The sequence below is a fragment of the Providencia sp. PROV175 genome, assembly GCF_032707045.1.
Taxonomy (GTDB): domain Bacteria; phylum Pseudomonadota; class Gammaproteobacteria; order Enterobacterales; family Enterobacteriaceae; genus Providencia; species Providencia hangzhouensis.
Window position 1 is genome coordinate 3978848 of the sequence record NZ_CP120533.1, and the last position, 57671, is coordinate 4036518.

Annotated in this window: 47 protein-coding genes (2 of these 47 running past the window's edge); 6 read left to right on the forward strand and 41 right to left on the reverse strand. The window is 41.4% G+C overall.

What is annotated here, in order from left to right; all coding sequences use genetic code 11:
• Nucleotides 1-3733: the 5' portion of a nitrate reductase subunit alpha gene (locus P3L44_RS18160; RefSeq protein WP_140171763.1), read on the reverse strand. 29 nt of this gene lie to the left of the window's left edge; 3733 of the gene's 3762 nt are visible here — the first part of the coding sequence; its start codon is at nucleotides 3731-3733; the stop codon falls past the left edge of the window.
• Between the two features lie 67 nt (nucleotides 3734-3800).
• On the reverse strand, nucleotides 3801-5201 hold the full coding sequence (locus P3L44_RS18165) for a NarK family nitrate/nitrite MFS transporter (RefSeq protein ID WP_094962389.1): 1401 nt from the start codon (nucleotides 5199-5201) through the stop codon (nucleotides 3801-3803).
• A 331-nt stretch (nucleotides 5202-5532) separates the two neighbouring features.
• Between P3L44_RS18165 and narX the strand changes: the two genes are divergently transcribed.
• A complete protein-coding gene (gene narX, locus P3L44_RS18170; protein ID WP_272662455.1) occupies nucleotides 5533-7275 on the forward strand; it encodes a nitrate/nitrite two-component system sensor histidine kinase NarX in 1743 nt (580 codons plus the stop codon).
• Between the two features lie 21 nt (nucleotides 7276-7296).
• A complete protein-coding gene (narL, locus tag P3L44_RS18175) occupies nucleotides 7297-7953 on the forward strand; it encodes a two-component system response regulator NarL (RefSeq protein ID WP_004259360.1) in 657 nt (218 codons plus the stop codon).
• A 12-nt stretch (nucleotides 7954-7965) separates the two neighbouring features.
• Here narL and P3L44_RS18180 read toward each other — a convergent pair whose 3' ends face one another.
• The 7 genes from P3L44_RS18180 to P3L44_RS18210 all read right to left on the reverse strand — a co-directional run bounded on the left by P3L44_RS18180 (nucleotide 7966) and on the right by P3L44_RS18210 (nucleotide 16904).
• The gene (locus P3L44_RS18180) at nucleotides 7966-9120 is read right to left on the reverse strand and encodes a CdaR family transcriptional regulator (protein ID WP_004259365.1); all 1155 of its coding nucleotides are present in this window, start codon (nucleotides 9118-9120) and stop codon (nucleotides 7966-7968) included.
• A gap of 14 nt (nucleotides 9121-9134) precedes the next feature.
• Nucleotides 9135-10298 (reverse strand): glycerate kinase, encoded by a 1164-nt coding sequence (locus P3L44_RS18185; protein WP_272662454.1) that lies wholly within the window; start codon nucleotides 10296-10298, stop codon nucleotides 9135-9137.
• 33 nt (nucleotides 10299-10331) lie between these two features.
• On the reverse strand, nucleotides 10332-11672 hold the full coding sequence (locus P3L44_RS18190; RefSeq protein ID WP_272662452.1) for an MFS transporter: 1341 nt from the start codon (nucleotides 11670-11672) through the stop codon (nucleotides 10332-10334).
• A gap of 120 nt (nucleotides 11673-11792) precedes the next feature.
• On the reverse strand, nucleotides 11793-12977 hold the full coding sequence (locus P3L44_RS18195) for a thiolase family protein (RefSeq protein WP_140171767.1): 1185 nt from the start codon (nucleotides 12975-12977) through the stop codon (nucleotides 11793-11795).
• A gap of 9 nt (nucleotides 12978-12986) precedes the next feature.
• Nucleotides 12987-13724 carry a 3-oxoacyl-ACP reductase FabG gene (fabG, locus tag P3L44_RS18200; RefSeq protein ID WP_272662450.1) on the reverse strand — a complete coding sequence of 246 codons (738 nt, stop codon included), beginning with the start codon at nucleotides 13722-13724 and terminating at the stop codon, nucleotides 12987-12989.
• Between the two features lie 26 nt (nucleotides 13725-13750).
• The gene (locus tag P3L44_RS18205) at nucleotides 13751-15319 is read right to left on the reverse strand and encodes an acyl CoA:acetate/3-ketoacid CoA transferase (RefSeq protein WP_140171768.1); all 1569 of its coding nucleotides are present in this window, start codon (nucleotides 15317-15319) and stop codon (nucleotides 13751-13753) included.
• 67 nt (nucleotides 15320-15386) lie between these two features.
• Nucleotides 15387-16904, reverse strand: a complete 1518-nt coding sequence (locus P3L44_RS18210; RefSeq protein ID WP_272662448.1) for a class I adenylate-forming enzyme family protein — start codon at nucleotides 16902-16904, stop codon at nucleotides 15387-15389.
• A 496-nt stretch (nucleotides 16905-17400) separates the two neighbouring features.
• Between P3L44_RS18210 and yghU the strand changes: the two genes are divergently transcribed.
• On the forward strand, nucleotides 17401-18240 hold the full coding sequence (yghU, locus tag P3L44_RS18215) for a glutathione-dependent disulfide-bond oxidoreductase (protein ID WP_117162605.1): 840 nt from the start codon (nucleotides 17401-17403) through the stop codon (nucleotides 18238-18240).
• Nucleotides 18241-18317: 77 nt separating this feature from the next.
• Here yghU and P3L44_RS18220 read toward each other — a convergent pair whose 3' ends face one another.
• The 4 genes from P3L44_RS18220 to P3L44_RS18235 all read right to left on the reverse strand — a co-directional run bounded on the left by P3L44_RS18220 (nucleotide 18318) and on the right by P3L44_RS18235 (nucleotide 23618).
• Nucleotides 18318-19973, reverse strand: a complete 1656-nt coding sequence (locus P3L44_RS18220) for an ABC transporter permease (RefSeq protein WP_140171770.1) — start codon at nucleotides 19971-19973, stop codon at nucleotides 18318-18320.
• 72 nt (nucleotides 19974-20045) lie between these two features.
• A complete protein-coding gene (locus P3L44_RS18225) occupies nucleotides 20046-21026 on the reverse strand; it encodes an ABC transporter substrate-binding protein (RefSeq protein WP_272662447.1) in 981 nt (326 codons plus the stop codon).
• Between the two features lie 14 nt (nucleotides 21027-21040).
• Complete coding sequence (locus tag P3L44_RS18230) at nucleotides 21041-21703, reverse strand: ABC transporter ATP-binding protein (RefSeq protein ID WP_140171883.1); 663 nt, start codon at nucleotides 21701-21703, stop codon at nucleotides 21041-21043.
• A 214-nt stretch (nucleotides 21704-21917) separates the two neighbouring features.
• Nucleotides 21918-23618 carry a lysophospholipid acyltransferase family protein gene (locus tag P3L44_RS18235; RefSeq protein WP_272662446.1) on the reverse strand — a complete coding sequence of 567 codons (1701 nt, stop codon included), beginning with the start codon at nucleotides 23616-23618 and terminating at the stop codon, nucleotides 21918-21920.
• A gap of 579 nt (nucleotides 23619-24197) precedes the next feature.
• Here P3L44_RS18235 and P3L44_RS18240 point away from each other — a divergent pair.
• Nucleotides 24198-25601, forward strand: a complete 1404-nt coding sequence (locus P3L44_RS18240; RefSeq protein WP_272662444.1) for a cytochrome-c peroxidase — start codon at nucleotides 24198-24200, stop codon at nucleotides 25599-25601.
• 69 nt (nucleotides 25602-25670) lie between these two features.
• On the opposite strand, the gene dmsD is transcribed toward P3L44_RS18240, so the two are convergent.
• The 28 genes from dmsD to P3L44_RS18380 form a co-directional block, all read right to left on the reverse strand.
• Nucleotides 25671-26303, reverse strand: coding sequence for a Tat proofreading chaperone DmsD (gene dmsD, locus P3L44_RS18245; protein ID WP_272662443.1), 633 nt, complete (start codon nucleotides 26301-26303; stop codon nucleotides 25671-25673).
• Nucleotides 26304-26366: 63 nt separating this feature from the next.
• The gene (locus P3L44_RS18250) at nucleotides 26367-27218 is read right to left on the reverse strand and encodes a DmsC/YnfH family molybdoenzyme membrane anchor subunit (RefSeq protein ID WP_140171775.1); all 852 of its coding nucleotides are present in this window, start codon (nucleotides 27216-27218) and stop codon (nucleotides 26367-26369) included.
• A gap of 1 nt (nucleotide 27219) precedes the next feature.
• Complete coding sequence (locus tag P3L44_RS18255) at nucleotides 27220-27837, reverse strand: DMSO/selenate family reductase complex B subunit (RefSeq protein ID WP_004907698.1); 618 nt, start codon at nucleotides 27835-27837, stop codon at nucleotides 27220-27222.
• 11 nt (nucleotides 27838-27848) lie between these two features.
• The gene (locus P3L44_RS18260; RefSeq protein ID WP_272662442.1) at nucleotides 27849-30293 is read right to left on the reverse strand and encodes a DMSO/selenate family reductase complex A subunit; all 2445 of its coding nucleotides are present in this window, start codon (nucleotides 30291-30293) and stop codon (nucleotides 27849-27851) included.
• Between the two features lie 410 nt (nucleotides 30294-30703).
• Complete coding sequence (locus tag P3L44_RS18265) at nucleotides 30704-31444, reverse strand: SDR family NAD(P)-dependent oxidoreductase (protein ID WP_272662440.1); 741 nt, start codon at nucleotides 31442-31444, stop codon at nucleotides 30704-30706.
• A gap of 1 nt (nucleotide 31445) precedes the next feature.
• Complete coding sequence (locus tag P3L44_RS18270; RefSeq protein ID WP_004259523.1) at nucleotides 31446-31697, reverse strand: acyl carrier protein; 252 nt, start codon at nucleotides 31695-31697, stop codon at nucleotides 31446-31448.
• 19 nt (nucleotides 31698-31716) lie between these two features.
• Nucleotides 31717-32526, reverse strand: a complete 810-nt coding sequence (locus tag P3L44_RS18275) for a MaoC family dehydratase (protein ID WP_047755905.1) — start codon at nucleotides 32524-32526, stop codon at nucleotides 31717-31719.
• Nucleotides 32523-33776: a beta-ketoacyl-[acyl-carrier-protein] synthase family protein gene (locus tag P3L44_RS18280; RefSeq protein ID WP_272662438.1), complete on the reverse strand. Its 1254-nt coding sequence runs from the start codon at nucleotides 33774-33776 to the stop codon at nucleotides 32523-32525. Before P3L44_RS18280 ends, P3L44_RS18275 begins: the two co-directional genes overlap by 4 nt.
• Nucleotides 33773-35185 (reverse strand): efflux transporter outer membrane subunit, encoded by a 1413-nt coding sequence (locus P3L44_RS18285; protein ID WP_272662487.1) that lies wholly within the window; start codon nucleotides 35183-35185, stop codon nucleotides 33773-33775. The genes P3L44_RS18280 and P3L44_RS18285 overlap by 4 nt, the downstream gene beginning before the upstream one ends.
• A 2-nt stretch (nucleotides 35186-35187) precedes the next feature.
• Nucleotides 35188-37161 (reverse strand): ABC transporter permease, encoded by a 1974-nt coding sequence (locus tag P3L44_RS18290; RefSeq protein WP_004907673.1) that lies wholly within the window; start codon nucleotides 37159-37161, stop codon nucleotides 35188-35190.
• A complete protein-coding gene (locus P3L44_RS18295; protein WP_004907670.1) occupies nucleotides 37161-38342 on the reverse strand; it encodes an efflux RND transporter periplasmic adaptor subunit in 1182 nt (393 codons plus the stop codon). The genes P3L44_RS18290 and P3L44_RS18295 overlap by 1 nt, the downstream gene beginning before the upstream one ends.
• On the reverse strand, nucleotides 38339-40540 hold the full coding sequence (locus P3L44_RS18300; protein WP_272662436.1) for a peptidase domain-containing ABC transporter: 2202 nt from the start codon (nucleotides 40538-40540) through the stop codon (nucleotides 38339-38341). The genes P3L44_RS18295 and P3L44_RS18300 overlap by 4 nt, the downstream gene beginning before the upstream one ends.
• A 6-nt stretch (nucleotides 40541-40546) precedes the next feature.
• Nucleotides 40547-41503, reverse strand: a complete 957-nt coding sequence (locus P3L44_RS18305) for an ABC transporter (protein WP_140171779.1) — start codon at nucleotides 41501-41503, stop codon at nucleotides 40547-40549.
• Entirely contained in the window at nucleotides 41500-42186 is a 687-nt protein-coding gene (locus P3L44_RS18310) for a thiol:disulfide interchange protein DsbA/DsbL (protein ID WP_227528845.1), read from the reverse strand. Before P3L44_RS18310 ends, P3L44_RS18305 begins: the two co-directional genes overlap by 4 nt.
• A 79-nt stretch (nucleotides 42187-42265) precedes the next feature.
• Nucleotides 42266-42463: a DUF4762 family protein gene (locus P3L44_RS18315; protein WP_004259555.1), complete on the reverse strand. Its 198-nt coding sequence runs from the start codon at nucleotides 42461-42463 to the stop codon at nucleotides 42266-42268.
• A 110-nt stretch (nucleotides 42464-42573) separates the two neighbouring features.
• A complete protein-coding gene (locus tag P3L44_RS18320; protein WP_272672483.1) occupies nucleotides 42574-44244 on the reverse strand; it encodes an O-antigen ligase family protein in 1671 nt (556 codons plus the stop codon).
• 10 nt (nucleotides 44245-44254) lie between these two features.
• A complete protein-coding gene (locus P3L44_RS18325) occupies nucleotides 44255-44818 on the reverse strand; it encodes a fimbrial protein (protein WP_272662432.1) in 564 nt (187 codons plus the stop codon).
• Between the two features lie 8 nt (nucleotides 44819-44826).
• On the reverse strand, nucleotides 44827-45948 hold the full coding sequence (locus P3L44_RS18330; protein WP_140171783.1) for a fimbrial protein: 1122 nt from the start codon (nucleotides 45946-45948) through the stop codon (nucleotides 44827-44829).
• Between the two features lie 2 nt (nucleotides 45949-45950).
• On the reverse strand, nucleotides 45951-46565 hold the full coding sequence (locus P3L44_RS18335; RefSeq protein WP_140171784.1) for a fimbrial protein: 615 nt from the start codon (nucleotides 46563-46565) through the stop codon (nucleotides 45951-45953).
• A 10-nt stretch (nucleotides 46566-46575) separates the two neighbouring features.
• A complete protein-coding gene (locus P3L44_RS18340) occupies nucleotides 46576-47328 on the reverse strand; it encodes a molecular chaperone (protein ID WP_109912784.1) in 753 nt (250 codons plus the stop codon).
• A gap of 41 nt (nucleotides 47329-47369) precedes the next feature.
• Nucleotides 47370-49847 carry a fimbria/pilus outer membrane usher protein gene (locus P3L44_RS18345; protein ID WP_272662430.1) on the reverse strand — a complete coding sequence of 826 codons (2478 nt, stop codon included), beginning with the start codon at nucleotides 49845-49847 and terminating at the stop codon, nucleotides 47370-47372.
• A 74-nt stretch (nucleotides 49848-49921) separates the two neighbouring features.
• Nucleotides 49922-50461, reverse strand: coding sequence for a fimbrial protein (locus P3L44_RS18350; protein ID WP_272662428.1), 540 nt, complete (start codon nucleotides 50459-50461; stop codon nucleotides 49922-49924).
• An 83-nt stretch (nucleotides 50462-50544) separates the two neighbouring features.
• On the reverse strand, nucleotides 50545-51087 hold the full coding sequence (locus tag P3L44_RS18355; protein WP_004259591.1) for a fimbrial protein: 543 nt from the start codon (nucleotides 51085-51087) through the stop codon (nucleotides 50545-50547).
• A 187-nt stretch (nucleotides 51088-51274) separates the two neighbouring features.
• Complete coding sequence (locus P3L44_RS18360) at nucleotides 51275-51595, reverse strand: helix-turn-helix domain-containing protein (protein WP_004259596.1); 321 nt, start codon at nucleotides 51593-51595, stop codon at nucleotides 51275-51277.
• A gap of 695 nt (nucleotides 51596-52290) precedes the next feature.
• Nucleotides 52291-52884: a sulfite oxidase heme-binding subunit YedZ gene (locus tag P3L44_RS18365; RefSeq protein WP_140171787.1), complete on the reverse strand. Its 594-nt coding sequence runs from the start codon at nucleotides 52882-52884 to the stop codon at nucleotides 52291-52293.
• Entirely contained in the window at nucleotides 52884-53891 is a 1008-nt protein-coding gene (gene msrP, locus P3L44_RS18370) for a protein-methionine-sulfoxide reductase catalytic subunit MsrP (RefSeq protein WP_036958075.1), read from the reverse strand. The genes P3L44_RS18365 and msrP overlap by 1 nt, the downstream gene beginning before the upstream one ends.
• A gap of 88 nt (nucleotides 53892-53979) precedes the next feature.
• Nucleotides 53980-55344, reverse strand: a complete 1365-nt coding sequence (locus P3L44_RS18375) for a heavy metal sensor histidine kinase (RefSeq protein WP_272662427.1) — start codon at nucleotides 55342-55344, stop codon at nucleotides 53980-53982.
• A complete protein-coding gene (locus P3L44_RS18380) occupies nucleotides 55341-56012 on the reverse strand; it encodes a heavy metal response regulator transcription factor (RefSeq protein WP_004259607.1) in 672 nt (223 codons plus the stop codon). The genes P3L44_RS18375 and P3L44_RS18380 overlap by 4 nt, the downstream gene beginning before the upstream one ends.
• A 441-nt stretch (nucleotides 56013-56453) precedes the next feature.
• Here P3L44_RS18380 and P3L44_RS18385 point away from each other — a divergent pair, with 441 nt between their 5' ends.
• Together P3L44_RS18385 and P3L44_RS18390 are read left to right on the forward strand one after the other, a co-directional pair.
• Entirely contained in the window at nucleotides 56454-57002 is a 549-nt protein-coding gene (locus P3L44_RS18385) for a tyrosine-type DNA invertase (protein ID WP_014657972.1), read from the forward strand.
• 419 nt (nucleotides 57003-57421) lie between these two features.
• Nucleotides 57422-57671: the 5' portion of a helix-turn-helix domain-containing protein gene (locus tag P3L44_RS18390; RefSeq protein ID WP_004259612.1), read on the forward strand. Its footprint extends 65 nt past the window's final position; the window shows 250 of its 315 coding nt (coding positions 1-250); its start codon is at nucleotides 57422-57424; its stop codon lies off the right edge, out of view.

Below are 57671 nucleotides of genomic sequence, written 5' to 3' on the forward strand. Positions count from 1 at the left end.
GCTGGTAGGCATCACCTTCACCATCCAGCCAGTCAACCTGTTTCATTTTGCGAACAACCACAAATTCATCACGATTAGAACCTACTGTTCCGTAATAATTGAAGCTATAGGCAAGGTGCGCATAACCCCCAATCATATGGGTAGGTTTCGGGCAAACACGCGTGACCGAATTATGAATTCCGCCACGTTGAGCCGTAATTTCAGAGCCTGGTAAGTTGATCAGCCGTTCTTGGGCGTGATACATCATGATCATGCCATCAGGAATACGTTGGCTAACGATCGCTTTAGCGGTTAATGCACCATTACTGTTAAAAGCTTCAACCCAATCGTTATCTTCAACACCCAGTTCGCGGGCATCTTCTTCGCTAAGCCAAACAACTGGACCACCGCGGCCTAACGTCAACATTAATAAGTTGTCGCTGTAAGTAGAGTGGATCCCCCATTTTTGGTGCGGTGTTAAAAAGTTCAGTGCTTTTTCTGGGAATCCATTGGATTTTTTCCCCATAAGTGGCTGAGCCGCTCGAGTGTCAATTGGTGGGCGATACACCACAAGGCTTTCCCCAAAGGCACGCATCCATTCGTGATCTTGATACAATTGCTGACGACCACTGAGCGTCCGCCATGGGATCATTTCATGCACGTTGGTGTAACAGGCATTGTAAGAAACATGTTCATCTTCCAACCCTGACCATGTAGGGCTTGAGATAATTTTACGCGGCTGCGCAACAATATCGCGAAAACGGATTTTTTCGTCTTCTTTATAACGAGCAAGATGAGTATGGTCGCGGCCCGTTACTTTGCTTAACGCATCCCATGCTTTTACTGCCACTTGCCCATTAGTTTCAGGCGCGAGTGTTAAAATGACTTCTGCGGCATCAATCGCTGTTTCAATTTTTGGTCGCCCTGCATTAGCCCCCTCAGGCTGAGTTTTATTGAGCTTTTTCAGGAAATCAATTTCATCTTGCGTATTCCAACTGATGCCCTTACCACCATTACCCAGTTTATCCATGAGTGGGCCAAGAGAGGTAAAACGTGCATAAGTGTTTGGGTAGTCACGCTCAACACAGATAATATGTGGCGCTGTTTTCCCTGGAATAAGCTCACACTGCCCTTTTTTCCAATCTCTAACATCAAACGGTTGTGCCATCTCGGCTGCACTATCATGTTGAATCGGCAACGTCACCACATCCGTTTCTTTGCCTAAGTGCCCAACGCTGACCTCAGAAAATGCTTTGGCAATCCCCTTATAAATTTCCCAGTCGCTTTTGGATTCCCAAGCTGGGTCGACCGCAGCTGACAATGGGTGAATAAATGGATGCATATCCGAGGTATTCATATCGTCTTTTTCATACCAAGTAGCGGTCGGTAAGATAACGTCCGAGAACAGGCAGGTGCTCGACATTCTGAAGTCGAGAGTCACCACTAAGTCAACTTTCCCTTCTGCCGCTTTATCTTGCCATTCCACTTCTTCAGGTTTGACGCCGCCTTGTTGGCCTAAGTCTTTGCCTTGAATACCATTTTCAGTACCCAATAAATATTTCAATAAATATTCATGACCTTTCCCTGCAGACCCCAATAAATTTGAACGCCAAATAAACAGATTTCGTGGGAAATTTTGAGGGTCATCAGGTTGCTCTGAAGCAAAGCGAATATTCCCTTCTTTCAACTGTTTAACAGTATAATCAGTGGGTGACATTCCTTCACTTTGTGCCTTCTTCGCAATATTCAATGGGTTGACATTTAATTGTGGTGCTGACGGCAGCCACCCCATGCGTTCTGCACGTACATTCATATCAACCAAACTGCCGCTAAAGGCTTGCTTATCGGCTAGAGGCGATAACAACTCTTCTGTTGCGACTGTTTCATAACGCCATTGGCTTGAATGGTTATAAAAGAAAGATGTGCTATTCATATGGCGAGGTGGGCGCTGCCAGTCCAAACCAAAGGCTAAAGGTAACCAACCCGTTTGTGGCCGTAATTTCTCTTGCCCAACATAATGAGACCAGCCGCCGCCGCTTTGCCCAACGCAACCACAGAAAATCAACATATTGATAATCGCACGATAGGTCATATCCATGTGATACCAATGGTTAATCCCTGCGCCAACAATCACCATAGAACGGCCATGGGTTTTCTCTGCGGTATCGGCAAACTCACGCGCTATGCGAATAATATTTTGGCGGCTAACTCCTGTGACTTTTTCCGCCCACGCAGGTGAATACGCTTTCATATCATCGTAATCAACCGCACAGTTTTCATCACCAAAACCACGGTCAATACCGTAGTTCGCTAGCATTAAATCATAAACACTAGTAACCAATGATTCGCTACCATCAGCTAACTGAATACGTTTAGCGGGCAGTTTATGTAATAAAACATCTTTAAGTTCAACATGCTGGAAGTGCTCACTTTCTAAGCCACCAAAGTAAGGAAAACCAACATCGACAAATTCATCATGGCTATCTGCCAAACTGAGTTTCATTTTAATGTTATGTGCATCTTGTCCAGCACGCGGTTCTAAATTCCATTTTTGGCCACCATCCCAACGGAATCCCATTGAACCTTGTGGAGCACATAATTCACCTGTCTCTTCATCAATCGCAATAGTTTTCCATTCGGCATTTTTTTCTTCACCTAATGAATTATGTAAATCAGATGCCCGTAGCATGCGGCCTGCGGCATAAGAACCATCTTCACGCTTATCTAGCATGACAAGCATCGGCATATCGGTATAAGTGCGCACATATTCACGGAAGTATTCCGCTTCACGTTTTACATGGAATTCATTGAGGATCACATGCCCCATCGCCATTGCCATGGCGCTATCCGTTCCTTGTTTCGGGTTCAACCAATGGTCACATAATTTGGCAATTTCCGCGTAGTCTGGCGTCACCGCGACCGTTTTCGTCCCTTTATAACGCACTTCTGCAAAAAAGTGTGCGTCTGGCGTACGCGTTTGCGGTACGTTAGAACCCCAAGCAATAATATAAGACGAGTTGTACCAATCCGCTGATTCAGGTACGTCAGTTTGTTCGCCCCACGTCATGGGTGACGCAGGTGGCAAGTCACAATACCAGTCATAAAAACTTAAGCATGAGCCACCAATTAACGATAAATAGCGAGCACCCGAGGCGTAGGAAACCATCGACATCGCGGGAATTGGTGAAAAGCCAACAATGCGGTCAGGACCAAATTCTTTAATCGTCGCGACGTTCGCTGCCGCAATCAGTTCATTCACCTCCTGCCAGCTTGAGCGAACAAAACCACCACGACCACGAGCTTGTTTATAGCTTTGTGCCTTCTGTGGGTCATTGATAATAGATAGCCACGCTGCAACAGGGTCTTGCTGCTCCGCTTTTGCTTCACGCCATAGTTTAAGTAAGCGCTTACGCATCATTGGGTATTTAACACGGTTTGCGCTATATAAATACCAAGAGTAACTCGCACCACGAGGGCATCCTCTCGGCTCATGATCAGGTAAATCTGGGCGAGTTCGTGGGTAATCCGTCTGTTGAGTTTCCCAAGTCACTAACCCATTTTTGACATAAATCTTCCAGCTACAAGAGCCCGTACAATTGACACCATGGGTGGAACGCACGACTTTGTCATGCTGCCAGCGGCTACGATAACCATCTTCCCAATCACGGTTTACATTTAACTCTTGCCCGTGATCACCTGAAAAGGTTTCGCCCAACTGCTTAAAATACCGAAATCTATCTAAAAACTTGCTCATCGGATTGCCTCCAAAGAGACGGCGACCGGCGCCGTACATTGCTAAAATTGATTTTTATGACTTGTTATTATTTGTGTTTACGGCCATATACCAGCCACGTGATAAACACACAGGAAAGATAAAATATAAAAAACACTTTCATTGCATCTGCCGGTGAACCCGTCAGTGTTAATGATGTACCGAACGCTTTTGGAATAAAGAAGCCACCTATTGCACCAATAGCAGAGATAAACCCTAAAGCTGCAGCACTTTCTGTTACCGCCTCTTTTTGGGCTTCTTGCTCTGAAGCTCCTCTTAAGATGGCTTTGTCCATGGTTAATTTACGAAAAACAACAGCAATCATTTGGAAGGTTGAGCCACTGCCTAGCCCTGCCGTTAAAAACAACACCATAAATACGCCATAAAACGCCCCGAAAGAGCCTCCTTGACCGTTTTCTGGTAACGTAAAAAACAGCAAGCCGGAGAAAACAGCCATGACCACAAAGTTCAGTAATGTGACTTTCACACCACCAAAACGGTCAGATAACATGCCACCGACTGGGCGAGCTAACGCACCGAGGAAAGGGCCAAAAAAGGCAAACTTCAAGATAATGACGTCTGGAAACTGGGTTTTCGATAACATCGCGAAACCAGCAGAAAAACCGATAAACGAGCCGAATGTCGCCAGATATAACAGGCTTAATACCCATAGATGGCCACGTTTCAAAACAGGTAATTGTGCTTTAAGAGATGCCTTATTAGCCGCTAAGTCATTCATGCCAAACCAAGCCATCACCGTAAAAAGCAGTAGAAATGGCACCCAAATCCAAGCAGCATTTTCTAACCACAACGTTGAGCCATCAGGCTGAGCCGCTCCAGTCCCACCAACGAAAGTAAATACACCAACACCAACGATAAAAGGCGCCACCAATTGCATGACGCTGACCCCTAAATTTCCTAGCCCACCATTCAGGCCAAGTGCACCGCCTTGGCGAGCTTTAGGGAAAAAGAAGCTGATATTGGCCATGCTGGATGCAAAGTTAGCGCCGGCAAAACCACAAAGTAGGGAAATAATGACAAAGACTTGATAAGGCGTGGCAGGGTTTTGAATCGCATAACCTAGCCAAATACATGGGATCACTAAAAACAGCGTACTAATAGCAGTCCAACGGCGCCCACCAAAAATAGGAATAACGAATGAATAAGGGACTCTTAATAAAGCACCTGAAACGGAAGGTAATGCGGTTAATAAAAATAATTGGTCTGTCGTAAAATTAAAACCCACTTTATTTAAATTAACCGCAACTGCACTAAATAACATCCATACGCAAAATGCGAGCAATAAACATGGAATAGAAATCCATAAATTACGATTGGCAATACGCTGCCCTGTTTGCTGCCAAAACCGAGTATCTTCAGGACGCCAATCCTGTATAACACCATTATTTGACTGTGCAGCTACACTATTAACATTATCTCGTTGAGACATAAATCACCCCGATAAATACAATTTCTGCTCGCAGTGTGTGGCGAATAGACCACCGTGAAGCTGATCTAAATCAAGAGAGATTTAAATGAAATATGCGTGATTTTTCTCGTTAACCACTAGAGGAGTATTAGGAGTACAAAACAATAATCAATTGAATTAAAACAAAAAAAATCATTGCCCGGTAATTTTATTTGTTGAAATTTAAAGCGAATAATTCAATGGGATATTAAGGAGTAATACCGAAGTAGCATATTCAATTTTATATAATAGAGAAACAATATCTACGTTATCAAAAATAATAAATAAACGTATAGAGTAGAAAGGATCATTTATGTCTATTGCTTATCACCGATTTTCAATCATTAACCAAGTTATTGGTTTAATGCTATTGATTGCCGTACTCGGTATTATTGGCATGACAATTTCAAATAGTATGATTATTAGTGTGCAAGGAAATGCACATGCAATAAATAAATCAGGCTCATTGCGGATGCAAAGTTATCATTTACTTTCATTAGTGCCACTCAACCAATATTCTGACGTATATGTTAGTGAGCTTGAAAAAAATTTATTAAGTAATGAACTAACACAAGTTGTCGATATAGAAGATTTAAATCCGCAATTTGCTGAGATTTATCAATATTGGGTTACAGAATTAAAACCTGCTCTTAACCATGCAGTTTCTCCTAATGATGCACGTCTCGCGGTCGTTACCTTTGTTAATAAACTCGATGCATTAGTTCGTAATATTGATGAAAAAACAGAACGAAAAATAACCTATGTAGCAATCACTCAAATGGTATTTATTGGCCTCGTTTTATTGCTACTTATTTTTGCTATCTGCCATTTTAGAAAGAAAATTTATACACCTTGGCTTAAGTTACTTCATATGGTGAACGCGATTAGTCACCAAGACTTTAGTCAGCGCTTTCCTGTAGGCAAAAAACAAGATGAGCTAAATTCACTGGGCCATACGTTAAATCAAATGTCGGATGAGCTCGCACAGAGTTACCATCAATTAGAATCTCGAGTTATCGAAAAAACCGCCGATCTGCAAAAGAAAAATAAAGTATTACTCTATTTATACCAATCTAATCGAACCCTACATGCCATTGGGCCACTATCAATCAGGTTAGAAAAAGTGTTATTTGAGCTTAAAAGCTTAATACCACTGCAAAATATTAGATTGAGGCTATATGAAGAAAACAATGATGCCTGCTTTCATGAAATTCATTGTCCTGAAAACAAGGATCAATATCTCAATTCACCCAAGATGGCTGAACACCTTAAAGTAATATCATGGGAGATTTCTGATAATTTACAGCGTTATGGCATGATTTTAGCTGAAATGGATATAAATCAGCCATTATCTGAAGAACAAAATAATTTAGTGCTGATGCTAGTTAAACAAATCGCTGGAATGCTAGCGATGGAGCACCAATTAGAGCAACAACAGCAGTTACTGATTATGGATGAACGATCGGCGATTGCGAGAGAATTGCATGATTCCATCGCACAATCATTATCTTGCCTCAAAATGCAAATTAGTTATCTGCAAATGCAACCTAAAACATTGCCAACTAAGCACCAAGAACTATTAAACGAAATGCGCAATGAAATAAATTCCGCTTATAGTCAATTACGTGAGCTTTTAACAACCTTCAGACTAAAATTAACTGAACCAGGCCTATTCCCTGCCTTAGAAAGCACAATCCAAGAATTCAGTCAGCGCCTTGGTTTTCAAATTGGATTAAATTACCAAATTCCAGCCAAAAGCCTCTCTCCACATCAATCTATTCATATTATCCAGATAATCCGAGAAGCTTTAAGCAATATTCTCAAACATGCTAATGCAAACTGGTCACAAGTCTCATTAATCGAAAATAACGGATTAATCACCATGGCAATAGAAGATAATGGGGAAGGTATTCAGCCTCAGCCAACAAAAAATAACCATTATGGATTGATTATTATGAGAGAAAGAGCGCTAAGCCTAAATGGGAAATATCAAATTTCGCCAAGAATTCAGGGTGGCACTATTGTTAATGTCGTATTTCCACTGACTGTGGCTTAATTAAATTGGAGTAACTCATTAATGAAAAATGAAAATAAACTGACTGGGCAATCTACCATTTTACTGATTGATGACCACCCGATGCTACGTAATGGTGTTAAACAATTAATTAGTTTAGAACCCACATTAAAGGTAATTGGTGAAGCAGACGATGGAATAACGGGTATTAAAATTGCGGAAGAACAAGACCCAGATTTAATCCTATTAGATCTCAATATGCCTAGTATGAATGGCTTTGAAGTACTCGATAATTTACGTAACCGAGAACTTTCAGGCCGTATTATCTTATTTACAGTGTCCAATTATGGCGAAGACTTAATTAATGCGTTAAAACGAGGTGCTGATGGCTATTTACTCAAAGACATGGAGCCTGAAAAATTAATTATTGCGTTAAAAGAAGCCGCAAGTGGTAAAATGGTCGTTAGCCCAACGCTCGCTTCCATTTTAGCTGAATCTTTAAGAGATAACCGAGCCCCTACAGAGCATAATCTATCAGCACTAACCCCAAGAGAAACCCATATCTTAGATTTAATCTCACAGGGGCTATCAAATAAGATGATTGCGAATAAATTACAAATCACAGAGAGCACCGTCAAAGTCCATGTCAAACACTTACTAAAGAAACTTAATTTAAAATCGCGCGTTGAAGCCGCTATTTGGGTTTTACAACAAAAGTAATGATACGGCTCCTTAACTTAATGCATCGAGCCATGGCTGTTGTTTTGGGTAACGTCGACGGTAGCCATGCATCGCAACAGATAACTGAATGAGATCCGTAAACCTTGTCGGGTCCAAACTGGTTTGCTTTTTAATTTGTTGTAACCGATAACTTAATGTATTTCTGTGAATGCCTAATTGCTGCGCGGTGCTACCTATTTCACCATTTTGCGATAGAAACAGCTCAAGGGTTTCAAGCAAAATATCGCCCGAATCATGCAACAATATTTTATGGCAAATATCTAAAAAGAAATTAAATAGATAGCTATTTTCCAATTCATTAAAGAGGCATAAAGATGCCATTTCTTTAAATAAAAAGACTTGTTTATCGGGAACCGTTAGCCGTCCAACTTCAATTACTGAACGTGCAAAATGTACTGCATCCCTCACATGTTCTTGCGTATCTGCCTGAACACCAACGCCAATATAATATTGGCTAAGTTGGCTATCTAGAATGAAATGAAGATTAGAAATAAACGATTCATTTTGATAATGCGTTGATGGGAATAGCATCAAAATTTCTCGGCTATTGAGTAATAGCACATCACTTTTTTCCATAGCTGATAATTCAGTAATGATCGTATCGAGTATTTCAGGGCGGTACTGAATAGCTTCAATATTAATAATCACAGGAATAGTCGGTAAAGTGAACGCAAAACCGGAATTATGCAATTTTAGTAATGCACTGCGCCCCTGTGCTGGCGTTGTGCTTTCTATAAACTGGACAAATAGCATGTCACGCAAACGATGCTGCCAGTTAATACTACGCCGCTCAATTTCTTGTTGAATTAGCAGCTCAGCCGTCAGTATAGCGAGCTCGGCATAACGCTGGATCACAACAGGATCACCACTCACGCCAATCACTAATTCCACTTTATCAGCCACAACAATCGGATGGTTTATCCCCGGTGCCACATTCGAATAAGCTCGTGCTTCATTTTCATTGTAGATGGTGATCCGTTTGCCGCAGCGGATCACTTCCACTGCGGCTTCATGGGTTTCACCAATACGCTTTTTTTCACCTGAAGCGATAATCACGCCCTGACTATTAATCACATTGACGTTGTGATGGATAATTCCCATTGCACGCGTGACAATATCATTGGCTAGTTTTTCAGTCAGTAGCATCTTACCGCCTCATTTTAGGGTTTTATTTGCATATTCGGATTTGCGAGTACGGTACGCAGCAAATTTTCTGCTGTATCTGCCAAATAACGTTCACCATTTGTCATGGCTTGCTCAAGGGAAACTGGCCCCGGACAAAGCGACCACATTGCGGTAATGCCATGTTGGTATAGGATACGGCTATCTTCACTATACCCCCCACAAAGCGCAATGACAGGCACACCATAATGACTGGCCATACGAGCTACTCCCACAGGAGCCTTACCATTCGCACTTTGACTGTCAAGCCGCCCCTCTCCTACAATGACTAAATCCGCTTGTTGAATATAAGATTTTGCGCCAAGGAGCCCCAAAACGAGATCGATTCCTTTTTCGAGCTTTGCCGAAACAAACCAACGAAGCCCCGCACCTAATCCACCCGCAGCACCACTGCCCGCCTCAAGTGAAACATCTTTTCCCGTTATTGTTGACATTAATTTTGCATAATGAGCCATCCCGATTTCAAGCTGGTCGAGTGTGGCTTGGTCGGCCCCCTTCTGGGGACCATAAACATAAGTCGCCCCATTTTCACCTAATAAAGGGTTTTCAACATCGCAAGAGACACTAAATTCAACCTCTGCGGCGCGTGAGTCAAATTCATCAAAATCAATCTTTGCAATGTTAATGAGGTCTTTACCACAAATTGGCGCCTCAATAAGCTGCGAGTTTTTATCATAGAACTGAGCACCTAATGCTTGAGCAAATCCCGCACCACCATCATTAGTTGCACTTCCTCCTATCCCAATAATAATACGAGAGCAGCCCATATCTAATGCATGTTTGACCATTTCACCCAAACCATAAGTTGAAGCATTTTCAACGCGACGATGCTCACGTTGAACGAGTTCCAGCCCACAGCATTGCGCCATTTCAATAAAGGCAGTTTTTTCCTCCAGCACTAATAACCCTGCATCAACCTCACTACCATAAGGCCCAGTACAGCTAAAAATGTAAGGTGTTACACCAGAAAGCGCGGGGCTATGTTCCAGTGACTCCAACAAACCTTCTCCACCATCAGATATGGGTAATAACGTCATATCTAACTCAGAGGATACACGCTTGAAACCCTCAGCAACGGCTTGACATGCTAACCTTGCAGAACAACTTCCTTTAAAGGAATCAAGTGCGATAACAATTTTCATGCAGACTTTCCTATTGTAAATGGCGATGTTGAATTACTTGCTTTCCACTGAAGCCGATACTTGTAATGATTCGGGTTCGCTCATACCGTTAGTATTCACTCGTGAAGCAATAATCGTTCCAATAACTAACAAACCGACACCAAACCATAATCCAGAAGTGGCTGTTCCAGTGTAATCCTCAAAAAAACCAAGAATAAACGGGCCGAGGAAACCACCAAATAATCCTAAGCAGTTCAATAATGCTAAACTTCCCGCCAGCATACTGCCACTCATATAAGTGGGTGGAAGAGAGAAAATAATCGATTGAACCACAAAAAACATAAATGCAGTCAAGCAAAAGCCTATTAAGCCGACAACTGGGCCTCCCAGTGCACCTATCACTAATCCAACCGCCATCACGGCATAACCTGAAATTAAAATACGTGATGAACGACGCGGTGTATTGGCTTTTCTCGCCACAAAAATGCCACCAATTGCAGCTGAAATCCAAGGGATCGCCGTTAATAAGCCAATTTGAATCGGTGTCAGTTTGCCATACTCACCTATAATAGTAGGCAAAAAGTAACTTAAACCATAGACGGAGAACTGGTGAGTAAAATAGATAGCAACAATCATCATAAAGGCTTTATTTTTAAATGCCGCCTTAAGTGAGAATTTACTATTACTCACACTAATGCTGTTTTTATCTTGGTCGTGTTTATATTTAATATAATTCCGATCATCCTCATCTAACCATTTCGCATCTTCCGGTTTATTCGGCAACACAAACCACACAACAAATGCGAGGATCACCGCGGGTAAACCTTCAATAACAAACATCCATTGCCAACCATGGAAACCTAATAAGCCATCCATACTCAGCAATAAGCCACTTAGCGGTGCTCCAATAATATTCGCAAGACAGACCCCTAGTAAAAATAACCCTGTTGCTTTAGCCCGCTCTTCTTGGCTAAACCAATATGTCATATACAAAATGACCCCAGGATATAGGCCCGCTTCAGCCGCTCCCAGTAATAACCGCAAGATATAAAAAGAAGTCGGCCCTGTCACAAATGCCATTGCCGCAGATAATAGCCCCCACGTGATCATGATCCGCGTGATCCAAAAACGCGCCCCCACTTTTTCCATTATTAAATTACTTGGGATCTCAAGAATCGAGTAGGTTAGGAAAAAAAGCCCTGCACCAATACCAAATGCAGTTGCAGATAATCCTAAATCAATCGACATCGCATTTTTTGCCATGCCAATATTGGTTCGGTCAATAAAGCTAATAATGTACGCTAAAATCAACAACGGCATCAGGTTACGGTATATCTTTGCGTTGGTTTTTTTCCCCTGAGCCACATAATCTAACTTTGCATTTGTAGAAAACATAGATAAGATCCTCATGTTGTAGTGAAACAGGTACGGCTCTTGGCAATAAGTGACATACCTGTTGTTTTACTTCAGCAACAGCCCGACGCCCCACGTCGGGCTTTCTGCTTGCAGCTTTTCTTATTCTCTTTCGAACAACATTGATATCCCTTGACCACCACCGATACACATAGTCACTAACCCGGTAGTAACCTGACGGCGTTCCATTTCATACATTAACTTCACAGGTAAAATAGCCCCACTGGCACCCACTGGATGACCCAGAGCAATTGCCCCACCATTCACATTCACTTTAGTGCTATCAAGAGATAAATCATTCATAACTGCAATGGCTTGTGCAGCAAATGCTTCATTTAGCTCAATTAAATCAATGTCTTTTACATCCATTTTGAGCTTTTCCATTAATCGACGGGTTGCTGGCGCGGGTCCAAAGCCCATAATGGCCGCTTCACAACCTGCTACAGCCCAATCGACCACTTTCATTCTTGGCTTCAGACCACGTTTTTCCGCTTCTTCACGACGCATCATCACTAATGCCGCAGCACCATCATTGATACCTGAAGAGTTTGCTGCCGTAATCACACCATCAGCTTTAAAGGCAGGGCGCAATTTTGCTAATTTTTCACGTGGTGTATCACGCGGATGTTCATCGGTATCAAAAATACGTGTACCTTTACGGCCTTCAGGTATTTCTACTGGCAATATTTGGTCAGCAAAATAACCGGCTTGAATCGCTTTTAACGCTTTTTGCTGGCTATCCCATGCAAAATCATCCATTTCTTCACGGGTAATATTGAACTGCTCTGCAACATTTTCTGCCGTCATTCCGTTGTGGTAAGGGCCTTCTGGCCAAGTTAGGATGGACGTTAACCCATCTTCCAGTACATCATTTCCCATGCGGTAGCCATAGCGCGCTTTGCGTAAGTAGTACGGCAGCATTGTCATATTTTCAGTACCACACGCCACCACAACATCTGATTGGCCGGTCTGCAACAACATCATGCCATCGGCTAACGCTTGTAGCCCTGAACCACATTGGCGGTTAACAGAATAAGCGGTGGTTTCTTTTGGTAACCCTGCTCGCAGTTGGCAAATACGAGCGATAAAACCACTTTCTGCGATTTGCCCAACATTACCCACAATAACTTCATCAACATCTTCGGGAGCAATTCCAGCTCTTTTCACGGCTTCACGGATAACCACCGCCCCGAGGTCATGTTGATGCGTATTTGCAAAACTCCCCCCCATCGTGCCAATTGCCGTTCTCACACCACTCACAATGACAATATCATTCGCTTGTTTCATTATTTCCCCCTATAACACCATTCCGCCGCCAACATTGATTACTTCGCCATTGATATAACGCGCTTTATCAGAGGCTAAAAATGCAACACATTGTCCAACATCGCGCGGATCTCCTGCAAAACCCGCAGGTATCTTGCTGATCATGATGTCCCACACTTTTTCAGGCACACCACGGGTCATATCCGTATCAATAAACCCTGGGCAAATCGCATTGACTGTGACCCCTTTACGGGCGAGTTCACGACAAGCCGTTTTAGTCAGGCCAATAACCCCGGCTTTGGATGCAGCATAGTTGGCTTGCCCAACATTCCCAAGCCAACTCGCCGATGAAATATTGACAATTCGGCCGCTTTCTTGCTCACGCATTAACTTTGCCGCCTCTTGCATGCAGTTAAATGTCCCTTTCAGATTGATATCAATCACTTTGTCCCAATCATCTTCCGTTAATTTATGCAGCATGCCATCTCGGTTGATCCCCGCATTATTTACCAGTACATCAATCGCCCCAAAATGCGCTAATGCGTTAGAAAATAAGGCATTTACCTCTTCACGTTTGGCAATGTCACAAGGAATGAAAATGGCTTGATGACCTTGCTCTTGTAGCTGTTCTGCACTTTCTTCACCTGATGACATGGCTAAATCAGAAATAACGACTTTTGCCCCTTCTTCCGCAAGTACCTGAGCAATCGCAAAACCAATACCTCTTGCAGAACCCGTCACAATGGCGACTTTATCTTTTACTAACATGGATAAATTCCTCTTTAATATTGAAACTACAAATACGAAACCAGTCCAAAAGGTGCTTCTTCAAATAGTGAAGGAGACATCACTTTCAAATCAGGAGAAATTTCAGGTACGAAGTCCATATGGGCAAGAATGTCACGCTCTAGGTCAATACCGGGGGCAATTTCAACCAGTACCGGGGTTTTTCCCCCTAAAGTGAACACCGCACGTTCCGTAACAAAATGCATGGTTTGGTTAATATTTCGCGCGACATCCGCATTCCATGAAATTTGCCGTACTTGGTTAACTAACTTTCTAATATCCCCTTCCCGCACAATATTTAATTGCCCATTTTCACAACGAATATCTAACCCTTTTGCTGTGAACGTTGAGCAAAACACCACGTGTCGAGCATTTTGGGTAATATCAATAAACCCACCTGCACCAGGGCAAATATTGCCTAACAACGTCGCATTGACATGGCCACTGGCATCCATTTCCCCTGCGCCCATATACGTGATATCAACGCCTGCACCGTTGTAGTACAACATTTGGTCTTGGTGACTAATCATCGCTGACAGGTTACGGCCTATGCCAAAATCAATACCGCCTGCTTGGACGCCCCCCCAAATCCCTGACTCCACGGTGATATCGACGCGCTTGGTTGCATTTTCTTCCTGAATAATTGAGCCAATAACATCGTTTGGAATACCCGTTCCTAAGTTAATCACACAGTTTTCGTATAGATAACGACATGCAATTCGCCCAATCAATTTGCGAATGTCTAAAGGTAATGGCGTAGTTTGTTGGATAGGCGTGCGAATATCACCGCATAGCGTTGGGTCAAAAAACCAGCTCGAAGACTGGCGATGGTCTTCTTCAGGGTTATCACACACGACAATGTGGTCAATAAAGCTCGCGGGAACAGTGACACGCTTGGGATGTAAAGTCCCTTCTTCAACGCAATATTTCACTTGTGCAATCACTTTGGCACCAAAGCGTTTAGCCGCCAGTACCGCATGCAAGACCTCTAGGGCCATAGCCTCTTCATCGGTGGTGAGGTTGCCTTTACTATCAGCGTGAGTTCCTCTGATCACCACCACATCTAAGGGAATTTCTGGATACCATAACCATTCTTCCCCTTTGAAATTCACTTTTTCAACCAAAGGGGAAAGTACCAACGTTTTAGCGTTCATCCTACCGCCTTCAAGGTCAGGGTCGATAAATGTTCCTAACCCTACTTTGGATAAGCGCCCCGGTAAGCCTGCGGCCATTGCACCATATAAATGCACCATTTGCCCTTGAGGGAGGCAATATGCTTCAACTTGGTTGTCATTAATCATTTGCATCCATCGAGGTGCTAGCCCCCAATGGGAACCAATAATCCGTTTCACCATCCCTTCATGGGCAAAGTGTTGATTCCCTCGAATACGGTTACATTGCCCAGCTGCGTGAACCAGTGTTAATTGATTTGGTGTACCCTCGGATAAAAAGCGTTGCTCAATTGCTGATAAAATAGATTCAGCAGCACTGGTTAATGTCATTCCCACAGTACAAATCGTATCGCCATTATTAATTAATTTAGCGGCATCTTGTTTAGAAATAAATTTATTATTCATGATAAAACCTACCTGAAGGCTAATATTTCACAGCCCCTTTTTGATTAATTAAAAACTAATTTATATTTTAGTTATTTAAAGAGTAATATCGTAATTTCAAATCTTTCTTGCTTATTTTCCCATTCCAAGTTCTAGGGAAGTTACGCGTAAACATAATTCTTACTGGAACTTTATACGTTGGCACCCTATCTTTTAACCACTCAATAATTTCTTTACTGGTTAAACACACTTGATTCTCAGGAATAATAAATGCAATGGGTTCTTCACCATAAATGGTGCTTTCAATTGGAATAACAGCGACCTCATTAACTCCTGGATAATTAGAAATTAAATCCTCGACTTCAATAGAATATATTTTTTCACCACCACGGTTAATCATATCTTTAATTCTATCTTGAATATAAAGAAAACCATCATTATCCATATAGCCAATATCCCCTGTGAAAAACCAACCATCATTAAATGATGTGGTATTCGCAGGACTATCCGGCCAATAACGTTGGATAACAACATCCCCCTTAACCCAAATATTACCTGTGCAGTTCGCGGGAAGATTTTCACCTTTATCATTACGTATGGTCACCTGTAACCCAGGGACTGGTGTACCAGAGCTAGACTTCTTATCGCTATAACGAATATCTTCACGAAATACAGTTGCTGGTGAAGAAGTTTCAGTCAAACCATAAATAGAATGAATGGATGTTTTAGCAAATATATAAGAAAGCTCTTTAATCGTACCTTCATTTAAATGCCCTGCACCACAAGCAATCATTTTTAATGAATTAAATCTTTCTAGGTTAATGCTTTTATTTTCTTTTATTTTCTGAATTAACAATATAAATACTGTTGGAGAACCATGTAAAAATGTTATTTTTTCTTTTGCAATTGTTGAAATAATATCTTTTGCATTGAATTTTTTATGAAGATAAATCGTCCCACCAATATGGATAAATAACGTCAAAATAGCAGAGAGGCCAGTAATATGATAAATCGGCACTGCTAAAATTGTTTTATCGTGTTCAGATAACTTTAATGTTTCCTGATAGGCATATACTGCAGACAATATATTTTTATGCGTGATCACCGCACCTTTTGGCGCCCCTGTTGTACCCGAGGTAAATATTATAACAGCAGGGTCTTCTTCATTAACTTGGTTAATAAAATTAATTTCATCAGTGAATATTACATTACGCCACTGAGAAAGACTCACCCCTTTTGCACTGAGCTGTGCTAACCATGGTTGATATGTATCATCCCAAAAAACAGCATCTGCATTAATACAAGACAAATGCTCTTTACCTTCAAACTCTTTCATTTTGGTACTCAAAGGAATTACCTGAATACCCAGACCTACCGCGGCATAAAATAATTGGCAAAACTCAATCGTATTTCCCCAACCAAGTACAATTCGATCGCCTTTTTTCAACTGCACGGTGGTTGTTAGCCACAACATTGTTTGGTTTACTTTCACAAGTAATTGGTGATAACTCCAACTTTGCTCTTCAAATACAATCGCAACAGCGTCTGGCTGCACTTTTGCTCTCTGTAATAAGCTTTGGTAGATGTTTGAATTTGGCGCAAGCATGGACACACTCCGATACCGCTGAATATGACTGATATGCTATCAATGTATAAAATACACTCCGATAAATTAGTGCCAATCTTCACAAATTATTCACACCCTTTTTTTATTTGAATTAGTGATCTGCACAACGAATTTGTTAACAATTTTGTTACTTACGTCTTATTTTAAGCGCTGGTTTTTATTGAACATGAAGATATTTACCTTTTGTTATTACCTAACCATTCAAAATACATGTTAATTTCGATGAATAACTCAACTATCATTGTGCGTATAAACAATGACTCCCAGACTAAAAAGTCGCTCAGCACTAATACTTAACTCATCTGCTTATCCTCTATATGTTCTTGCACTCTGTGCTATTTAGCCCTCCCACCAAACCAAATACGATAAAAACAGTGGAGAATTCACTAGAGATTGCTACAGTGTAAGACCTTCATAATGAAAAAATTGATGAGAAAAAAATCGCCACCTTTGCAAACGGTTAAGGAGATAACTCATGGCAAACACCCCCTATATTCCCCCAAAAGTCTGGCAATGGGAGCAAGGTAACGGCGGAAAATTCGCCAATATTAATCGTCCAGTTTCCGGTGCAACTCACGAAAAATCTTTACCTATAGGTAAGCACCCACTACAGCTATATTCCTTAGGAACGCCGAACGGGCAAAAAGTCACTATCATGTTAGAGGAGTTATTAGCCCTTGGCATTAAAGAGGCAGAATATGACGCTTGGCTAATTAACATTGGTGAAGGCGACCAATTTAGTTCTGGTTTTGTTGAAATTAACCCTAACTCAAAAATTCCCGCTTTAGTCGACAGAAGCGGCAAGGAGCCTATCCGAGTATTTGAGTCAGGCTCGATTCTGACCTATTTAGCCGAAAAATTTTCTGCTTTTTTACCCACAACTCAGCCGGAACGAGCTGAAACCTTATCCTGGTTATTTTGGCAAATGGGCTCAGCACCTTTTGCTGGTGGCGGTTTTGGGCATTTTTATGCCTACGCACCTGAAAAGTTTGAATACCCAATTAACCGCTTTGCCATGGAAACTAAACGTCAATTAGATGTGTTAGACAAGCGTTTAGCAGAACATAAATATGTTGCAGGGGAAAACTACAGCATCGCTGATATCGCCATCTGGCCATGGTACGGTGCATTAGTGAAAGGTTGGCTTTATGATGCCGCAGAATTTCTATCTGTCCATGAATATAAAAATGTTATTCGTTGGGCTGATGAAGTCTATGCACGCCCAGCGGTACAGCGCGGCCGCCGTGTTAATCGCCTACAAGGTGACCCCGCACAGCAAGTACGCGAACGCCACGATGCGAGTGATATAAGTTAGGAACCACTCTTAATCCACTGAATTATAAAATAGGACAAGGTAGGTTAGTGAGTGCTTACCCTGTGCTACTCTATATGTCATCGACTATAACGCTCCTGCACCCATTGTGCGCACAACATCAAACTCAAACTGATCAGTACAGCTATGCATGCCATCGCCATGCCACTGCCAATTGAGCCTTGCTCAAATTGACGCCACACAAAGATAGACACCGTCTGCATACCGGCTGGGGCGAGTAATAGCGAAGAAACTAATTCACGCGAGGCCACGGCAAACACTAACATCATGGCAGCGACAAGGCTCGGTAAAACTAATGGAAACAAGATCAAACGCAGCGTTGTCACCGCAGATGCGCCATGCACCCGTGCAGCATCTGCTAAACTGCCACCAATCTGTGTTAATGCTGCACTGCAATAGCGAACTGGGTAAGGCAGTAACAAACAGCTATAGGCAAGCAATAAAATGCCCCATGTGTGATAAGGCGTTATTGGCCAAAAAGGTTGGTTCCACGCGAGGATCATCCCTACCGCTATCACAATTCCTGGAATGGAAATAGGTAACAAAGACAGCGCATCAATCACAACAGCACCACGAATGCGCTGAGCAACCACCAGCCAAGCACAGAGAAACCCGAGTACCCCAGTGAAAACAGCGGTTAACGTCGCCAGAGAGAGGCTCGTCCATAATGCAGACAAAGCTTCAGTTTGTGAGTCGATTAACCCAGAAAAGTGCCTGAATGTTAAGTTATCCCACGCCAAACCACCAGACACTGTTGAAGAAAATGCCGTGCCAAACATCGCTGACAATGGCATTCCTACCGCAAGAAATGCGGTTAAAGCAAATAGCCCAACGACTGGCCAGCGCCAGTAACCAAGTGAGCGAGTCACCACTTCTGCCGCTTTCCCTGTGGTGGTGGCTACGTTTTTCCCTGATACGATAGAACGCTGTAATGTATAAGCAAAAATTGCCACACTGGCTAAAATCAACGATAACGAGGCCGCTCCGGGTAAATCAATCGGCCAATCCGCCAAGCGCTGCTCTATATCCGTAGTTAAAACACGAATACCATTCGAGGCACCAATGGCGGCAGGAATGCCATATTCTTCAATCGCCAAAGTAAAAATCAGCAATAACCCCGCCGCAATAGAGGGTAACGATAATGGAAGCGTCACTCTGAAAAAGGCATTCCAAGGAGAAGCCCCATGCACACGAGCCACATCGGCAAGTCGGTTACCATTCGCTGCCATGCTTTTCGACACCGCAAAATACAGAACTGGGAAGAGGTTTAGCGCCATAATCCCCATCATTCCACCCAGTGAGAAAATCGCACTTCCGGGACTCACACCAAATAGCTGTTGGGAATAACCATTAGGTTGTAACGTAAGCATCCACGATAATCCAGCAATATAAGGTGGGATTAAAAAAGGAATAAGAAACAGTAGATCCCAACCTTTGGCGAAAGGGATATTAAACAGCCCGCGTAATGCCCCTAACGGAATAGCGATAATGGCGCTGATTGCTGCAACGCCTGTGCCTAGTGATAATGTATTTTGCAGTAATGATGGAAGCTCTGGCTCGTTGAGTAGCTGAATAATAGGCTCTAGCGGCTGGACAAACTGCCCTTGCCCTAATTGTGGGAAAATAGCCTGCAATACAATAAAGCATAATGGGATCACCACTAAAACCACTAATGTGGCCATCACCAAAAGCGGTAGAAAACGCGTTTTTGTCATTGAATACAACACTCCTGCTGGGCAGACAACCTACCCAGCGGTTTGCTAATTAATATGCTTACAAAACCAGCCTTAACGGAATAAAGCGCTTAAACGAGAGATAACTTCGCCGCGCTCAGCGTTGTCTGTCGCAGCTTCTGGCAACAATTTGAGTGTTGAAAAATCAGGGCGTTTACCTGCAATATCTGCCCTAGCAGGCATTAGCCATGCATTAGCCACAATTTCTTGCCCTTCTGGCGATAGTACATAGTCGATAAATGCTTTAGCTTGGTCAGGCTGCTTAGAACTTTTTAAAATCATCATTGGGCGCGGGGCAATCGCAGTGCCACTACTTGGGAAAATCACTTCAATCGATTCTCCGTTCGCGATGCTACCATAAGCAACATAATCAACCGCACCAAAAACCGCCGCTTTAGCGCCTTGTAATACAGGAGTCAAGGCTTGAGCATTCGGCCCTGAAATCACCATACCATTGGCTTTCAAATCAGAAAATAGTGTCCATGCGGCTTCTTTTTTCGCATTCTGTAACCCTAAAACTAAGTCTAATGACGCGCCAGAAAGTGCGGGATCAGGCATTGTGACTTTATCTTTAAACTCGGCTTGGGCTAAATCTTGCCAATCTGTTGGTTTTGGGGTACCACTTTGGTTATTCCACACAATACCCAGTGCAGAGATCCCTTGCGCCACATAGTATGGCGTTTTAAAACGCTCAGGAACTTGCTGGGCATTTGGGCTTTCATAAGGTAGTAACCAACCTTTTTGTTGCAGATCAACCGCGGTATCCCATGATGCGGAAATCAATACATCCGCACGCGGGTTCGCCTGTTCCGCTTCCAGCCTCGCCATCACTTTTCCGGTTGTCGCTTGGAAAACATCTACTTTGGTACCCGTTTGTTTTTCAAACCCTGCGGCAAGCTGTTTTGCCATGGCGCCTGGGCCTGCGGTATACACGGTAATCGCTTGGGTTGAAACAGAAAATAGTGCACAGGAAAGGCCAAGGCTCATGGTAATACCCTTTAGTAAAAATCCGTTCTTTGATAGTAAATTTCGCATAACAATCTCTCTATTTATAGTGTCGTCAAACTGTCAATATTACCGTTTCGCATATGGGCGATTTGGTGTGCTAATACATGGGCTTCAGTAGGGTCGTGAGTGACATACACTGCAGTGATCCCCAAGGTTCGCAATAACTGAGCCATTTCCTCACACAGAGATTGGCGCAACGCGATATCGAGGTTTGACAGGGGCTCGTCGAATAACAAAATTTCAGGTTCAGCGATAATAGCGCGAGCAAGAGCCACACGTTGTTGTTGCCCGCCTGACAAATCGGCAGGTTTCCGTTTGGCGAAATCAGCCAGCCCTACGCGTTCTAAAGCTTGCATCACACGTTGCTGTATTTCTAGGCGGGCAATACCTCGCATCCGTAAAGGAAAGGCAACATTTTGGGATACAGTCATATGCGGCCACAGCGCATAATCTTGAAAAACCATGCCGAGGTTGCGTTTTTCTGGGGGGATAAGGTGATGTGAGCTCGCCACAAGCTGTTCGCCAAAATAAATAGTGCCATCAGTTGGTTGTAATAAACCCGCTAACAATTTCAGTAATGTGCTTTTACCACAGCCTGAAGGGCCTAATAGCGCAAGAACGGTGCCCTTGGTTACTGTTAAATTAATGCCATTTAGCACATATTGATGTGAAAATGCCTGAGATAAATTTTGTATTGAGATCATCTGTAAGCCACTCGCTTCTTGCTTAGGAGACAAAAAGACCGAGCACTCACTCGATGAAGAGAGAGCGTTTTGCATGTTCATTGTTATCCTCTTTGGGACTTAATCGTTATCAATGATGCTACGGCTTGAATACGTCAAATTGATGACAGTTTTGTGGCTAATTAATTTCAAATTCAGTTGAAAAATAATCACCAAATAAAATAGTCACTTTATTTTACTGGTGAACGCCAATATATCTTTGATAACGTGCTGGCTTTAATTTGGTTAAATCCACCAGCACCAAGCCGTCGATGCAATCGTTAAACGCGGGGTCTGTACCGAAATCCATAAACTGTACGCCGCCAGGTTCGCATAATTCGGTATATTGCTTATAAAGCGTTGGGATCGAGCAGCCAATGTTATTGAGTAAGCTTTTCAATTTAACCAAATCTTCATGGTAATTGCCCCCTGAAAATTGGGCTAATACCTGTGGCAAAGAAGCCGGGTACGGCTGATGTGACTGTGCAATGCTGTGTGGCGCTGAAAAATAGAGCCGATAAAAAGTAATCAGTAAGTCACGCGCCGCAATCGGCATTGAGCCAGAAATAGATACAGGACCAAAAAGATAACGATAGTGTGGATATTTTGCCAAATACGCGCCAATACCTAACCATAAGTAATCTAAACCCCGTTTTCCCCAATATTTGGGCTGAATAAAACTCCGACCAAGCTCAATACCTTGCGCTAATATTGGCATCATGGCTTGGTCATAGTGAAATAAGCTAGAGCTATAAATACCCTCAAGGCCTTTGGTCTCAATTTGCTTTTTAGTCGGTATAAACCGATAAGCGCCAACAATATCAAGTTCGCTTTCATCCCATAAAACCAGATGATAATAATCGTCATCATAGCTGTCTAAATCACGGCGCTTACCTGAACCTTCCCCTACAGCACGAAATGCAATTTCGCGTAATCGGCCAATTTCTCGTAAGATCGGTGACCTTACCTCTTGGTTTCGGTGATAAAGGTAAATCGCTTTCCCATCAGGAGAAGTTCCTAGCCGCTCACAGGCCACTAACGCTTTTTTTAATTCAATTCTATCTTCTGGTAAAGCAATTGGCGATTCACTGATAAATAGCCCTTCCTTACCTTTACCCAACAAATAGACATGGCGGTGAAAGCGCCCTGCTAACTCATGAGCCGCCGTATGACCATCATGCCAATGAATAAATGGGATACTGCCACCAATACGAATTTTTAATCTTTTTCCTCGCTGCTTAAACATTTCCCTGACTAACATTAAAGTAGATAATGGCTTGTAAACCAGCGAAGTTAAGTAAAATAAATGGCTATTACGCCCTTGAATATGGATGGGAACGATAGAGGCTCTAGCCTTTGCGGCTAAACGCAAAAAACCTGTACGCCAGTGGCCATCACGAACCCCTTTGCGACCAAATCGAGAAACTTCCCCCGCAGGAAACACAATTAATGCCCCTTGTTTATCCAAATGCTGTTGTATGGCTTCAACTTGTTGTCGACTGGTTCGGTTATTCATATTATCCACTGAAATAAATAAGCTTTTTAGTGGTTCTATATAATTGAGAAACTGATTTGCCACTATTTTTACATCAGGACGAACGGCAGCAACCACACGTAATAATGCAAGGCCATCGAGTGAACCTATCGGATGGTTAGCAACTAAGACAACAGGTCCTTGAGTCGGAATATTTTCTAAGTCACCCTCAACCATTTCACAAGAAATATCAAAAAACTCCATGATTTGTTCAATAAGATCCAAGCCCTTTAAGTGCGGATAATCTTGAGCAAATTGGTGAAATTCCTGTTCAAACAAAAGCTTTTTTAATAAGCGACGTTTCCATTTGCCTGGTGTTTGATGAGGAAAAATATCGTGCAGCAGGGTATCGACACTAAACATAATGCTATCTCCTAACTGAGTTACGACGAACTTAAGTCAGATTCATAACAACAATATGTTTATTTTATGACAAAATGGTGAAAGCACAAAAATGATGATGTAGGTCATTACTTTTTATTTGCCAATATTATGGTTATCTAAAATCAATAATTTTCAGGAATATTGTTTTCTTAAATAATTTATATTTTACTTATTTTGTAATATGCATTTAGTCCACAACAATTAAAAAGGTAAAAACTAAACTTTTCGATTAGTTTTACTCAATTTATTTTAATAATTAAGAAGTTATCATTTATAAATACCCACCAATTAAATTGAACTAAAAATCTATTGCAGTAAGATTAATTTGAAACAATATCCTTTAAATTCAATCTAATAAAACTTAATCATCAGCTTGTTTTTTAATTATTATTTCATTGATAGGTAAATCTTATTTAAACAATCGCTTAAACCGATGGCCATCATTGATAAAAATCAAGAACTTCTCGGACTTATTTATCCATCATAGTTCGGCTGTAGAATTATATTAATTAAAAAATATTTAAATATATTTGACCGCAATCTTTCAAGGATAGTGTAATGAAAAAACTTACTCGCATTACGGTCGCTGTCATATTTTTGCTTTTACTCGGTTATTTTGGATTATCTGGATATGTGTGGTATCACGATAATCAACGAAGAGAAAATAATGACATTCAGACATCTAAAATTGCAGAAAATAATCAAGTCCTCCAATTCTTTGCCGAAAAGGGATGCGATTACTGTCACACACCGTCAACTGATTTACCTGCCTATGCATCATTCCCCATTGCTAAGCAACTGATGGAATACGATATTCAGCTAGGTTATAAGTCATTCAACCTTGAGGCAGCTCGCGCTGCACTCATCGCAGGAGAACCTGTACCACAAAGTGAATTAAATAAAATTGAGTGGGTTATGCAGAACCACACCATGCCTCCAACACGTTATGTTGCACTTCATTGGGCCAGTAGTGTCAGTGATGAAGAACGTAATAACCTATTGAATTGGATAGCTAAACAGCGGGAAGAGCACTATGCCAGCCAAGATACCGCTGCTGAACATCGCAACGAACCAATTCAACCAATTCCAAAATCACTGGATGTTGATGATGCAAAAGTCGCATTAGGTTTCCGCTTGTATCATGATGCACGCCTGTCAGGGGATAGCACAATTTCTTGTGCACACTGCCACGCACTCAATGCAGGTGGTGTTGATGGCCGCAAAACATCAATTGGTGTTGGTGGCGCAGTAGGCCCAATCAATGCGCCAACGGTGTTTAACTCTGTATTTAATGTCGAGCAATTTTGGGATGGTAGAGCACCTGATTTACAAGCCCAAGCCGGTGGCCCACCATTAAATCCTATCGAAATGGCATCAAAGTCATGGGATGAAATCATTGAAAAATTGGATAAAGACCCTGTCTTAAAACAAGATTTTAATGCGGTTTACCCAGAAGGTTTCACGGGTGACACCATCACCGATGCGATTGCAGAGTTCGAAAAAACCTTAATCACTCCAGACTCTCCGTTTGATAATTGGTTAAGAGGTGACAAAACTGCATTAACCGCACAGCAGCTCCATGGTTACCAGTTATTTAAAGAGAACAAATGTGCAACCTGCCATGGTGGCGTGATCTTAGGTGGTCGTTCCTTCGAACCTCTGGGTCTGAAAAAAGACTATGAGTTCGGTGAAATCACTGCTCAAGATATTGGTCGTATGAATGTCACCTCTGATGAGCGCGATAAGTTACGCCAAAAAGTCCCAACACTACGTAATGTCGAGCTAACCGCACCGTATTTCCACCGCGGCGATGTAGCAACCTTAGATGAAGCAGTAAAACTGATGCTGCGCTATCAAGTGGGTAAAGAACTGCCACAAAAAGATGTCGACGACATTGTCGCCTTTCTTGAAAGCTTAACGGGTGTGTATACACCGTATATGCAACAAAGTGGGTCACAATAGTAAATATCGATATCTGATTGATATGAAAAACCAATAGCACCGCGCAAATAATAGCGGTGCTATTTTTATTTATAACGTATCTTTGTAAAACACCACTTTCTCTAATACAGGCAATGTTAACTGTTGTTGATACCCATCCAGTGTTTCTTTCGATAATATCGCCAATGCGCGGTAAAAATCGCTGTTAGCCGAATCTATCAATACTTCGAGAAAATGTGCCGACCAAGGTAATAAGTGCCAAGCGAGCAACTCTTCTAAATCCGCTCTGCGATTTTGCTCAGCCAGCCAAGCCGCTAACATCAAAATCAACCCAAAGTGGTCTTCAGGCTCTTTTTGTGTCGTTACGGGTTCAACACCTTTGGCTCGCATCCATTGGCGCAGCTCAACGGTTGAATCACCAAAAACAATTCTTTCTTTGTCTAGCCAGACTGAGCCCCAAGGAGGCGCGGGTAAAGCATAAGGCCCGATAAACAAGCGCTGCCATGCTTCACTCAGTGGTTCATTCTCCTGAGCACTGGATTGCAAAAGCTGGCTAATTTTTACTAAGGAAGGTAAAGCAAATGGCCATTCTTCATGCCAAGTTGGCTCTTGTAAAATCGAAATAATCTCTGCGTTGTTTTCATTTTCTGGTGAGAAATAAAATAAAGACCCCAGAACTCGCCCTGTCACTGCGACGTGTTCAAGAAAGCGTGCTTCTTGCATATTTGATTGTCTCTGAAGTTATCAGCGCAAGGAAACCATCTCCTGCGCTGAAAGGTTTACCAATTAAGCCACAGCCATGCCGACTGTCATGTGTAAACCATAGAATAGCCCACGACCGATAAATTCACCAATCAGTACCAGCACGGTACCAAGAAGTAAACTCAATACCGAAGGCTGATTTTGTCGCACAACAGGCAAAATCCATAGCAGCAACCCGAGACTGGTCACCACGATGCGTACCACTTGTAAAACACCAAAGTCAGGGACTAAATCCACAGCTTTCTGTACTGAGGTGGTGATAAGCGCAATCTCACCACTTTGCAGTAGTACTGATGCAATAGTCACGATATAAGCAACGACACTAATTGCCGCTAATTTACCACTATTAAATGGAAATTTAGCAACTCGTAATAGTAAAGTACCTAAAATTGGCCCCACAACAAACAGAGTCATAAAGAAGCCGATAGTGGTATGTGGCGTGTTCCATGTCGGTACTGTGCTTATCATATAAACTCGTGTCATTGCCCAAACAAATAACAGCCCCATCAACATGGTGATGATTAACCACACTTTATCTAACCCTGTTGGCATCTTTTTGATTGCGGATAACAACCACCATAAGCCACCCAAAGCAAAGAAAATAGAGCCGAATAACACTTCGTTACTCAGTGACGAGGCAAATACACGGTTCATCGAGTTAAATGCACGCATCGGTGAGCCCATATGCATCATAGAAGCGAGAAAACCTAAGCCCATCAATACCCATAATGCCAACATCGCATTCACAATACGCTGTTTTTGGGGTTTATCGTCTGTCGATAACCATGCAAGCCCCGTTACAATCACACCACCTGCAATACTTTGGCCTAATACCGTAAATAAAATTAGCGGCCATTCATGTAATCCATTGCCCATGTTATACCTCCCGAGGATTGGCTAAATGGCCTGTCGTATCATTGACAGGGCGACTATTGGCATTGGGTTTAATGACAAGATTGGGCTTGGTATAGTGCGCTTCAGGTAGTGGCGCAATCTCGGCCAAATTTCCATGTTTTTCACGTAATTCATCAATGGGGCCAAAGTCTAATGCACGCAATGGGCAAGACTCGGCACAAATCGGTTTTTTACCAACCGCAACACGCTCATAGCAACCGTCGCACTTGGTCATATGCCCTTTTTCGCTATCAAATTGCGGTGCACCATATGGGCAGGCCATATGACAATAGCGGCAGCCAATACACACGCTTTCATCTACAACGACAAAGCCATCTTCACGTTTGTGCATCGCGCCACTAGGGCACACTTTGACACAAGCAGGGTCTTCGCAGTGGTTGCATGAAATCGACAAATAATAACTAAATACGTTTTGATGCCACACACCGTTATCTTCTTGCCAATCTCCCCCTGCATATTCATAAATGCGCCTAAAATTCACCGCAGGAGATAAATTTTTGTAGTCCTTACACGCTAACTCACATGTTTTGCATCCCGTACACCGTGCGGAATCAATATAAAAACCATATTGTGTTGTCATGATTTATCCCCCTATACCCTTGCCACTTCAACCAAATTACTGTGTTGCGGATTACCTTTCGCTAACGGTGACGGGCGTTGAGTCGTCAGGACGTTTAGGCTACCACCATGGTCTACCTTGTTTTCATCAGGTGCGTACCAAGCCCCTTCCCCCATTGCGACAACGCCTGGGATGATACGTGGAGTCACTTTGGCAGCGATCTGCACTTCCCCTCTATCGTTGTAAATTCGTACCATGTCGCCATCTTTAATATTGCGACGTTTTGCATCAATAGGGTTGATCCACATCTCTTGTAAACAAGCCGCCTTGATCACATCAACGTTACCGTAGGTGGAGTGAACTCGTGATTTATAGTGAAAACCACTCAATTGCAGTGGGTATTTTTCGGTGAGCTTATCATCATGGCTTTCAAAGCCTGGGGAATACATTGGGAGTGCTGATATCAAATCACCTTCCGCTAGCGTCCATGTTTTCGCAATATCCGCTAAGCGAGATGAATAGATCTCAATCTTTCCTGACGGTGTATTTAATGGATTACCAATAGGGTCTTCGCGGAAAGCTTTGTGTGCTACGACATGCCCTTGTGGGTTCATTTTTTTGTAAATCCCTTGCTGCTGGAATGTCTCAAAATCAGGTAGCTCAGGTAACTTTTGTCGTGAGATTTCATACAAATGGCGTAGCCACTCTTCTTGGGTTCGCCCTTCGGTGAATTTCTCTTCAACGCCCATGCGACGCGCAATTTGTGTACACATTTCATACACTGTTTTACTCTCAAAACGCGGTTCGATAGCTTGGCTGGCGAAAATGACATACCCCATATTACTGGCGGCACCATCCAAACAAAAATCCATTTGTTCAGAGGCGGTGCAATCTGGTAGGACTAAATCCGCATATTTCGCTGAGGCGGTCATATGGTTATCAATCACTACTATCATTTCGCATTTTTTATCATCCTGAAGAATGTCATGCGTTTTATTAATATCAGAGTGTTGATTAATTAAGCTGTTGCTGGCGTAGTTCCAAATAAACTTAATCGGAACATCCAGTTTATCTTTGCCGCGTACGCCATCATGAGTTGCGGTCATTTCTGGGCCGCGCTCTATTGCATCAGTCCATAAAAATACGGAAATGCTTGCTTTGACTGGGTTTTCTAACGTTGGCATCCGCTCAAATGGAATATCATAATTCCCTTCACGAGCCCCTGTATTACCACCATTGATGCCAACATTACCGGTTAAAATCGGTAACATCGCAATCGCACGTGCGGTTTGTTCACCATTCGAATGACGTTGCGGCCCCCAACCTTGGCTAATATACGCAGGTTTTGCAGAACCGATTTCACGCGCGAGTTTAATGATTTTATCAGCCGGAATACCGGTAATCTGCGCAGCCCATTGTGGTGTTTTTTCTACGCCATCATCCCCTTGGCCTAAAATATACGCTTTATAGTGGCTGTTTTTCGGGGCATCTGCTGGCAGGGTTTTCTCATCATAACCTACACAATATTGGTCTAAGAAGGGTTGATCAACCATATCTTCAGTGATCAACACATGGGCGATCCCTGCCACTAATGCGGCGTCTGTTCCTGGGCGGATTGGGATCCACTCATCTTCACGCCCTGCTGCTGTATCAGTATAACGCGGGTCGATCACTATCATTCTTGCATTAGAACGCTCACGCGCTTGCTCTAATTGATAAGTGATCCCACCACCGCTCATACGGGTTTCGGCAGGGTTGTTTCCGAACAAAACCACCAACTTGGAGTTTTCGATATCAGAAACGCTATTACCCGCCCCGCTACCATAGGTATAAGGCATCGCACAGCTGATTTGTGCTGTACTATAGGTACCGTAATGGTTTAAATAGCCGCCCATGCAGTTCATCAAACGGGCGATAGGTGAATTCGCTGGCGGCCATGAACGTGCGACTGTGCCACCTAATGTGCCAGTTCCATAGTTCAAATACACAGCTTCATTGCCATAATCGGCAATAATCCGTTTTAGATTATCGCTGATTAAATCGTAGGCTTCATCCCAACTAATTTGTTTGAATTTACCTTCACCACGTGCCCCAACACGCAACATCGGGTATTTCAAGCGGTCAGGGTTATAGACACGACGGCGCATTGAGCGCCCACGTAAACAGGCCTTAACTTGATGCTTATTTCCGTAAACATCATCGCCGGTGTTGTCGGTTTCGACATATTTTATTTCACCATCAACAATATGCATACGCAGTGGGCAGCGACTCCCACAGTTAACGGTACATGCGCTCCAAACTATTTTTTCTTCAGGTATGGCTGTTTTGGGTGTGATTTCACTGGTATCAGCAATACTATTAAAAGGTAAACTTAGCGCTCCACTTGCAAGAGCGAGTCCCCCGACGGTACTGGTTTGCATTAGCTTCCTGCGGCTGATCTCCGATTGGAGTACTCCCTCAGATAATGCTTTACTCATATCTGCCTCACTTAACATTGCTTCAAAGTTTTAAAATGGCTTTTTTGAAATTTATTTTTATCTTTAATTTATTTATCGACTTCCAATTACCATTCTATAACCGAGGCACCGTGAGGTATTGTGCACGATCAATAATCCAATATAAATTGTGTGGTTTTAATGCGTTATATCGAGTCATTCAAGCCAGATTAAAATTAATATAATTATTTTTAATGTTTAATAATGAATTAAATTGAAATAAATATAATTCCATTCTTCTTTAACTTGAGTTTACTGTTTTTCATTTATTTCCGAGTCTCAATTCATAAAAATCCCCTTAAACGAAAATCGACTAAGACGTTTAAGGGGAAATATAAAATATAAATTATCGAGTGAATATTTGTTCTGCTAACAGCACTTAAAACGGGCAATTACGCCGTTAATCCACCATCTAAGACCAATGTTTGACCTGTTAGGTACTGGCTGCTATTGCCAATCAAAAATTCAACTAGCTCTGCCACTTCTTGGGGTTGCCCTAAGCGGCGTAACGGGATGTTTTGGCACATAGCTTTTAATTTAGCTTCAGGCATTGCACGGGTCATATCACTATCAATAAGCCCCGGAGCAATACAATTCACACGTAACCCAAAACGCCCGACTTCATGAGCCAATGAACGCGTCAACCCCATCATCGCTGATTTACTCGCCGCATAAGCTGTTTGGCCAATATTGCCTTTTAACCCAGTAATTGATGACATCAATACGATTGAGCCGCTCCCCGCCATCAACATTGCAGGTAATAATTTACGGTGCCAATTCATCACGGAAATGACGTTATTCTCTAGCACATCTCGCCAGATTTCAGCATTTTGATGAATATGTAAGGCGTCCCTAGTGATACCCGCATTATGAATAATAGCCGTAGGAGTCCCAAATTGTTCCAATAACGAGCTAGAAAGCGCGTCAACTTGTGCTTCATTCTTACCATCACACGGGGATCCTTTCACCCATGTATCTAAATTGGAGTTTTCAAGATTCGCTTGTGTTTCATTAACGCCATCAACGCTACGCCCAGTAAAAACCACATTCCAGTGGCGTCGCAATTCACTAACTAGTGCGAGCCCAATTCCCCGGCTTCCTCCCGTCACGAGTATCCATTGATTATTTGCCATTTTAAGATTTCGACTCCTTATCAATATGTTCACACAGCGCTTTCACCGAAATTTCTGGATGTTCTAGGAAAAATTCCGCATCTAAAGCAACATTAAAGTCACGTTTAACAAGCACCATAAGTTCAACATAATCTAAGCTATCGAACTCTAACTGGACTAAAGTCATCTCCGCATTCAACTCTTCTGCTTCTAAATCTTTTGCATCACAGATCATGTCACTAATTTTGATATAAATTTCTTGATATTGGCTCATTTGTTTTATCCTTGCATTCTTATTGAGTTATTGAATTAACTTTCAATGTTATTGAATTATTTATTATTTTTTCTCTGTAGCGGGCGGCGATACTAATACTCACTAATCGACCACTCTCACTATCCGCGATCACTAAGGCCGGCAAAATACGTAGGTAAATAGGCTCAGGAGAGGTGATAGGAGCCCATTTCGTTAGAAGTTCACGGTCAAACACCACCTCTTGGTGGGTTTGTACGATAGGATAACGGCAAAAAATATCTTTCAATGTTGAGCCGACCGGCAACCATTGTGCGATCTCTTGTTGTTCAAATAACGAGCTATCATGAATTAAGTACCAGAACAAAACTGCGTCAATAAACTGCCATTCATACATTTCGTTGGAAAACTGAGAAAATATTGACTGCAATTTCACCATCTCTGCGGTCGAAATCATTATTTCATTGGCGATTTCATGTAATACCGGTGGAGGGGTGAGCGACAATTGGCAAGTTAAGCAGTTTTGTTGCTCATCAGAAGAGAGTAAAGCCACCGATCCCGCTTTATTTCGTGCAACTAATTGATAATCTTTATCGTTCCATAGCGGATTGCGTAACCGCACGACACATTTGATAAACTCAGGGGCGGTAACCTCTTGTGAAGCCAATAATGGGTGATTTAATGACTCACTCGCGAATTGTTTCACATCGAGTAGTGCACGCATGCCATGCACACTCAGTTGATCTCCGCCCTTCGCTTTGACCCATTCAAGGTCGAAATGAATCGGGTTATCATCACCAGAAAATGATGCCCACTGTTTTGCATCCTCAAGGGTATAACGTAACGTTCTCATAACGCTTTCTCTAAAATCAGCGCCGCGTTTGCCCCACCGAAGCCAAAACTCAGGTTTAGTGCACGCTTAACTTCACCAATACGGTGTTCGTTAGGAATATAATCGAGGTCACATTGCGGGTCCGGGTGATGTAAGTTAGCGGTTGCGGGCATCACGCCATGCGCCATCGTTTGCAAGCAAATAATGGTTTCAAAGCTACCAGCAGCGGCAATTAAATGTCCCGTATAGGATTTCGTACTGGATATTGGGACTTGGTAAGCTGCCGCACCTAATGCCTTTTTCAATGATTCTGTTTCATTTAAGTCATTAAGAGCCGTTGAGGTTCCATGGGCATTGATATAATCGAGAGATTCAGGAGCAGCTCCCGCTTGTTGTAAAGCCATTTCAATGGTTTTCACTCGGGCAACACAATCTTCTGCTGGTGATGTAAAATCAAAGGCATCAGAAAAATTTGCATACCCTGTAATCTCGCCCAAAATGGTGGCGCCACGAGAAATAGCGCTCTCACGCTCTTCTAAACACAATACGGCCGCACCTTCAGAAAGGACAAAACCACTGCGATCTGCGCTAAATGGGCAACTGGCACGAGTCGGGTCTTCCGCTTCACGTGTTAAAGCACCAAGAACATCGATATTCCATACAGCACAATCTGTCCGCAAGGACTCCCCTGCACCAGCGAGCATCATATCGGCTCGTCCATGACGAATCGCTTCAAAAGCATCACCAATCGCAATAGTGCCTGTCGCACAAGCCGCGATGGTCGTGTTTTGATATCCACGCAGGTTCCAAAACTGGCTGCAAGCCGCCGTTGTCACATTTGGCATTGCATAAAAACAGTTGAAAGGCGAGGTCATCCCTGTCGCTTCGAATTCACTGACTGACATATAACTTTCATCAAGCCCTGCCCATCCTGTTCCCATAATGACACCGCACATCAGTGGGTCATAAAAATCAGTTAATGGCGTGCCTGCGAAGGCCATATCCATGGCTTCTCGCGCTGCCCCCAAGGCTAAACGCGTATGGCGTGGTAAACGACGACGAATAGCCGCAGGAACCCCTTTTAAGCTGGGTTCATTATCAATAAGCCCTAAAAAATGGCTGTGGATATTTTGTGCAGTTTTATCAACGTAACGATAACCGAGCTTTTTGTCCATAATCGCTTGCCAACATGCTGAAGCCGTATCCCCCAAAGGAGTGACAGCCCCATAACCTGTGACAACAACGCGCTTAAAGTGAGATTTTTGGTTCATAATGGGTTGTCCTCCTGTCGAGCGCTACCGCCACCTTGTGCTAGCCAAAGTTGTAGCGTTGCATAAAGATAATCGTATTGATTTTGCGCTAATGAGTTCTCAATAGTTAAAAGGTCATCTTGCGCATTAAGCAGTGTTTGATAATCCACAGCACCGGCTCTGTAACGGCTGTTGGTTAGTTTTAGTCGCTGCTGGCTAAGTGATAATGACTGCTGCAATTGCTGACGAATTTCATCCGCGGCAAAACGGGCCTCCATCGCATTATCGACTTCTGACAAGGCGGTATAAGCCGCACTACGAAATGCCACCGCAGCTTGTTGCACTTGTAAGTCGGATTGTTCAATGGTCAATTTCACTGTGTTCCACTGAATAAATGGCAAAGAAACCGACCCCCCAACAACCCGTGTCGGGTCACTAAACCATTGAGAAAACAGCTGGCTACCCGCATTAAGCGCACCTTGCAAAGACAGTGTCGGGTAGAAGCTCAATTTAGCAGCGTCAGAATCAGCAAGCGCGGAACGTAAACGTGACTCGGCGGCTTGAATATCCGGCCGCTGTGCTAATACGGCCAACGGTGTCGCGTTAAGAATTTCAATCCGTTGATTTCGATTAAGTGCGGTGAGCTCACGCACATGTTGCTCTGCAGGGCGGTTTAACAATAGCGCTAATGCATTACGGGAGCTGTCACGTTCTTTAATGAGCCGTCGTAATTCATTTTTTCGACTAATCACAGTTTGCTGTGATTGTAAGAAATCCAGCTGGCTAACTTTTCCTGCCAAATACCATGACTTAATTTGCTGCTGACTTTTTTCTGCAATCTTTTGGCTCGCAATCAGGTTATCAATCTGTTGATTTAACAGCGCAATATTCCAATATAATTGTGCTGTCGTATTAATAACCACTAATGCTGTTGCATGGTAATCCTGTTCGGTTGCTATAGCTTCCCACTCATTCTTTTCACGAATACGTGCCAGTTTTCCCCATAAATCGATTTCATAATTTAAGGTTAGATTTGAGCTATAGCTTTCTTGAGGGGAGGTTCCATGACGTATAGATTTTGTATTACTTGCTGACCCCCCAAGGGAGAAATCTGGGGTTATATTGGTATTTGCTAACCCAGCAGTACTTCGCGCAAGCTTTAATTTAATTGCCGCTGTGGCTAAATCATTATTATTTTCTAATACCTGATTGATCAGTTGGGATAGCAGAGGATCTTTAAACTTATCCCACCAATTTCCAGCAACATTCCCCCCCTGCACTGACGTAATCACGTCATTCGCACCAGATTGGCGTATTTTATCATCCCATTTCTGAGGCAATGTGAGTTCAGGGCGTTGGTATTCGGTACGCGTAAAACTGCCGCAGCCATTAAGCAAAAATAAAGCAGAAATAATATAAAGTGATTTGATATTCATTCGCGTGCCAATGCCTCCGTTGGGTTGAGTTTGGCAGCCCGACGAGCAGGAAAATAACCAAAAACCAAACCAATTAGAGCGGAGAAACCGCACGCTAATAAAACGGGGAACAGAGTAAACACCATCGTAAATTCAGTGGTGAAATAAGAGAAAATCCACCCCGTTAACCATGAACCGACAATACCAATTAAGCCGCCAAGCGAGCAAATCATCACAGCTTCTATCAGAAATTGGTTCATAATATCTTGAGGACGCGCACCGACGGAAAGGCGGATCCCGATTTCATGAGTTCGTTCCGTTACAGAAACCAACATGATATTCATCACCCCAACGCCGCCAACCAATAAGGAAATAGCGGCAATCGATGTGATCAGTAATGACATAGAATCGGATGTTTTTTGTAATGCATTGGCGAGTTGGTCATCCGACTGAATAAAAAAGTCCTTTTTACCATGTTCGCGTAATAACAAACGCTCAACCTGTAATTCAGCTTGCTGAGAGGTTAAGCTTTCAGGGAAGCGCAGTGAAATAAACTCAATAGGTTTGTCCCCGACCACACGTTGCTGTAACGATGAGTAAGGTACCCATCCCATAACAAAGCCACTCGACATTTTGGGCCCCGGTTTACGGGCAATACCAATAATTCGCCATGGTGAATGGCCAATCTGCACAATTTGCCCTAACGGTTCTTCTTCTGGCTGAAAAAGTACTTCTCGGCTTCCTTCATCCAATACAATAACGGGTTCACTGTCAGCCATATCGAGCGTACTGAATAAACTGCCATGTAAAAGCTGAAACCCTTGTGCCGCAAAATACTCTTCTGAAACACCATTAAGCATGATGGAGTTATCCAAGCCTTTATTAACGACCATCGTCATGCTACTCGCGACGGGAGAAACAGACTCAATCCATGGCAGTTGCTTTAGGCTTTTAACATCATTTAACGATAACGCACGCTCCATATCAGGCCGCTTTGCCCCCCACCCAGTACCGGGGCGAATTTCCAGTGTCGTGCTACCAAGCTTCCCGATTTCATCCATGATGGAGCGTCTTGCACCTTCCCCCACGGCCATTGATGACACCACAGAAGAAATACCAATGATAATTCCCAACATCGACAAAAATGCACGCATACGATGACCGAGTAAGGCCCGCCATGCCATACGAATGGACTCAATAATATTGCGCCACACCGATGCACGGCCATTATCTTCAACAGCAGGAAGCTGGTGCCGTTGTTTTGTGTCTGTCTGTGCTTGGTTCTGCTTATCAGAAACAATTTTTCCATCACTAATTTCAATAATTCGCTGAGTTTGCTGAGCGATATTTTGGTCGTGGGTCACAATCACAACAGTGTGCCCATCGAGATGAAGCTGATGTAAAATATCCATCAATGCATGGCCACTGGCGCTATCTAATGCCCCTGTAGGTTCATCTGCAAGAATGATTTGTGCACCATTGACCAAGGCGCGACAAACACTAACACGCTGCTGTTGCCCACCAGATAGCTGATAAGGTTTGTGATCCAAGCGTGTTTGTAACCCTAACTTTTCTGCTAATAAAGCAACTCGTGCGCTCCGCTCATCTTCTGGCATTGCCGTATACAAAGCAGGGATAGCAATATTTTCCTCTGCAGTCAGGTAGGGCATCAGGTGATAACGTTGAAAAATAAATCCAAGATATTGGCTACGTAATTCCGCCAGTTGGTCACTGTTCACCTCATGAACCGCAATCCCATTGATAAACACTTCTCCTTGAGAAGGCTTATCTAAACAACCAATGATATTCATCAGAGTCGATTTACCTGAACCTGATGCGCCAATGATAGCGACCATTTCTCCTTGGTTAATTGATAGCGAAATATCATTCAAAACAGGAATAGTTTGCGTACCTGCTGAAAACTCACGGTAAACATGATGAAGTTCAATCAGAGGGCGGGTAAAAGATACATTTCGTGTCGTCGCCATCATTAACTCGCCACATTATCTGATTGAATAACAACGTGTTCACCCTCGCTAATCCCCTCAAGTACTTCGACGAAATGGCGATCATTAATCCCCACTTTGATAGTGCGAATTTCCGGTTTTTCATTGTTGATCACGGTCACTTCATATTGGTTTGCACCTACCGCTCGCCCCAGTGCACTAACGGGGAGTCGTAACGCATCTTTCGCTTGTGCAACACGAATAAATACTTGAGCTGTCATTGATGTCTTTAATGCACGATCGGCGTTATCAACCTCAAATGTTCCGTTGTAATAAATTGCACTGTTCTGTTGCCCTCCAGAATTATTGTTATTTTCATCAAGCGCTTCGGGAGGAATAGGTTGAACATACCCCATGGTACTTTCGTAGTGCGTTTCAGGGTCCGCAATCACATAGAATGTGAGGGGTTGGCCTGGGCGAATTTTTTGAATATCCGCTTCCGAAATTCGTGTCTGAACCTGCATTTTATCTAGGTTCGCCAGCACTAAAATGGTCGGTGCTGTCTGTGAAGAAACGATGGTTTGCCCTTCGTTCGCCACAATACCCAGTACTTCGCCACTAATCGGCGCGATGATCCGTGTAAAATTGAGGTTAGCTTGTGCAGTTTGCACGTCCATTTCTGATTGCGTGATTAACGCCTCATTGACATTAACCTGCTGTAATTGCGCCTCATATTGGGCTTGTGCTTGTTCATATTCACTGCGAATACCAGAGCCATCTCTCTGCATCACCACTTGGCGCCGATAGGCTTTGATATACTGTATTAATGTCGCTTCTGCAGCCCGTTTTTGCGCCTGAGCACTGGATAACCGAGCGGTTGCATTTTTGAGCTCAGACTGCTGGATAGTTGGGTCGATTTCTGCCAACAATTCCCCTTTAACTACTTTGTCGCCTTGTTTTACATACAGTTTTTTGATTTGCCCGTTAACCTGAGCCCCTACGTTAACTTGCATTGAGGGCTTTAATGTCCCCGTGACCATGACAACTTTTTCAATATCGCCACGTTCCACCGATAAAATTACGTTTTCATGCAACGCTGGCGCGGGTGATTGCCAAACAAAACGGCCGATCACCACGATCAGCACAAGTAGTGCTACCAACCCACCTAAAATGCGTAATCGTTGAGTCGTTAAACCCAATTTTGGTGCTACGTGGCGAGAGGTCATGAGGGAGTTCCTTCCATTGCCGCTAACAAAGAAGGTTCAGGTTGAGGCGTACCTGTTGTCACACAAGGGGCTTTATTAGGGCTATTCTCAAGACTTAATTTCCCATCAACTATTCGGTAAAGTGCATCGAAATTAGCCGCCAGCTCTTCACTGTGAGTGACAACAATCAATGTCTTACCTGTTTTCTGGCAATGTGACTGAATGGTCGCCATGACTATTTTCGCCGTTTCTTCATCCAAATTGGCGGTGGGCTCATCCAATAACAAAATAGGACGGGCACTATATAACGAACGAGCCAATAACAAACGTTGACGTTGCCCAAGTGACAGCGCCGCATGGCTTTCTCTTATTAACGCATTAACCCCACCAGGTAATTGATTAATCACTGCACCGAGAGTCAGTTTATCAAGCAACACTTCGACTATTTTTTTATCTTTTTCGCGGAAGTTAGGGTCAAATAGCGTGATGTTATCTAAGACGGTCGCATTAAATAAAATATCTTCTTGGCTTTGCAAGCAAACCAATTGCGTAAGCTGCTGCACACTGACAACCTCACCGTTGGACTCGCATACTCCTTGCTGTGGGCTGAATAAACCCGCGATTGTCCGTAATAATGTGCTTTTTCCTGCTCCTGACTCCCCAACAATGGCAACCTGCGTACCTGAAGGTAAGTCTAATGACACATTATTTAAAATCGGTTTCGCAGGGTCATAACTGAAATGAATCCCATTGAAAGATAAGTGAGGGGCTTTTCCTAGCACTGCGGCTTGTTTTTCGTGGAATGGCGCGGTGTCCTGCTCACTTTTCTTAGGGAATAAAGAATGGGCACGTGTATCAATAATATGCAGTTGCGACTTATGGATAATCGCATAAAAAATACGCGTCACATAATTGGTGAAAATTTGACGCAAGAAACTATAAGCAAAGAAATCCCCCAAAGAAATTAACTCATTGGCCACCATGGGTAAAACCACTAACATAAAAATGACCATCTCCAAACTACCGGTTAATTGATAGATGCCATCTTTAATTTGTTGATACACATTTCTGCGTTGCATACAGGTAAACAATTCACGGCTTAACCATGCAAATTGCGCCTTACGCTGATTTTCTATCCCTGCTGTTTTTATGGTCAGAATGCCCTGCAGCGTCTCCATAAAAAAGTCATTTAATTCTGCTGATTTTAACTGTAACTGCTGGGTATACCACCGATCACGAATAATCGCCCATACGCTAATTAAGCCCATCACGGTAACACCCGCAGCTGAAATAGCCGCTAATACGGGTGCAATCCAAAACATGGTACCTAATGCTATCGCACAAATAACCCAATCCGTTCGTAGCCCGTTATCCAGCTCAATTTTTTCGGTTAATGCCCCCTGCCAAGCGACAAAACGGCTAAAAACATCCCCGGGTGCGCGTTTTTCAAAAAATCGCAATGGATTACTCAATAAACGAGAGAAACCAACCCCACTTTTAATCAACACAAAGTGTTTTACGAATCTCTCACTCAGCATTCTCACACCAAGGGCTAATAGTGTTGCAACCACAAAGGCAACAATAAACCAGCCATAAGGGAAAATGGCATTTTTGGCGTCGGAAAAGGCTTGGTTGATTGCATTGCTCACCATGGCTGGCATTAAAAATAGCGTTAAAGAAACCAAAAAAGCGAATATCATCAACCAATAAACACCGCGAATCTCTGAGGTTTCTTTCAGGCTCATTGCATGAGGGGCTTTTTTCCCAGCCCCATCATTTTTGTCTTCTGGTGCGAGTGACTCAATTTTTTCCAGCGCGGTATCTGGTTCTAAAATTAATGCGTAACCGCTGATTTCCGCTTTTAATGCAGAGAAAGGTAACCACTGCTGCCCAATTGCAGGGTTCATCACGCACACGTTATTTCCTTTGCGATAAGCAAGCAGTACAAAATGGCTTGCTCCGTAATGTAAAATAGCGGGAAGTGGTAAGCTATTAAGCTCTTGGTGCTCAAATAGCACTGGTGTCGTCGCAACACCGTAATTAGCTAAAATGGACGAAAGGTCAATCAAAGAAGTTCCATGATCCGATGCTGGATACACCTCTCGCAGCGTTTCAAGAGAAACATTGAGACCTTGAGTTTGTGCTAACATCGCAATACATGCTAAGCCACATTCATTGGTTTCTTCTTGAGAAACAAAATTTGGAATAATATTTTTCATTATTATTTAATGGCTAATAAAATAAAGTGAATGGCTATGCCATAAAAGCCAATCATTGGGATAATGACGAACCGCATTTTCAATGATGGCGGGCATTTGAGTTGCAACGTCTTTTGCTGCAACAGGCGGATAAACCTTGATTTTTAAACCGTTTTGGTAGTACAGATGATAAAAAACTACCTGTGCCGAAATCGCACTGGATAAACGCACGACACCATTGTGCAGCTTTGCTGCACGGTTAAATAAATGGCACGATAATTTGCTCGACGCCCCTTCCTCTGTTTGAACCGTGTAATCAGGGGTAATATCAGGGAAAACAATCATATTTTTTTGCCCTGCCGCCGTTTCTGTCATCGCAGTCATTAATTGGCTAGCTAATACTTTATTTCCCTGATGAATAGAACAATAAGATAAATTCACCTGACCTAACTCACGTGCCGAAGCGTTATACTTTTGCTGCTCTGCGCTCGACGAAACCACCACCGTCGCATTCCCAGGAGTCACCCCCGCCCCAACCATGGTGGCTAAAACATCAGAAACCATATGTAACGGAGCAAGTACAACGGGTTTATTTTGTTGGTGTAAAGGCGCAACGACGCTATCAAGTTCAAGGGTACAAACTCGAACTTGCGCCATGATTTTTTGGTTTTGTCCCCATGTGGCTGCCTCTTCCAAAATGAAGCGTCGAACAGCTATCCAGCCCATATTAATATGCCCTTTCGTTTCCATTAAACTACGAAAGTTTTCCGTGGCGACTTTATTCCGATTACGATATTGACGACCTAATAAGCCGACGCGACATAATAAATTGGAGACAAATAATACCGATGTGATATAGCCTCGGCGCAATAACAACCGTAAAAAGGCAAGTCCACTATGATTAAGTTTTTGATATCCTTTTTTAAACGGCATCAAACAGTTTTTCGCTGTAAATACCGTCCAGACAATGCAAAACCGGATCACCGTAACTCCTTATTACTTTTATCTAATAACTCAAGCATATAGGCAGTAAAGTCTGCAAAATCACGGTCTTGGTAAACAACATAGCGTTTATTGATAATAAAGGCAGGTGTTCCAGTAATTTGATAAAATTTGCTAATTTCAAGCATATTTTTTAGACGTTCTTGAACGGCTTGGCTTTCACTGGTTTTTAGGTATTGGATTGAATCAATATTGTGCCGTTTTAACCATTGGTTTAAGACATCTTTATTAGCTAAATCAAGCTTATCGTTGATAACGGCAGTATAAAGATCCTGACGTAATTGAGATTCCACCCCCATCTCTTCCAATGTCGCAAAAATAGGCGCATAGGCAGCCAGCCCCATATTATTATCCATGGCTAAATGAACGACTTTAAAGTTGACATTCTCAGGGAGTGTTTTTTCGAATTGGCTGACATTGTCATGATTTACTGCACAATAATGGCAACCATAAGAAAGGACTTCTATGATGCTATTATTTTCTTTTATTGGACTCAACAGAACTTGTTCACTATTAAATTCAATAAAAGAAGAGCCTTGTGCATCATCATTTGAGAAAGTATTAAAAACAAAAATATGATAGAACAAAACCGTCATGAGTGAAGAAGCAATAATAACAAATAGAGTATAAAGTGTGATAGTTATTGGTTTAAAACGAGTATTCATAACAGTTAATTCCATTCAGGTACGAAAAATACATGGGGATAACTCCCCATGTATCAATTAATAAAAATTAAATTTAATACTATGGAGCTGTTACATCACAGTTTGATGCACCAACAGCTTTCGCTTTGTATGTTTTGTTACCGTGCTTATCAGTACAAGTCGTTACTAATTGGCAAGATTTAACACCACCAACAGTGATGCTCTCGTAAGAATCAGTACAAACTTGTTTTGTTCCACCAACTACAGCAGCAGCTTCGATAGCATTTAACTTTTTCATGTTATTTCCTTTAATATAGATTTTAATTAATAAAACGCCCTATTTATTGATAATTAACACCAATAAATCATTTAGATTTTTAATTAACACACGAATTACTACGTGAATAATTAAAAATTCAATCCTTCTAATTTCTCATTATTATCAAATAAAAAAATCGCTTTTCCTTTGACGCTTTTTGCTTTCTCTTTCTCACCTAATTCATTTAAAACAAGGATCCAAGAAAAATAAACATTAATATCTGGACAAGAACGAGAATAGCTTTCTGCCCAAGACGAAAATAAATTCAAATAATAGGGGTTCTGTGTCTCGTTATAGCGTAACAAATACCCCATATTGAGATCCAATTTATAACGATCATTGATTAAGTAATATTTCCACTCGCTATAATCGGGCTCATTCATAGAAAGAAGAAACTGTTGCCCTGTTTTTTCGATATACGTTAAATATTGCTGCGTTTGCAAAGTAAAATACAGCAACCCCATGGATAACAAACCACCTAACGCAATAATTGTTTTCGAACAATACCCTACAATTTTATTTAAATGATACTTTTTAGTTGGAATATCGGCACAACGTATTAGTAGTATCAATACCACCCCATGAGGTATTGATAGCCACAATGGAAACTCTGTCATCATATGAAAAACAATTGGTAACGCAATAACTAAAAAAACATAATTATTATTTTTATTTTTTAATGAAGAATAAAGTAGATACCCACTACCAATAATAACTAACAATATTGCCGCAATACCAACTAACCCACCTTCAACCATCCAACGCAATATCTCATTGTGTGGATGTGAAATAACCTTTTCACTGGTTCCTAGCAAACCACCACCAAAACGCTCTAAAAATACAGATTCAAAACTACCAACCCCAGAGCCAAATAAAATATTTTCGCTAAATAAATATAAACTATGTTGCCATAGCACCCATCTAATATGTGATGTTTGTAATTTACTTTCAGAAAAGTCAGAAATATTAAAACTAACTTTTATTCCATAGCCAATAATAAGACCGATAACAATCGCTATTGAAGAGTAAACAATATATTGACGATGATACTTTGCGAAAAAATAAAAAACAATAACAATTAATAATAAATTTAAATATCCAGTTAATGATTGGGACAATGGCAATACCATGCTCATTAAAATGAGACTCACAATGATAATGGCAAACGCATACCGTGTGACAGTTCTCATTAAAATAAACATGCCTATTGCACTGGCAATACCAACACAAATAAAACTAGAAAGAACATTAACTTGTTGGAATACACCATATGGCCTATCCCCTGATATCGGAAAAAAATTAAAAACCTGTGCTATTGAATATAGACTCTCAATAATAGCAGCAAATAATACACTGCAAACAATTATTTTCAATACAGTTTCTGAAATATTTATTTGCAATAAAGCTTGATAAAAAAACAACGCCCCCAATAACCAATACGCAGTCAAGTACGCATTAAGCTGGTAATTTTCTGGCGCAAAAAAACACAAGCCTAATAATAAGACTAACCCAATCGTAATATAATTACTCGACTTAGAATAGTATAAGGTTAAATTTTTAATTTGTGTAATACTAATCATCACAATAAAAAAAGCAATAAAAAAACCACTAATTATATTGAATGGCAATGACAAACCTGTTCCGCCCATATTCGGCAGATAAATATGCAATATAATGCCAAAAAATATAACGACAAAAACTAAAAGTACCCATGGATAACTTTCTTTTTTATTATCTTTAATTTTGATTGCAAACATCATGTTTCATTCGTTATTGATAATTTAATGTATAGTATGCAGTGCTATAAAAATTCCCATAGGTAATCGTTTCGTTAATTCTCGCTTCTGGCTCAGCTTCGACATAAGCCTTGAATTGAATTTCCGTATCATTTTTTGCCAAATTTTGCGCTAATGATGGCGTATTCAATTCTATGGGTGTTTCATTTAAGTTTAATAACCCAATACCGATTCCGCTTGCCTCACTTTGGTCACTAATCGCAAGATGGTCAGGAAGATTTTTATTTTCAATTCCATTAAAAGTCACTGTCACCGATTTAAATATGGTCGTATTACAATTCGTTAAATGGATTGAGAAAATTAAAGGTTTCGACTTACCTTCTTTATAAAGGTCTTTAACCGAAATTTGTTGAAAATCAACAGGGACCTTCTCACTTCCCGGCGCTATCTGACATGGCGTAGCAACAACCATGCCTCTGAATGAATAGCTTCCCATATTAGTTGGGATCACACTCGCACTCATCGGCCCCGAGACTAATAAATATAAGCCAATCGACAATAAATATTTTGTAAGCTTTATCTGATTATTATTTCGCATGATCGGCCTCATTGGAATTCAGCAAGGATTGTCCCGGTACTTGTAAATTCACCTTCTTCCACACTACTACCAGGCGCAGCTATTGGCGCAGCCGTTAGGTTCCAGGTACCTTGGTTATTAATAAAGTCAGGCACTTGGTATGCTTGATTTGGTTTTACCAATGTACCCGCCACATTATCAGTCACCACAATGCCAAGATTTGTGCGTTTCACGCCGTTTTTTAACGTACCGAAATAATCAGGGTTAAAATCCGCACTGCCTGACGCCCCCGGTAAGAGTGACAGCTTGATATTTAAATCACCTGTCGTAAAACTTCCACCGGTACATTTAACTGGGATCTTAAAGGGCTGAGCATAATTAATTCCATTTAACTGTTCACTCGTATTTGCTACATCAAGAAAATCAATATTAATTGGGTTACCTTCATTAATCGTACACTCATCAGCAACTGTGATAATCCCTGCTCCTAAAACAACCCGAGTTGAAGGGATTGGCGCATAAGCTGTACTGCCATTCGCTGGGCTGCCTTTTTTGGCAAAAACCTGTACCAGCTCAGCTTGGTTGATGGTAATGCCATTAATAATCGGTTTTTTCAGCCTAAACGTGATTGTTCCACTCGACCCTGTCCGTAGCTCGACACCATAATCACGGCTATTAACACTCGGTGGTCTACACTCTATTGGGTCAGAACCCCCATTCCACATATCCTTCACTGGAACAGTGACTTTCTGACCAACCCTTCCCCCTATTTGAATTTCAACTTTTACATCAAAATATTCATTAAGGTTCAGGTACCCCGGGTTTTGCATTGATGTAGGAATAGTTGACATTAAATCAAATGTCATTCCTGAATCAGGACCGGTATTCCCAACCCCTCCTGGATTCATGTAGCTTTGGCAGTAAATATCAAAGTAAGGCCAGTTACCCACATCAAAATTGAATACCGTTTCTGCATCCTTCTCATTAACGAGTAATTGATTATTCATTCTCGCTTCGAATGTATAAGTTCCCCCGTCCGGTATAGCGGAACCGTGAGGATAACCTAAAGCAGATAACGGAAAGACCCCTATTGTGAGTAAACCAGCCACAATAGTCATATCTTTTAGTTTTTTGTTGTTGGATACAAACATGGTTATAAATACTCCAGTTTTAGCCTAACTAATCCGCTAAAAGTTCCCGCTGAAACAGACTGTGCTGTAGATTCCAATGAGGCATTAAGTGTAATGTTGTTATCACCAGGTTTGATCACCCATGAACTTGTTGGCTGATTGACCATTAAGTTTTGATGTTCTTTACTAGAAATACGCAACCCGGCACCTCGAATATCACCTGTCACTCGCACCAGATCAGGGTTAAAAAAATCCGTATCTCCCGCAATGCTCAATGAAACAGCGCTTTCTCCCGTCAAGTAATAACGCTGCGCATTTTGAGTTGCCTCTCCAGCAGCATTCACAAATGACTTGGATGCCCCGCGTTGGCAATCTTTGAGCCGAATATTAAATGCAACAGGAGTACTTCTATCGCCAATGCGGTGAAATTCTCTGGCATTGATGTCACCTAAATCGACATACTGCTCTTGTGTTTCTAATTCAAGAACACAAGGTGATGCATAGACGCTCCCTGTCAAATGCACAGTACTATGTACGTCTAGCAATGTTTGGCGAGACAGCTTTTCATCCGCAATTTCTGCAACTGCGGAGAAACTTCCTAGCCCCAATAACACTATCCCTAAGCACCTAATGTTCATATCAATACTCCTAGCGAATCTGTTGCTCTGGTGGTAACGCTTTACACGTATTTCCGCTACAACTGTATTTAAGTTCTGGATGACCACCATAATCATTCACATACATCATGGTGAAACTCTCGCCTGAACTATTGACCTTAATATCGAGATGCGATTTAGGTGCAATCATCACCCCTGGAAAATCAGTTAGTTTTTTTCCACCTTCTGCCACCGGTTTATTATTAAGGCTAATAATGGTCACAAAATAAGGGGTTGGGTTTTCAGCACGCCAATTATTTCCCTGTTTATAAAATATGACTTGGTCTTGCCAAACTGCACTTTTAGACTCAGGAATAATGGCTGTCGGCCGATAAAATAATTTAATGCGCGATTGCATCGCTAACTGTAAAACATTCGGTTTATCGGGTTTTGGCGGAACTTCGCGCACATTTAAATAAAATAGACTTTCACGATCTTGAGGTAACTTATCTATCTCGGCTGTTTTTGAAACACGAGCAACCCCTTTTTGCCCCCCATTAATGCGCTGTAATGGTGGCAATACAACTAATGGCGATGTAATTTTTTTTCCATTGGCATCTTCAACCCATGACTGAGCAAGAAAAGGAATACTTGAGCTGGTGTTTGATAAATTAGCACTCGCAGAATTTTCATCGCCTGTAATAATCAGTCGCGTTCTATCCAGTGAAATACCTGCATATGATTGCCCTACGCCAACCATCATAACTAGCAAACCACCTACCCATTTATTTATACGAATCGCCATTTTCTCTACCTTATAGAATACTTTTTCAAACTGTCATTACATTATTGGCAAGGCAGCAAAACTGACATGCCCGAATTTATTTTTTCAGGCAGTTGAATTTTACATTGCGCTTTTCCACCCCAAGATACTGTTAACGTTTCTTTAGGATTTACTGCCATCAAGTACGCCAACCCATTTTCCATTAACATGGCAATGTTAATTCCATCCGCGTTTGTCACATCAGCACCAAACGGAGGTACCGTATCGTTATAACGAATGGTGGCAATGAGTTTTTCACCTTGTGCAACATCAAATCGCTGATAACCGATTGCCCCTTCTGTTAATGTCGAGGTTGCGATCGCCTTATTGGTATCAACGTTATTTTTTAACTTATCGACATCAATACGTGTGTCGAAGCTGTAATAGCTGACAATATCAGGCACAACAGAAATACCAGCCCAGTTAGTTCGCGTTTTTTCATGGTTAAACGGCACGCCACCAACACCGTTGGTATCGACCATAATTCTTGCTGTATCCGTTGTACCGGTGCTGTTATGCAATGCTGCACCATGCTTAGTAGCAGTGAAGCCACCGCGCAATGTCCCGTTGATCGATGCCGTTTGTCTTTCTTGATAGCTCACATTGGTATTAACTTCAGCAAGTTGCGTCCGTTTTTGATAATATCCATCAAACCGGACGCGATCATCGCTGCTTCGGCCGGCTCTAACTCGCCATAAATTATTCGTATCCCTGTTATCACTGTAAGACAGCATATGGCTGGTCTTACTACCACTATTTTGCAAGTCGTATCCAGCCCAACGGCTATCACCAACAGGCACTGAAACCGAAAGTGAAATGCTATCGTCACGTCGACCTCGATAGTCAGAACGGTAAGCCGCAATGTTGGTTGAGACACCATTGATACCCATTAGACGAAATGTTCGCCCCACGGATAAGCCATATCTATCTTGAGATGTTTGGTCCCAAAAGGTCTGATGGGTATAAGTTAAGAATACTGTCGTTCTCCAATCAGGATCATCAGCCCAAAAAGTTTTATTCCCTGTTACGGTATACATCTCTTTTTGACGGCCAATACCCAGATATTTGTTTTCACGCTCATCTAAATATTGCGACAGTGTTCTAAACTTATCCTGCGAGAAGCGGTAACCCGCAAAAGTAATCGTACTGTTAAGTTCATCAAATGACTTTGAATAACTCAGGCGATAAGAAGAACCCGTTTGTGTGTTATCACCCGGCATTCGGCTAATGGATTGTGTGATATCTGCAGAAAGTGCACCAAATATAGATAAATCGCGCCCTAACCCAGCAGATATTGCAGTGTAATCCCTACCCGCAAAAAGTAGGCCGCCAATGAGTGACCAGTTATTGCTCAGCCCCCAAGAGAAATCTCCCGTGGCAAACATTGGCCCCTCAGGCTTGTGATTAAATCGAGATGGCTTACCGACCGAAGCGTTGTAACGCACATAACCCGGGCGAGTTAAATAAGGGATATTTGCCGTATCAACTTGAAAAGTCGATACCTCGCCGTCATCACCTTCAACTTTGACATCCAAGGTTCCACGGATTGAGCTTTGCAAATCTTGAATACTGAATGGCCCCGCAGGTACCGTCGTTTCATAAACGACACGCCCAGCCTGAGTCACAACAATTTTTGAATTGCTTTTCGCAATACCATTAATCTGTGGTGCATATCCTCGTAGATTCGGCGGTAACATACGTTCATCACTGGCAAGGTTAAAACCAGTGAAGCGAATCGTGTCAAAAACCTGAGAACTTAGATAAATTTCACCCAGTGTCAGCTTAGCCGCCATGTGGATCAGAGGACGATATGCATAAAACTGGTTCCAATCGAATTTTCTATCGCCACGCTCGTTATAATTAGCTTGATAATCAGCTCTAAAACGCCATGCGCCCAAGTTAAATCCCGTTTGGCCATATGCCGATAATGAGTGTTTATTTGTATGTGTCGTCAAAGAACGAGAAACTGACCCGGTCAGGTTATAATCAAATATAAGGCCTGAAACCCCTGAATCCCAACGCTCAGGCGGCACCCAACTAGGATCGGAATATTTCATCCATGCCTGTGGAATAGTGATATCCAGTTTGCCTTCATGATTATTAATTTTAACGCCTGAAATAGGTAAAATATTTGAACATTCAGGGGGTATGGCTTGGATTTTTTTTAACGCATCTTCTTTGAGCGCTAACATTTCAATTTGCTTAGGGGTAAAACAAACTAATGATTTTTCACTATCGTGAGGATCGGTAATATAAGTGACTTTCTGCTGAGACAATGATTGTCCATTAATATAGAGATCTAATAAATATGTCCCAGGAAATACGAAATTATCTTTAGAGAATCGAGTTAAATCAATATTGTTACGGTCACCAACATCTAATACGTCAACATTAAACTCAACAAGATCATTTGCAGACATATTTGGTGAATAGCAAAGTACTGCAATATATATTGCAAATAGTTTTTTTATATTATTTATATTTCCATTTAAAATAATCATTTTAGTTACTCAGTATTCACTCATTAGGCTAGAGATTTAGCTCAATTCTCTTTTATATGTAATTATTATTAGCTTTAGAAATAATCCATTCTAAACCTTAGAATTCCAGCGAAATCACCTGCCTTAATATGCTTTTGATAAGCAACTAAAATTGCAGTAAAATCTAATCTATTGCGCCCTTCTAATAATGTGTAATCCGGCATTTTTCTATTAAGTTTAAGTATTTCGCCGTGAGAGTCTCTAAACTGAATTCCAAACCCCTCTGAATCGCCGCTTACTTGTAAAAGTTGATCATCATTAACAGATGTTCCCATCATGGTTATTTGCGCGCGTGATGCACTACCTTTATCATTAGAAGACAACGTACATCCAACGAGCTTTATAGCAAAATTCTTACTCACCAGCATATTGACATCAGGCGTGATCTCTCGGGCACTGATTTCACCAAAATTAACCCAAAGTTCTCGGCTTTCAGGATCAATCGTACATGAGGCTTCTATTAATTCACCTTGCATTACAATATCACCAGGGGTGTTATTGGAGGTCATTCCCCAACTTAATAGAGGCCATAGCAAACTAGAGCCTAATGCTATTTTTGCAACCCGAATAGTCATGGATAATACCATTTAGTTATTGGTAGATTTTATTAATGCGGAGTATTTAACACTCCGCATCTTGGTATAAAATCAATTACAAATTATTGGTAATCAATTTTAAAATTGATGGTTGAATCAAAGCTACCTGGAGTTACTGCATTAGATGCATTATCAGATTTTAAATAAGCAACGAATGGAATTGCAGTTTTACCATCAGTTAAATTAACTGCTGTAGAAGCTTGTCCCCAAACAACATCTTTATTTCCATTGTCTCTTAAACCGATACCAGCACCACTTGCAGTACCTGAAGTGAACGCCGCTAATGTATTATCATTAGGGTTAATAGTTGATGGTGTATAAGTTACAGTTGCAGTTTGTGCAACGGTAGTATCACACCCTTGCAGAACGATATCTTTCTTGATATTACCTGCACGCTCACCATTTTTTAAATTAGAAACAGGGATCTGATAAAAGTTTACTTTTACAGGACTTGATTCTTCACTTAAACCACAAGCAGAATTCACTAATTCACCTGAAAATTCGATAGTACCGTTAGTAGGTGTACCAGTATAAGCAGCCATTGCTGCGAACGAAGCAAAGCCTGATGCAAATACAGCACCCATTACAAATTTATTCAATTTCATGATTATTTAATCCTGTATAATACTCGTATAATGTATGTTTCGCCAAATAGTTGTTAATAACAACTTTAGATAAAAATAATCATTATTTTTAATTAAATTAATGATTATTTTTAATAAAGTTATCATATATACAAATTATATTTACTGATTACACTTTGTAAAATAGGTTAGATTTTTATTGACTGAATTAACGCCACATTTTTTTAGTGTCTTTATCTAAGATAGCAAAATAATTATTTTCATTTTTTATAATACATTGTAATCTTTCATTATCGTATCTATCTATTACATGATTAAAAAGGTCTCTCCATGACTTATTGAATATCAAAAGGATTGTGTCCATCATTTCAAATGTCAGTTTTGTTTTTCCCGTTTCATATCGAGATATCTGCTGTTGACTAATATTCAATCTTTTTGCCAACTCTTCCCCTGTTAAGTTTCGCTCTTTTCTAATTCCTCTCAGATACTGCCCTATTTCTTTATTTATCTCATTAGAAAAATAAGTCATTTAATTTAACCTTTATATTAAAAATTAATTATAGGCACCAATCTGAACCATAGATACCGTCCTAAAATTTTTGATTATTATATGTCTGATTATTTATTTTGTATAATCGATAGAGCAAATTGATTACTATTAAAAAAATTTATCGCTCTATTAATATAGGAGAAATGTAACAAAAAAAAATCACACTTAAATTAATAATATAAATAACAATACGTTATAGATTAAAAAACAAAGCTTATCACCTCAAAAATTACATTTTGATACACTTAAAAATATTAAAACATATTTTTTACTAATGAGATGTATTTTATGGTTAAATTTCGACCACGAAATACAACTTAAAAAAGTAGATTTACTCAGATTTTGTGTTTGTAAATTATATGAGATTTTTTTAAGATTTATCTTAACCTTGTTATTTACAAACACCAACAAATTAATTATAAATTACCGTAAAATTTATAATCGAAATTATATACCATAGAAATCATCACTTGCGACCAATAAATTCCAACACAGTCTAAAAATCAGGGGATTTATTACACTAATAATGAGTATTAAGAGATTATATTTCACACATGTAATTTTGTGCTTTGATAAAGTGAATGCCTAATACTGAGAAACTTCAGTACCGGCATTTGATAATATCAGGTAGGAATACAATTAAAGCACGTCAACCTTTATTAAGATTTTATTCGTTATGTTTGCTGGCTCCGCATGCGATAAGCAAACGCACTTCCCACGATGGCTAAATAGATAAATGGTTCAGGTGTTAAGGTTTTTAATGACAAAGTATAGTGGCAAAGCGCCAATATGAGCGTAGGGTAAAGCAGCATATGAATTCTTTTCCACCATACGCCCAAATAAAGGCGTATACGGTTGAATGAACTGACTGCCATCAACAATAAACACAACCAAGCTATCGCGCCAATCACTAAATAGAGCCGCGAAAAAATCTCTTCGAAAAATAGCGCCAAATTATTTACGCCAATTTCCAGTAATAGATAGCTACTTAAATGCAGCACAGCCCAGAAAAAACACCATAACCCCAGTAATTTTCGCGTCTGAAACAATGCGGTAAATCGCAATAATTTCGCAACCAGTGGGATCAGTACAATAATAACGAGCAAACGTAAAGCAGCTATTCCTGTAAAATGTTGGATATCTTTGGCAGGGTCGGCTCCAAGCCGTTGGGTATCGACTAAAAAAATCAGCCATACCAAAGGGAGCAAAGCAATAAGATGAAAGCTCCCTTTGGTTAATCCAACAATGAACTTATTGTCTTGGGGCATCAATAATATCTCCGCAAATCCATTCCTTGATACAAACTTGCCACTTGTTCTCCATATCCATTAAACAACAATGTTGGCTGGCGGGTCACTTGGCCTAAGCCTCCAGCACCAATAAAACGCTCGGTGGCTTGTGACCAACGAGGATGGCTTACATCTGGATTCACATTGGCAAAAAAGCCATATTCGCTCGGCGCTGATAGGTTCCATGTCGTGTCAGGCATTTGCTCAGTAAGGCGAATTTTGACGATAGATTTAATCCCTTTAAAGCCATATTTCCATGGTACGACCAACCGGATCGGTGCTCCGTTTTGGTTGGGTAATGTTTTTCCATAAACGCCGGTCGCCAGCAAAGTCAGTGGATTCATAGCTTCGTCTAAGCGTAGCCCTTCAACATAGGGGTACGATAAACCACCACCAATATAACGACTTTTTTGTCCTGGCATTTGTTCTGGTGCGTAGCGTGTTTCAAAAGCCACATATTTAGCTTTGCTAGTGGGTTCGACTAAAGCCAATAATTTCGCTAAAGGAAAGCCAACCCATGGAATGACCATCGACCAAGCCTCAACACAGCGCATGCGATAGATGCGCTCCTCTAAGGGAAACTTAGTGTTTATGTCATCTAAATTAAGCGTCAGGGGACGATTCACTTCGCCATCTATTGTCACCGTCCACTCATCCGTGACTAAAGTATGGGCATTCTCGGCAGGATCGGATTTACCGAGCCCAAATTCATAAAAATTATTATAACCAATCACTTTATCTTCAGGGGTGAGGGTTAAAGATGGCTGAAACTCTTCAGGTTGAATAAATGTCAGAGGTTTTCTTGGCGTCATCGGAGGTGTTGGCGTATCGTCATTGAACCAAGAAAACAGCCCTGCATTGGCCGTCGTCGCAACGGTTAAACCTGCAGCTCCAATGCCTAAAGCCTTAAGTAGCTGACGGCGTTTCATAAAAAAGAGGGTTTCATCCGTGATTTGAGATGCGGGAATTTTAGGTAACTTTTTCATCATGCGCTCCATAGCAAAAAGGATATGAAATTAGTTATACCGAAAGTACGACAAAAGTGGCTGACAGTAAGATGACAAATTTGTCATCTTACTTAATTGTAGGAAATTTCAGGGTAATGGTACTAGTTCCTGCATGGTGTTCAAAACTCGCTGATCCGCCATGTAATTCGACTATCGCTTTCACAATCGCTAACCCGAGTCCTGTTCCATCTGTGGTTCGAGCATTATCCCCGCGCCAAAAACGGGTGAAAATTTCATCACTGTTTTGTAGAAGTTCTCCTTGATTAGTGATTTTAATTTCCCGTTGTTGCGAAAGCGTATTAATTTGGGTAACGACACGGGTGCCCGGGTAAGAATATTTAATCGCATTGGAGACAATATTCACTAAAACTCGGCTGAGTAATACTGGGTCAGCATCCAGAGTCAGGGATGAAGGCTCACAATACAGCTCAATCTGTTTTTCTTCTGCATAGGCAGAAAAGAGTTCGTAAACATCGTTAACTAACATATATAAAGAAAGTTTTTCTCGATTTAAGGTAATATTTTTATTTTCCGCACGGGCAATAAACAAAGTACTTTGGATCATTTGTGACAGTTTATCGAGCTCTTCAATATTACTGACTATCATCCCTTCATATTCGCTAACACTGCGCGAGCGCTGAAGTGTAATTTCATTTTGTACCCGAATCGCATTAATTGGGGTTCTCAGCTCATGCGCCAAGTCATCAGCAAATTGAGTAAGTTTGACAAAATCATGCTTTAACCGCTGGCGCATCGTATTCATTGATTCGCCCAGCTCTTTCAATTCCTGTGGTAGCTGGTCAATATCGATTGGGTCATTTAACGCATGAACGTCTGTTTTGACCGTTATCTGGCTCAATGCTTGAATGTCGGATAACCCTTTTTTCAACAGCCATAAGCTAAGTAGCCCCATCAGCAAAATGGAGAGGACAGAAATCACCACGCTTTGGGTGAGATATTGAGCCAACACGCCACTACGGTCGACAGAAACTTTACCAAGTACCACATGGAGCGGCCCTATTGGAGAATTCATCGAAAAATAGACCGCAGAAATAGGGATGCCTTGAGCAGTTTGCCAATGGTTAATGGCATTGATGTTTAGCTGCTCAAGATTGACTAACTGAAGAGGTTGGGAGCCCAATAACTCGCGATTGGTGGTGACCAATATGTGCCCTGCTGCATCAGAAATTTGGATTAAGTCTTGGCGCATGTCCATCATGCTTTGGAAATACATGGGAAGTGTTTTGATATCAATGCCACCAGCGATGAGTTTGGCAAGCTGCTCCGCACGGTTAACCAGTAAATTATTATCTTGTTGAGATAGTTCATTTTTGAGTGAATGATACAAAATCCATGTCACCACTCCAGCATTAGTAACCATAAGAATGATAAACAGAGAAATAAGTTTGAATCGAAGTGATTTCTTTTTCATTCTATTGGCCTATTTAAGCGGTATCCCATCCCACGAATAGTTTCAATGAGTTTAACGTCAAATTCATCATCGATTTTTTTTCTCAATCGACGGATTGCCACATCAATAATATTCGTGTCACTTTCAAAATCGATCCCCCAAACTTCGCTAGCAATTAAGGTTCTAGGTAAAATTTCATCGCAATGTAGAACGAAAAACAGCAATAAGGAAAACTCTTGCCGAGTTAAGGTGATTTTCTTTCCAGCACGCTCAACATCGTGGCGAGTTAAGTCGATTTTTAAATCCGCAATAGTTATGGTGGTTGAGGCTGGCTGGTTAATTTTTAATTGGTTTTTAACCCTGGCTAATAATTCAGAAAACGAAAACGGCTTAACGAGATAGTCATTGGCACCAAGCTCTAAACCTTTAATTCTGTCATCAACGGCATCCCGCGCAGTGAGGCAAATCACCGGTATGTTTTTAGCTGTGCGTAAGATTTTTAAAATTTCCCAGCCATTCATACCAGGCAGCATGATATCGAGGATCACCAATTGATAACTGTTTTCTAAGGCAAAATAGAGACCATCGCGACCATCATTAGTCACATCAACGAGAAAACCCGCTTCTTCTAATCCATTTTTGACCCACACTTGGGTTTTTAGGTGATCTTCAATTAATAGTATTCTCATGGGAACCTAATAGTGACTTTATTTGACTTAACTTCATTTCATCTTAAAGAAATTTTTTCTTTAAAGAAACGGGTAGGAATTTAACCATAAAATACTCGGAGAAAGACAGCGGGAAAAAACAACACGGAGCCATTAAAAGCAACTCGTAGAATGGTGAATGGGCCGGCACAAAAATGGAAATTAGCTGCTTTCATCGACGAGTAAGTATTGTTTCGTAGGCAAATAATCCCTTTTCCCTCGCATTTATAACACAGAATAAAAATTGATTAACCAAATATAAAACTTTAGTTAATTAGTCTTCAATTACCGACTTGGCGGATAATAAATAATTTTTTATTTCACTCATAGAATAAAGGCATTATATTTATCTAAAAAAATTAATGTGTTAGGTCGATTAATTTAGATATGATTGACCTTTTTTGACTAAATAGGGAAACGTTCATGTCCACTCGTAAGTATTTAACTCAACAGGAAATATCTCGACTTTTAGCTGCTTGTCATTTGTCGCGACATCCCGAACGTAATTCTTGCTTAATTTATATGTGCTTTATACATGGTCTAAGGGCAAGCGAAGCCCTATCGCTAAAATTATCTGATCTTAACTTAGAAAGTAATGAACTTTATGTACACCGTTTAAAGAATGGTTTTTCAGTTAATCACCCACTGATTGATGAAGAGATCCCACTCATTAAAGCTTGGCTAAAAATTAGAAATACATGGAAAGGGAAAGAAAGTCAGTGGTTATTTTTATCTGAAAGAGGGACTGCCATGACTCGCCAGCGCTTTTATCAACTTTTTTCACGACTTGGCGAGCTAGCTGAGCTGACCCTAGGTATTCATCCCCACATGTTACGACATGCATGTGGTTATGCATTGGCGGATAGAGGCGCCGATACGCGTTTAATTCAGGATTATTTGGGGCATACGAATATACAACATACCGTACGATACACAGCAAGTAACCCTGCAAGATTTCGGGGAGTGTGGTAAGAAAGGTGCTATATGGTGGGATAAAGGCGCTAAAAGAGTTGTCAAAATGCACCAAATTGACAAACGTAATGAATTAGGTGCATCTTAAGTTAAATGAAAATACACGTCAAATACGTAGCGTGTAAATAACGCTATGTATACATTACTAAAAATAAGTACATTCCATTATTAAAAGATCATTGAATTTATTAATTTTTTCACATATTCAAACTCTCCATGCCACTTCAAACTTACACATTGTAATATTCTGAAATGCTTTATTTGGAATAATTAACTAATAATTTTAAAAATAAAATACAAAATTAAAATTATTCATTCATTAATGAAATATTTAACTAACAATATACAACTATTGTCAATTTGGTGCATTTTGACAACAGTTAAATTAGTAAATCATTCAGTTTCGTGAGGAAGATTTTATGCAATCTAACTTATCTCCTAAAGAAATTGTCGGGGGTAATATATATAAAGCCCGCCGAGCAAAAGGATTAAGTGGCTCTGAGTTAGCTGATTTACTTTTATGCTCTCAGCAACATGTTTCACGTATTGAGCGCGGAGTTATTCGACTACACCTAGAGCAGATTAAGCAAATTGCGAACTCGCTTGATATTGATATTAATTGTTTATTAGATGGTGTTGGATTTCAAAATAACTCAGTAAATTATATCC

Coding starts and splice junctions, on each gene's coding strand:
- P3L44_RS18165 (WP_094962389.1), bottom strand. CDS start 5,201: ATGTCTCAACGAGATAATGTTAATAGTGTAGCTGCACAGTCAAATAAT.
- narX (WP_272662455.1), top strand. CDS start 5,533: ATGTCTATTGCTTATCACCGATTTTCAATCATTAACCAAGTTATTGGT.
- narL (WP_004259360.1), top strand. CDS start 7,297: ATGAAAAATGAAAATAAACTGACTGGGCAATCTACCATTTTACTGATT.
- P3L44_RS18180 (WP_004259365.1), bottom strand. CDS start 9,120: ATGCTACTGACTGAAAAACTAGCCAATGATATTGTCACGCGTGCAATG.
- P3L44_RS18185 (WP_272662454.1), bottom strand. CDS start 10,298: ATGAAAATTGTTATCGCACTTGATTCCTTTAAAGGAAGTTGTTCTGCA.
- P3L44_RS18190 (WP_272662452.1), bottom strand. CDS start 11,672: ATGTTTTCTACAAATGCAAAGTTAGATTATGTGGCTCAGGGGAAAAAA.
- P3L44_RS18195 (WP_140171767.1), bottom strand. CDS start 12,977: ATGAAACAAGCGAATGATATTGTCATTGTGAGTGGTGTGAGAACGGCA.
- fabG (WP_272662450.1), bottom strand. CDS start 13,724: ATGTTAGTAAAAGATAAAGTCGCCATTGTGACGGGTTCTGCAAGAGGT.
- P3L44_RS18205 (WP_140171768.1), bottom strand. CDS start 15,319: ATGAATAATAAATTTATTTCTAAACAAGATGCCGCTAAATTAATTAAT.
- P3L44_RS18210 (WP_272662448.1), bottom strand. CDS start 16,904: ATGCTTGCGCCAAATTCAAACATCTACCAAAGCTTATTACAGAGAGCA.
- yghU (WP_117162605.1), top strand. CDS start 17,401: ATGGCAAACACCCCCTATATTCCCCCAAAAGTCTGGCAATGGGAGCAA.
- P3L44_RS18220 (WP_140171770.1), bottom strand. CDS start 19,973: ATGACAAAAACGCGTTTTCTACCGCTTTTGGTGATGGCCACATTAGTG.
- P3L44_RS18225 (WP_272662447.1), bottom strand. CDS start 21,026: ATGCGAAATTTACTATCAAAGAACGGATTTTTACTAAAGGGTATTACC.
- P3L44_RS18230 (WP_140171883.1), bottom strand. CDS start 21,703: ATGATCTCAATACAAAATTTATCTCAGGCATTTTCACATCAATATGTG.
- P3L44_RS18235 (WP_272662446.1), bottom strand. CDS start 23,618: ATGTTTAGTGTCGATACCCTGCTGCACGATATTTTTCCTCATCAAACA.
- P3L44_RS18240 (WP_272662444.1), top strand. CDS start 24,198: ATGAAAAAACTTACTCGCATTACGGTCGCTGTCATATTTTTGCTTTTA.
- dmsD (WP_272662443.1), bottom strand. CDS start 26,303: ATGCAAGAAGCACGCTTTCTTGAACACGTCGCAGTGACAGGGCGAGTT.
- P3L44_RS18250 (WP_140171775.1), bottom strand. CDS start 27,218: ATGGGCAATGGATTACATGAATGGCCGCTAATTTTATTTACGGTATTA.
- P3L44_RS18255 (WP_004907698.1), bottom strand. CDS start 27,837: ATGACAACACAATATGGTTTTTATATTGATTCCGCACGGTGTACGGGA.
- P3L44_RS18260 (WP_272662442.1), bottom strand. CDS start 30,293: ATGAGTAAAGCATTATCTGAGGGAGTACTCCAATCGGAGATCAGCCGC.
- P3L44_RS18265 (WP_272662440.1), bottom strand. CDS start 31,444: ATGGCAAATAATCAATGGATACTCGTGACGGGAGGAAGCCGGGGAATT.
- P3L44_RS18270 (WP_004259523.1), bottom strand. CDS start 31,697: ATGAGCCAATATCAAGAAATTTATATCAAAATTAGTGACATGATCTGT.
- P3L44_RS18275 (WP_047755905.1), bottom strand. CDS start 32,526: ATGAGAACGTTACGTTATACCCTTGAGGATGCAAAACAGTGGGCATCA.
- P3L44_RS18280 (WP_272662438.1), bottom strand. CDS start 33,776: ATGAACCAAAAATCTCACTTTAAGCGCGTTGTTGTCACAGGTTATGGG.
- P3L44_RS18290 (WP_004907673.1), bottom strand. CDS start 37,161: ATGATGGCGACGACACGAAATGTATCTTTTACCCGCCCTCTGATTGAA.
- P3L44_RS18295 (WP_004907670.1), bottom strand. CDS start 38,342: ATGACCTCTCGCCACGTAGCACCAAAATTGGGTTTAACGACTCAACGA.
- P3L44_RS18300 (WP_272662436.1), bottom strand. CDS start 40,540: ATGAAAAATATTATTCCAAATTTTGTTTCTCAAGAAGAAACCAATGAA.
- P3L44_RS18310 (WP_227528845.1), bottom strand. CDS start 42,186: ATGAATACTCGTTTTAAACCAATAACTATCACACTTTATACTCTATTT.
- P3L44_RS18315 (WP_004259555.1), bottom strand. CDS start 42,463: ATGAAAAAGTTAAATGCTATCGAAGCTGCTGCTGTAGTTGGTGGAACA.
- P3L44_RS18320 (WP_272672483.1), bottom strand. CDS start 44,244: ATGATGTTTGCAATCAAAATTAAAGATAATAAAAAAGAAAGTTATCCA.
- P3L44_RS18325 (WP_272662432.1), bottom strand. CDS start 44,818: ATGCGAAATAATAATCAGATAAAGCTTACAAAATATTTATTGTCGATT.
- P3L44_RS18330 (WP_140171783.1), bottom strand. CDS start 45,948: ATGTTTGTATCCAACAACAAAAAACTAAAAGATATGACTATTGTGGCT.
- P3L44_RS18335 (WP_140171784.1), bottom strand. CDS start 46,565: ATGAACATTAGGTGCTTAGGGATAGTGTTATTGGGGCTAGGAAGTTTC.
- P3L44_RS18340 (WP_109912784.1), bottom strand. CDS start 47,328: ATGGCGATTCGTATAAATAAATGGGTAGGTGGTTTGCTAGTTATGATG.
- P3L44_RS18345 (WP_272662430.1), bottom strand. CDS start 49,847: ATGATTATTTTAAATGGAAATATAAATAATATAAAAAAACTATTTGCA.
- P3L44_RS18350 (WP_272662428.1), bottom strand. CDS start 50,461: ATGACTATTCGGGTTGCAAAAATAGCATTAGGCTCTAGTTTGCTATGG.
- P3L44_RS18355 (WP_004259591.1), bottom strand. CDS start 51,087: ATGAAATTGAATAAATTTGTAATGGGTGCTGTATTTGCATCAGGCTTT.
- P3L44_RS18360 (WP_004259596.1), bottom strand. CDS start 51,595: ATGACTTATTTTTCTAATGAGATAAATAAAGAAATAGGGCAGTATCTG.
- P3L44_RS18365 (WP_140171787.1), bottom strand. CDS start 52,884: ATGCCCCAAGACAATAAGTTCATTGTTGGATTAACCAAAGGGAGCTTT.
- msrP (WP_036958075.1), bottom strand. CDS start 53,891: ATGAAAAAGTTACCTAAAATTCCCGCATCTCAAATCACGGATGAAACC.
- P3L44_RS18375 (WP_272662427.1), bottom strand. CDS start 55,344: ATGAAAAAGAAATCACTTCGATTCAAACTTATTTCTCTGTTTATCATT.
- P3L44_RS18380 (WP_004259607.1), bottom strand. CDS start 56,012: ATGAGAATACTATTAATTGAAGATCACCTAAAAACCCAAGTGTGGGTC.
- P3L44_RS18385 (WP_014657972.1), top strand. CDS start 56,454: ATGTCCACTCGTAAGTATTTAACTCAACAGGAAATATCTCGACTTTTA.